This window comes from Arthrobacter sp. (assembly GCF_048266065.1).
Lineage (GTDB): Bacteria > Actinomycetota > Actinomycetes > Actinomycetales > Micrococcaceae > Arthrobacter_H.
The window spans coordinates 1-47,227 of sequence record NZ_JBLXAH010000015.1; the positions used below are offsets into that span (position 1 = coordinate 1).

The window sequence follows — 47,227 nt, forward strand, 5'->3', positions numbered from 1 at the left end:
AGCCGCACCCTATGGACCCTTGCTATTGCGTCGGCGTTTTAAAGTTCGGGCTCAGCATTATTGACCCACGCACCTAGCAGCATCGCGACCAAGGACCGGCTTACGCGCGAACCAAAGTACGGGGTGCCGGCGCCCCGCGGAAAGATGGACCGCCTTGACGTCCTCGATCATGTGGCCGTGTCCCTGCAATGAGCCCGGATTTTCATCGATTCGGTTGCCCTGCCGTGGCAAGAAAAAGAGGGCCCCCATCCAGAGATGGATGAGGCCCTCTTTTCGGGTCCCGCCTAGCCTACGTAGGTGTAGTAGCCCATCAACGGCCCGTACGGGCTGTCCGCCGGACGGACGACGGTGCCGACGGAGGGGTTCTGGGCACCGATGATCTTGCCCCCGCCGATGTAGATGCCGGCGTGGCTGCCGCCGTTCTGGTACACCAGGTCACCCGGCTTGGGGTTGGAGGTTTTCACGAACTTGCCGCTGGTGCGGATGGCAGTCGTGTTGTGGGGCAGGCTGATTCCGGCCTTGCCGTAGATGTACTGGATGAACCCGGAGCAATCCCAACCCGAGGGACTGCTGCCACCCCAGACATAGGGTGTGCCCTCGTAGCCCATGGCCATGCCCGCGATGCCTGATAGGCCGACGCTTGAGGCCGAGCTGCTGGCTTCGGTCTTCTTCGGGGTGGAGGCCGTGGTGACCGTGCCGGTCGACTCGGCGTTGTTGCTCGTGCTCGGCTGCGCCGGTGTCGAGGACTGGCGGCTTTCGCGGGTCATGGCGGCACCTGCCGCTGCGTCTTCGCGCTCGGCCGCCGCGGCGGCATCCGCCTGGGCGGCTTCGCGTTCGGCGGCCGCTTCCTGGGCCGCCTCGCGCTCGGCTGCGGCCTTGCGCAGTGCCGCGCGGTGGGCGGAACCGTCGGTGGACTTCACGTCGGCGACGGAGACCTTGATCTGCTTCAGCTCTCGTGGCTTGGCGTCCGCAACGGTGACGGCGGCAGGGGTGTCCACGGAAGTGCGCAGGATGTCCGCGGCCGGGGCCTTGGCTGCCTCGCGGGCGGCCGGGGCGCCCTCAGCCGGAACACCAAGGGTCAGCACGAGACCGGAGGCGGCGGCGATGACGGCGGCCTGGCGGCCAACGGAACCGGCATTGGAGGAAACTGCCTTCGAAATCGACCCCAAGGGGTTGCTGCGGGCGGGCATGGCGCGGTGGCGGCCCAGGTGTCGCTTGGTCATGTGTTGGTTACCTCTCCCAATGCCTGCGGGGTGAGCTGTCGGATTCGAGTGGGAGTCACTCGGCGCCCGCGCTGCATGGCAGTGCGGAGCGCTTAACCCCAAGGGCCCTGGTGGACCCGGATATTGGTTCCCCCGCCACTGCCAGAATTTTGCGTGAACGGAACCCGTAGTGGTGGCAGTGCTCGGCAATCCACTTGGGTGCGCCGGGCTCATAGGAAGCCCGGCACGGGAACGAATTTACATGAAAGCAGTGTAAAAGTCACGAATTGATTACGAATCGATATCTGCCGTGTCACGTAGTCGGATGGCGGGCCGGGCGGGCCGCTCGTGAGGTCCGCCATAAGACCTTGTCATATACCCCCGGGGGGTATATGTTCTGTGCATGGAAACTGAAGGACGGCACCATGAACACCACGCCCACACCGGCGACAGCGCTTCCGTGTCGGCGTCGGCTGGGCACACGGGGCACGACCACGCCCGCATGGAGCACGCGGGGCACGGAGAGGTGGGGGGCCACGGTGGCCATCACGGGCATGGGGACCATGTTGGGCAGTTCCGCCGACTGTTCTGGATCATGCTGGTCATCGCGGTGCCGGTGGTCGGGTTCAGTGGCATGTTCGCCTCGATCATCGGCTACCAGCTGCCCGAAGCACGTTGGATCACGTGGATCTCTCCGATACTGGGCACCCTCATGTACGTCTGGGGCGGAAAGCCGTTCCTGACCGGCGCGGCCAGCGAGCTCAAGGACCGCAAGCCCGGGATGATGCTGTTGATCGCCCTGGCCATTACCGTGGCATTCCTGGCTTCCTGGGGTGCCCACCTTGGCCTGCTGGACCATGGCCTGGACTTCTGGTGGGAACTGGCCCTGCTGATCGTCATCATGTTGCTGGGCCACTGGATCGAGATGCGTTCCCTGGCCCAGACCTCCTCTGCCCTGGATTCCCTGGCCGCCCTGCTGCCCGACGAGGCGGAAAAGATTGTCGACGGCCAGGCCGTGCCTGTCGCCCCCGCCGATCTCGTGGTCGGCGATGTGGCGATCGTCCGCCCCGGAGGCAGGGTCCCTGCCGACGGGCGCGTGGTCGAAGGCACCGCCGACGTCGACGAGTCCATGATCACCGGTGAATCCCGACCCGTCAGGCGCGGGCCGGGCGATGCGGTGGTGGCCGGCACCGTGGCCACGGACACCGCGCTGCGGGTGGAGATCACCGCCATCGGCGAGGACACCGCCCTGGCAGGGATCCAACGTCTGGTCACCGAGGCCCAGGGGTCCTCCTCGCGGGCCCAGCGCATCGCCGACACCGCCGCCGGGTGGCTCTTCTGGTTCGCGCTCGGAGCTGCCGTCATCACCGCGGTGGTCTGGGGCCTGCTCGGTTTCCCGGACGATGCCGTCATCCTGACCATCACCGTCCTGGTCATCGCCTGCCCCCACGCACTGGGCCTGGCGATCCCCCTGGTCGTCTCCATCGCCACCGAACGCGCCGCCCGCGGAGGGGTCCTGGTCAAGGACCGCCTCGCGTTGGAAAGCATGCGCACCGTGACCTCGGTCCTCTTCGACAAGACCGGCACCCTCACCCGCGGAGAACCCGTCCTGACCCGGACCCTGCCAGCCGATGGCGAAGACGAGCGGGAGCTCCTGGCAGTTGCCGCGGCCGCCGAGGCAGACAGCGAGCACCCCTTGGCGCAGGCGATTGTGGCTGCCGCCAGGGACCGCGGGCTCGAAACCCTGCAGGCCACGGATTTCAAGGCCTCCACCGCGCTGGGCGTGGACGCGGTCGTCGATGGATCGAGCATCAGCGTCGGCGGGCCCGGCATGCTCGAACAACACGGGGCCGGGCCCCTTCCCGAAACCGAGGAGTGGAAGGCCGAGGGGACGATCATCCTGCACGTGCTCCGGGACGGGACCGTGGTCGGGGCCCTGGGATTGGCCGACGAGATCCGCCCGGAATCACGCGAAGCGGTCCGGGCCCTGCATGCCCTGGATATCGAGGTCGTCATGATCACCGGCGACGCCGAGGCCGTGGCCCGCTCCGTGGCCGGCAAGCTGGGCATCGATCGCGTGTTCGCCGGGGTCCGGCCCGAGAACAAGGAGGAAAAGGTCGCCGAGCTGCAGCGCGAGGGCCGCAAGGTCGCCATGGTCGGTGATGGCGTCAACGACGCCCCGGCACTGGCCCGGGCCGATGTCGGCATCGCCATCGGGGCAGGCACGGATGTGGCCATCGCCTCGGCCGGGGTGATCCTGGCCAGCGACGACCCGCGCTCGGTGCTCTCGGTCATCGAGCTCTCCCGTGCCAGCTACCGCAAGATGAAGCAGAACCTGTGGTGGGCGGCCGGCTACAACCTGGTCTCCGTGCCCCTGGCCGCCGGCGTGCTGGCACCGGTCGGGTTCGTGATGCCCATGGCAATCGGTGCCCTGCTGATGTCGGCCTCCACCGTCGTGGTCGCCCTGAACGCCCAGCTGCTGCGCCGCCTTGACCTGTCTCCAGAATCCAGCACGGCACAGGCCCTGCGCCGTTCACCTGCCCCGGAGCGGGAACCGGCCGCCGTTTAGGGCGTTGCGCGCCAGGGGGGCGCCTATACGGGGGTGGTGAAGGTTCCGGAGAGGTTCTGGAGTTCGTAGATCCAGTACGTCCAGGTGCCGGTGGCCATCAGTAGGCCGACGAGGATGAGCAGGGAGCCTCCAGCGATGTTGAAGGCGCGCATGTGGCGTCGGACGAAGCCCAGTGCCTGGGTCACCCGTTCGAGGCCCAGTGCCACGAGCAGGAACGGGATCCCCAGACCCAGGCAGTAGAGGAAGCCCAGCAGGGCGCCCCTGCCTGCTTGTCCGGTGCTGGTGCTCAGTGCCAGGACGGCGCTGAGGGTGGGGCCCATGCAAGGGGTCCAGCCGAGGCCGAAGACGATTCCCAGCACCGGCGCCCCGGCCACACCGGCCCTGGGCTTGAACGATGGCTTCACCGTCCGCTGCAGTGCCGGGAAGATGCCCACGAGCACCAGCCCCATGACGATGACGAAGACACCCAGGCCCCGGATGAGCAGGTCCTGCCAGCGCAGCATCCATCCGCCGATGAGGCCGAAGGCCGCACCGTAGAGGGTGAACACGAGTGCGAAGCCGAGAATGAACAGGCCGACACCGGTGAGCATCCGCCGGCGCGGCTGCCCGGCTGTCCGGCCTCGGAGAGGCCGGAGACGTAGCCCAGGTAGCCCGGGACCAGGGGCAGGATGCACGGGGACAGGAACGAGACGATACCGGCGGTCGTGGCCAGGGGTGCGGCCACGACCAGGGCCCCGGACTGCACGGTTTCGGCGAAGAACGCGCCGATGCTCATCCTTTCCCTCCCCGGACATGGCAGGGTCGGACGGGTGCCGTGGGTGTGTGGATCGTCCTGTTCGAGCCCGGCGTGGCATGGGCCCTGGGGCTGGTCACTCCTGGTCCTTCCGGGGCTCGAGGCCGGTGAAGGTGCGGCCCATGTCCCGGGAGACCTTGACGCCGGTGGGGGAGGCGGTCCAGATCTGTGGCTTGCCGTCCTTGAAGACCAGGTCCATGGCGGCGACGTCCTTCGTGGCGGCGGGGCGTTTTTGCCATTGCAGCCCGCCGTCGCTGCTGGAATACAGGGTTCCGTCGGGAGTGATGCCCGCTGCCTGGTTGCCCGATACGGCGGTGAGCATCAACAGAGGCGCCCCGGGGACCCGGTCCCAGGAATTGCCGTGGTCGGACGAGCGCATCAACCCCGATTCCGTGGTTGCCAAGGCGACGTGGCCGTCCGTGGTGGCGGCGAGGTGGTAGGCGGACACCTGGTCCTCGGCCAGCTCCCAGGAGCTTCCGCCTTGGTTGGTGACCAGTTGGCCGTCGAAGCCGATGATGCCCTCGTGGGTGGCGGCCAGGGCGTGGAAGTCCGATTGCCCGGTCCGCGATAGCGGCGTCCAGGTCCTGCCCCCGTCAATGGATTCGACCAGTCCCACGGGGTTGGGCATGTCGACTCCGGGCCCGGGGTGACCGGAGGCATAGAGGGTCCCGTCGGTGGCCACGGTGAAGCCCATGAGGTCGATGTCCGGGCCGATCCGGGTGGCCGGTTTCGTGGAGACGTCATATAGGCCATCGTGGGTGGCGAGCAGGACCTTGCCCGTTTCGGCATCCACGTGCATGCCGTGGATGTGGCTGGTCGGGTAGTCGGCGGTGGCTGCCACGGGAATGGAGCTGTCCAGTGTCGAGGGAGGCGAGCAGGCCGAGAGCACCAGGGCGCTGGCGGCCAGGAGGTCAACGATTCCGGTACGGCGCCGGGGCAGTATGGACTTGGGCGTGATGGAGGGCATGGGGTTCCTTGGATTCTTGGAAGCGCAGACAGGATCGGTGTGGGACCGCATGGTCCCGGTCCCACACCGCTGGTGCACGGGGAAGTGGTGGCCTAGAGGCCGGCGAGCAGGTCCTGCATCTTCTTGATCTCCGCCTGCTGCGTCTTGACGATCTGTTCGGCCAAGGCAATGGCCTGGGGGTTCTGACCATCGGAGATCTCGTCCTCGGCCATGCCGACGGCACCCTTGTGGTGCTCGATCATCGATTCCAGGAACATCCTCGACGCGTCGGTACCCTGCGCCGACTCCAACTCCTTGAGCTGGTCGTCGGTCATCATGCCCTCCATGCCGTGGCCTTCCATGCCCATTTCGGTGGGCTCGCCCCACGTTTTCAGCCATCCGGTCATGGTCTGGATCTCCGGTCCCTGGGCATCCTTGATCATGGTGGCCAAGTCGGTGATCCCGCTGTCGATGCCGTCCTTGGCGAGCATGATCTCGCTCATCTGCACGGCCTGCTTGTGGTGGGGGGTCATCATCTGCGCGAACATCGTGTCCGCGTCGTTGTGCTCGGCCGACACCTGGCTCCCGGCGGCCGACGAGGCCGGCTGCTGGGACGAGCTCGACGCGGCGTCAGAGGCGGCGGGGTTCTCGTTGCCGGCACATCCTGCCAGGGTGATGGCTGCGGCGATGCCGATGGCGGGCAGTAAAAGCTTGCGTTTCATGGTGGTTCGTCCTTCGTTGTCCAAGATGTCTGCAGGTCATCCAGCCGCCAAAAGGCGGCCGGTGAAGGCGAAACCAGGTGTCCGGTGGGCACGACTGGTCCGCGCACCGGATCCTAGGTGCGGCTAATGCAGAGTTGGGCCAACGAAGGCGTGGGAACAATCCGGAATACTTCCGGGGCAGGGGGCGGGCCACGACGCAGGAGCGAATTTGGCAGCTTGTTTCGCGTTGGAACCAGGAAGACGAACATCGCCAGGACGATCAACGAGAGCACGCAGATGCCAGCGGCCATGTCCCCGGCGTCGCAGGTGCCGACGCAACCAGCCATTGGCGAGCCGTCGCCCGTTGGCCCGGTGTCCGCATGCGCGCTGGGAATATCCGAGGCAGTGGCCGTCATCGCATTGGCTGGCGAGGCGGCGTTGGCAGAAGCCAGGCCCGTCTGGGAATCCGCATGTTCCCCGTGGCCGCCCATCCACAGGTGCATGCCGATGATGCCCGTCAGGACGGCTCCGAGGCACAGCAGGAGCAGGAAAGAATGCCGGCGGGGCACGGTCCTTCCTGAATCCATCACTGGCCCATTCTACCGGCCGGGAACAGGGCCCGCTTCATTCGCGGCCATGGGCCGGAGTACAGAGTCGTGGACCAGCCCGTGATCAAAGGCAGGGCGCGGGCCTACCCCGCGGGGGTATGCGCGTTCGAGGTGCGGGGAGTCGGTTGGATTGGCTGCATATCCCGTCGACACGCCCCATGGGCAGGTCTACCGTGGGAAAACCAGGCGTGCCCGGCACGCCCCGACTGGACGAACCGACGCACAAGGGAGCAATCCAATGAGCCACATCACCTCGATGCTCGACGCCTACCCCAAGGACCTGGGGGACATCGACCGCGGAAAACTCGCCGAATGCATCGCCGCGTGTTTCGAGTGTGCCCAGACCTGCACCTCCTGCGCGGATGCGTGCCTGGGTGAGGAAATGGTCGCCGAACTGACCAAGTGCATCAGGACGAACCAGGATTGCGCCGATGTCTGCGCCACCACCGGCAACGTCCTCTCCCGGCATACCGGCTACGACGCCAACGTCACCCGCTCCGTCCTGGAGGCATGTGCCGCGACCTGCAAGGCCTGCGCCGATGAATGCGGACAACACGCCGAAATGCACGAGCACTGCAAGGTCTGCGCCGAAGCCTGCCGCCGCTGCGAACAGGCATGCAATGACCTCCTTGCCGGCCTGGGGCGCGGAGCCTCCGAATAGCCGGGGCTGCCCCGAGAGGACCCGCCGAAGGGCAGGATGTCGGAAACTTCATGCTGCCGGTCCTGCCTAGAGATCGGTCAGGCCCACTGCCTGCTTGTCCAGGCAGGGCGAGTGTTTTCCCGTGCGGGCCCCGAACGACCGGCGGCAACCACAGCGGGCATCCCCCGCTGAAGGCAGCTGCAGCCAGATGAAACGTTGCATCCAGTTGTAGTTGCCGAAGTCCAAGACGGCACCTTGCAGCTGCGCGGACAGATCAGGGCTGACACTCAACTGGACATCCTCGAATGCCGGTTGCGATCCAGGGGCACCCGAATCCATGCTCGTGGTGGATCCAGAAGTTTCCGCTGGATACAGCGTGCAGTGGACGGGTTTTCGGGGCAGGGTCCGGGAAAAGTACAACCCGGTGGCCCGGCACCCGCCCGGGCCACTGAAACAGTGCAGTGTCCCGCCGAACGCCCTGATCATTTCCAGCGCATCGGAAGTAACCCCGAAGTCTTCGCCCGTGGGCAGCCTGGCGATGACGGTATGGCGGGGAGTGGTTGGCATGCCGTCCTTCCCGGAGAGGGTGGCCGGAGGAGTGGATCACGGATCGGTTCGGGCTTAGGCAGGAGTTGGCTTCTCTGGCGTAGTCCAGACCGGCACGGCGACCATCGTGCCGACGTTTGGCAGCGCCGCTCGGATTGCTTGTTCGACCGACCGGTTCCGCTCCCTCATCTGCGTCATGGTGGGCTCATCGTCTGCGGGGATGGAAACCTCCACGTGGAGCTTGTGGCCCATCCACCGCATGCGCACACCCGGGTCGCCCGGCGCGATTCCCCCGAGGGCCCTTTCGGCGCGTTGGACCAGGTCCGGATCCACTCCGTCCATGAGCCGCCGGCCGATGTCCCGGGCGGTTCCCCAGAGCAGGACGGCGATTGCGGCGGAGATCAGCAGGCCGATGATTGGGTCGGCCAGCGGGAAGCCGAGCCAGACGCCGGCAACACCGAGCACGACGGCCAGCGAGGTGAACCCGTCGGTGCGGGCATGGACCCCGTCGGCGACCAGGGCAGCCGAACCAATCTGCCGGCCCACCTTGATGCGGTACATGGCCACCGCCTCGTTCCCGGCGAAGCCGATCAGACCTGCGGCCAGGACCCACCCCAGGTTCTCCAGTGGTTGGGGCTCGAAGAACCTGCGGATCGACTCGGCGGCGGCGATCACGGCTGAGAGGGCGATCATCGCGACGATGAACAACCCGGCCATGTCCTCGGCCCGCCCGTACCCGAAGGTGAAGCGTTTCGTGGCGGCCCGGCGGCCGAGTAGGAAGGCAATCCACAGGGGTATCGCCGTCAGGGCATCGGAGAAGTTGTGGACGGTATCGGCCAGCAGGGCGACCGATCCGCTGATCACCACCACCACGAGCTGGAACACCGCGGTAACCCCGAGGCCGATCAGGGAGAGCTTGACCGCCCTGATGCCCTTGGCGCTGCTCTGCATGGCGTCATCGATGGAATCGGAGACGTCGTGGCTGTGTGGGACGAACAAACCGTGGATGACCCCGCGGAACCCGGAAGGGTGCTCGTGGTCGTGACCGCCCTGGTCATGGTCGTGGTGACGTTCGTGTCCGTCATGGGGGTGGTCGTCGTTGTGGCCGTGGGTGTGCCCGTGCTGGGTGGAGGGTGTCACGGGGTTTCCCCGGCGTCCTCGTGGTGGTGCAGTGGCGTCCCGCCGAGGGCGTGTTCGGCCTGGAAGATCGCGTCGCTGACCAGCTGGCGGGCGTGCTCGTTGGCCAGACGGTAGAACACGCGGGTTCCGTCCTGGCGGCTGAGGACCATCCGGGACAGGCGCATCTTCGCCAGGTGCTGGGATACGGCTGCCGGGGACTTGTCCACGATTTCGGCCAGCTGGTTCACCGGCAGCTCACCGTCACGTAGGGCCAGGACGAGCCGTACGCGTGTGGCGTCGGCGAGCATGGAGAAGATCTCCACCGCGAGTTCGACATACTGGCTATCCGGTTCTCGACCACACATATTGGTATCTGCATGCATGCGAACATTATTACATGGCCAGGCCGCTTGTCATGGTCGGCGCCGGGCGGCACCCCTGGTGAAGGATCGGCATGTGGTGCCAAATCATGTTGCAGGCGACTTCTGATATCCAATGCAGGGGTTCTGAAAATGACATTGCGACTCGGCCGTCAACTCTCGCAACAGTCGAAATTGTGTCCTCCAATAAGAATGTGCAGAAGGGGCCCATCCTGGACGGTTTGTTCTGACCCACCGGGTGCCAATTTCAGAGATCTACCGCATTGGGAATGCCGTCATTACGCGGTAATGCAGGGGACTTCGGATGACGGTGATCCGAAGTCCCCTGCATTGCCAAATCGCATTCCGGCCCACAGTCGTCTGGACTAGCGATCTGAGAATCGCGCTTCAACGGGTTTCGCGTTCTCCCTCGCCGGTCACCGTCCCCGGGGGAGGCGGGGCGGCAGGTATCGGTAGAGGCTTGAGCGGGTGATGTCTGTCTTCTCTACGCCTTCCCGGATGGGGTTTCCCTGGTCGCTCAGATGTTTGGCGTAGGCGAGTTTCGATGGATGGACAACGCCGAGCCGGCCGATGCCTTTGCCCTTGCTGGAGGCCACTGCGCGGGCGTCGGCCGCCCGCTCCATCGCGTAGGTTTCAGCAGCCAGTGAGCCTTCGCCGGGTGGATCAGTATTCTTTGCTGGGCCGCGCACTCCCGCGTCCAGCTTGCTTCAGTGCCTGTAGGCCAACGAACGCGAGTACCGAAAGTGCCGTGGCCACTAGTGGTAGCGGAAAGTTGACGATGAGGCTGTCCAGGAAACCCTGACCGCTCAGCTCCGGGTTGTCTGTCAGGGCGACCGCCAGCGCCATCGCCAGGGTGACCAAATACCAATCCCTGAAGGTTGACGCATGTTTGGTCACCAACGTGGGCACCAGGCTTCCCGCCGCCGTAGAGACCGCGCCAAGGAGGAACATATAGGCCAGAGTCTTCACCGCGTCAGCCCATGAGAATCCGACTCCTGTTGCCGAGAGAGCCACCAGCATGACCGTTCCGATAACGGTGGTGAATATAGTGAACCATGAAAACCGGACCAGGGCCGCCGGGACATTTGATGCCACGGTCTCATTGCGCGCCTTGGAAATGGGACTCACCAGACACTCTTGGTTGCACTGTAGGACTCCGTGCCACAGTTCAGGTTGAGGCAGAAGAAGCTTTGGAGGTTCTGTCTTCCCATGATGGTCCAGTACGGCGATGCTCCTCGTGCGTAGAACTCGTGTGAGGGGGCCTTTACTCGCCTCGTAGTGATCTGCATTTTGCCGCTGCGCCAACTATCAACGGTGGCGGTATAGAAGATGTCGCCGGCAGCCCAGCAGAGCGGGTTACCCACTGAGTGGTTCATCCGCGCGCGGCCGTAGGTCTTGTTGATGTAGTTCCCGAAGAACTTCATTCCAGCGGAGCTTGCGACGCCGGTCTTGATTAGAGCGCCCTGGGAGTTGTATTCCTTGCTGACGCCAACGCCCTTTTTGAATGTCTGGTTTAGTTTGAGCCAGTTGAAATCGACGCCCATGGCTGTTTTGTAGGAAAGGAACTCCTCCTTCGTGTATCCGGGCTTCCAGGTGCGGTTGTTGCCGTTGTATGTTCCGTTGGTATTCGTGGGATGGCAAACGGTGGGAACGTCAACCCGGTTGTTGGGGATGAAGGTGGCGTAGCGGAACTGTGTGCGGGACGCAGTTCCGTACGGTGATGCCGCAGCGGTCGTTGCGTTGGTCGCTTGAAAATCGAGGGAAAGAGAACGCTGGTAGTCACCTTCGTCGAATTTGACCGCCAGGTTGTGGGTGCCGTCCTGGGTGACTACGCCTGAGTAGACCACTGGTTTGGTCGTGTCTCCTCCGCCCATGCCGACGTTGTTCACCTGGACGCCGTCAATGTCTACAGAGTCGATCCGACTTCCCGCAGGAGCGACCAGGGAGTATGAGGTTTCGCTGGTCGCCAGTGCCAGTACCGGGCTGAGGTCGCTCTTGTTGACTGCGGGGACCTCGACGGTGGTTTCCTCCTCGACGGCGTCGCCAGTTTCCGGAACCGGGACGCTCTCGTGGGGTGCAGCAATGGGCTCGACAGATTCCAGGTTGATAGCTGGAAGAGCTGAGAGCAAGGTGACTTTCACTGGTTTATTGTCCGGGGTCATGCCCTGGTAGGCATCTTCCCCGTCGCCAATTTCGTCCAACGCCGTCAGAGAGATGGATGCGCCGGAGGCAACGTGCCTGACGGAAGGGGCATCGCCGTTCAAGGTGAGGGCAATTGTGCTCTGTCCCGGGAGGACGATGCCCTGTGGAACATGCGGGGAGGCCATGGGAGCGGCCAGAGAAGCCAATAGAAAGGAACTCGCTACTGCGGTGGTGACCCCGATTGAGGGCATGTTCAGCCAACTCTCATCTTTGAGTGAAACTGCAAGTGATGAGAGATATTTGCACCGCAAGGATGTGCCTGTCAACGACCAATTTTTGAGGGCAGCGACTGCCGGTCGATTTACTCTGAGTTTTGTATAAGCCACGCGAAAAATGCTCGGAAGGAGTTGCCCGGCAAAAGTTCCCCTCGCGGGAAACCACAAGCAATGTAGGCCACCTTTGGATATCCATAGTGCATTAGCCTTCGGAAAATGACACCCCGCTGGCATGATCCTTGGGCTGTGCTAAAACGACCCTTTGAGGATCAGCCGGTTGTGACACCTCTGCGGCGGTCTGTGTGCGTCTCAAATGCCATGTGCGCAACTGGATGCTCACGATTACAGCCCCGCACGGCTTTCGGTCCTTCTCACTAAACGAACGTTTACCGGGAGGCCCCGGACACCTAGCCGGATGCAGTGCGGATCAGTCGGCTCTCGTCGTCTGTCGGGGCAGATCGCGGTTGCGCAGCAGTGAGGCGACGAGGGGCAGGGGGTGCCAACGGGCATGGGATGCTGCCAACCCGGTGATGATGAAGGCTCCGAGGAGGCCGCAGATGATGTCGGTCATGGTGTCGTCAAGGCTCGCGTTTTGGGCATGTGTGCCCAGCAGGCGGTCGCTGGTGTATTCGGCGATCTCCCAGGTGGCCGCGACGAAACCACCGGTGGCCATGACCGCTGCGCCCACGAGGTAGGGCGGAAGGTGAAGGTTGTTCCTGCGGCGGATCACACCGAGGCCGAGGAACACGGTCGAGCCCACCAGGAACCCCGAAAGGGTGTGGATGGCCTTGTCCCAGTGTGGCCAGATCGCATACAACCCGAGGCGGCCGCCGGCGAAAGGGCCCGCCAGCAGGAAGGCGAGGTAGGTGGCATGCAGCCACGTCGGCAACCTCGCCTCGACGGCCTGTTCGAGCCACCACGGCACCAGGGCCGCAAAGGCCAACAGTCCGGGGATGACGGCCAGGGCCCATGTGCGCATCACGGCCGAAACGGCAAAGTACCCGAGGAAGAGCACCTCGACGGCGACCAGCATCGCCGCGCTTTGCACGCTCGGGAAGGATCTGGCCGCTGCCCGGAGGGCGGGACGTCGACCGGGCGGAGCGTGCACTGCATGCCGACCCCGGGGGGCCGGGTCATCCGGCGGGTTCATGGGGTATCTTCGTCCGCCGGCCCCCGGTTGGCAGCGGGCCCCATCGACGCCTGGACGGTGGCATAGACCTGCTCGGCGTACCCGTCCAGGTACAAGGTGCAGGCCCCCAGCCTCTCCTCGGCCTCCCTGGCTTCCGGCAGGGCCAGGACGTCGCGCTTCTTCAGGTCCCGGAACCAGCGGCGCAACCGGGTGAGGCTCTGCTCCTCCTCCTCCAGCTCCGCGAAGGTGAACTTCTGCTTGTGGATCTCTCGGGCGATCTCCTGCTCGAACTTGCCGCAATCAGCCATGAATTCGGCCCATTCATCCAGGCGCACGGAACGGTAGGCTTCGCTGAGCATCGCCGTCGACGACCCGTCGCGGGGAGAAGCGTCGATGAGCGCGAAGGTCCCTCCGCCCTCGCGGCACAGTTCGGCAGCCTGTTCAAGGCCGGGGTCGATGGCGGACCCGGCCGGCAGGGTCCAAACACCCGGGGAGACCGGCACCGCCCCGGTGCGGCGCAGCTGGCGCCATACCGCCACCCGGTAACGGGAGGGTTCGGCGGGAACCTGGAAGAAAACGAGGACCCACTTCAGTTCATGTGCCACAATCAAGATTGTAACCGCCGTTACAGGCCGGAGGAATGATGCAGCGCACCCTGTTTGCCGGGAACTGGCTGGACAAGACGTTTAAGGTCAGCCTGGTCCTGAAAGGCCTGGACGGCCTCCTGGAGCTGGTCGGGGGAATCTTGTTCCTGCTGGTCCCACCCGACCGGATCGGTTCCCTGGTCCGGGTCATCACCCAGCACGAGCTCATCGAGGACCCCGGGGATCTCGTGGCCAACGCGCTGCGGGACGCCGCCGGGGCGATGACGGTCTCGGCGAGCATCTTCGCTGCGGTCTACCTGCTGCTGCACGGGCTGGTGAAGATCGTGCTGGTCTGGGCGGTGCTGCGGGACAAGCTCTGGGCCTATCCATGGATGATCGCCTTCCTGCTGGCGTTCATCGTCTACCAGGGGTACCAGATGGCGGTGGCCTTCTCCTGGGCAATGGCCTTGTTGACGGTTTTCGATATCTTCATCGTCTGGCTCACCTGGCACGAATACGGTGCCCACAAGACCCGCTCGGCCGATCCTGCCGAGGACCCGCGGCCCCGGCAGGCCTAGCCGGTGGTGCAGGTCATGGACTCCGAAGCGGTGGCCTTCACGGTACCGGCGCGGCGGCTCAGACGGATGCGGGGCCGGGCACGAAAACGCGAAGATGCAGGCCTTGTCGATCCGGCCGAAGGGCCCGGGGTGGGTCTCGGGCCGCTGAACGGCTCCGTGCGTGGCGGGAGCGTGGCCTGACGGGTGAAACCAGACGTAAGTCGTGGTCGCTGCGGCTGTCGCGAAATCGAGTCGATTGGAGGACACGGATGTGGTGGCAACTGATGGCGGGCACCGTCGGCGGTTTCCTGCTGCTTTACCTGGCCCTTTTGGCAGCCCTGTGGGTGTATGCGCGCAAGCATCCCGACACCGTCACCTTCGGCGATGCGCTGAGGCTGTTGCCGGACCTGCTGCGTTTGATCCGACGGATGATGGCCGATCGGGCAGTGCCGGCCCGCGTGCGGTTCATGCTGGTACTGCTACTCATCTACCTGGTGCTCCCCATCGACCTGGTCCCGGACTTCCTGCCCGTCATCGGCTACGCGGACGACGTCGTCATCGTCGCCCTCGTCCTGCGTTCCGTGATCAGGCACTCTGGTTTCCCGGCGTTGGAAAGGAACTGGCCGGGCAGTCCGCAGGGGCTGGACATCCTTGCAAGGCTTTCGGGAGCCGACCGGCGGTAGCGGCCCTCGTGAAAGTGGCGGCCGGAATCAGACTTCTTAGGAAACGAACGCTTTTCGGGATTCTCTGACCGGTGTTTAGGGGCCCGGCACCCCCCCGAAGGGATGCAGGCCGTTGGTCCTCGGACTATGCTCCTAGGCACTGGCATCGGGAAGCCTGTGGAAGGCATCAGCACTAGGAGCACCCCCATGAACATCATCACCATCGATACACCCCAGCTGGGCGATCGCAGCTACCTGGTACACGACGGCTCGAGCGCACTGGTGATCGACCCGCAACGCGATACGGACCGGCTCGAAGCCGCCGTGCGCGAGGCCGGGGTGCGCATCACCCACATCGCCGAGACACATATCCACAACGACTACCTCACGGGCGGCCTCAAGCTGGCCCGGGCCCACGGGGCGCAATACCTGGTCAACGCCGCGGACCCCTTGGACTACGAGCGAACACCCATCGCGGACGGCGAGGTCATCCACATCGGCAAGCTGACCATGCGGGCCCTGGCGACCCCGGGCCATACCCATACGCACCTGTCGTACATCGTCGGCCATGATGGCGAGGAGGCAGTCTTCTCCGGAGGAAGCCTGCTATACGGGTCCGTCGGGCGGACGGATCTGGTCAGCGACGAAGACACCGAGATGCTGACCCGGGAGCAATACGCATCGGCGCGTCGTCTCGTCGGAGAAGCCGCGCCCGACGCGCAGTTGTACCCGACCCACGGCTTCGGTTCCTTCTGCTCCAGCGGACCGGCCACAGGGGTGGACTCCTCCACGATCGCCGAACAGGAACGGCAGAACCACGCCCTGACAGACCCGGACGAGGACCACTTCGTCACCGCGCTGATTGCCAACCTCACCGCATACCCGGCCTACTACGCGCACATGAGCCCGTTGAACCTCCAAGGCCCCGGTTCGCCTGACCTGACCGTGCCCGAATCCGTCGACGCCAACGAAATCACCCGCCGTCTCGGCGAAGGTGGATGGGTCATCGACCTGCGCAACAGGGTCGCGTTCTCCGGCAACCACCTCAGTGGATCCGTCAGCTTCGAATACGGCGACGGCTCCAGCTTCACCGGCTACCTCGGATGGGTGCTGCCCTGGAACGAAAAGCTGACGCTGGTGGGAACACACGAGGAGGTGGATAACGCCATCCGCGACCTGTCACGCATCGGCATCGATTCACCCGACGCGTCCATCGGCGACGGCCCCGGCGAATGGGCCCCCGACGCGGATACCTCCCAGTATCCACGCGTCGGTTGGGAAAAGGTGCCCCACGGCACTACCGGCGACGACATCATCTTCGACGTGCGGCGCTCGGACGAATTCGACAAGTCCCATATCAGGGGAGCCGTCAACATACCCGTCCACGAACTTTTGCCCCGCATGGCCGACGTCCCCCCGGGCAGGCTATGGGTGCACTGCGCCTCCGGGTACCGCTCCGGCATCGCCGCGAGCCTGCTGCAACGCGCCGGCAAAGACGTCGTGCACATCGATGCCATGTTCACCGACGCCGCAAGCGCCGGACTGCCGATCAGCGGGAATTAACCGCCCACAGCCCGCCCTGGCGTTCGCCAGCTACAGTCCGATCCGGGCCGTTCTACCTCGGTCCCACCGGGCCCGTGGCCGATGTGGGCCTCGCGCATCCCGGGTCCCCAGCCATCGGGACCTGCAGATCCGCGTTCGGCCCCGCGTAGCCGACCGGCGCGTGCCGTGCCTGGAATCCACTCCCCTGTTCCCAAAACGCGGCCGGTGTTTCCCAAAGCGGAAATGGTGGCCAGACGCGGTGCGCACGCTGGCCCGGCCAAGAAGTGTCCGCATGCCACAGAACCAGGCAATTGGTCCACAATGACGATCCCACCTTTGGCCGGGGCCCGAAAAAATCACTCGCGGTGGACACCACCCCGCGGGATCACAACCTAGTCCCGACTGAAAAGTCTGCCGAGCCATCCGGTGCCGGCGAACCGCTTTGCCTCCGGTGGGGTCGCGGAGGCACCGCACGTGCAACGGTTGGATTTCGGCACGTTGCGCATGACCTGCTCGACATGGTTGCCGCACCCGGCCCATGTCGTCTTGCCACATTTCCTGCATGTGACTGCTCGGCACATCTTTCGTCCCCATTCCTTTTGGCTCTTGCGGTACTGCCGCCTTCAAAATCCAGCATACCCCCACGGGTATACAGATTTTATCGAAGGTCCTTGCGGGATACCCCCCCTAGGTATTCTTGTTGATCAGGAACGGATACCCCCTGGGGTGTCGAAACGATCATCAAGGAGATCACATGCTGCTCGAACGGATCTATGACGAGGACCTGGCCCAGGCGAGCTACTTCATCGGCTGCCAGCGCAAGGGCGAGGCAATCGTGGTCGATGCCCGCCGTGACATCGCCCCCTACCTGGACCTGGCCGCGGCCAACGGGATGAAGATCGTCGCGGTGACCGAGACCCACATCCACGCGGACTACCTTTCCGGGACCCGCGAGCTGGCTGAGGCCACCGGAGCGGAGATGCATGTTTCCGGGGAAGGCGGGGAGGACTGGCAGTACGGCTTCGAGGCCAACCGGCTGCACGACGGTGGAACCCTGGCCATCGGCAACATCACGCTCAAGGCCATCCACACCCCCGGGCACACCCCGGAGCATCTTTCGTTCCTGGTGACCGATGGGGCCTTTGCCGACCAGCCCGGCTACCTGCTCTCCGGGGACTTCGTCTTCGCCGGGGACCTCGGCCGACCGGACCTGCTCGACGAGGCGGCCGGCGGCGTGGACACTCGCTTTGAGGGGGCCAAGCAGCTCTTTGCCAGCCTGCGCGACCGCTTCCTGGCGCTGCCGGACCTGGTCCAGGTCTTCCCGGCCCACGGATCGGGCAGCGCCTGCGGCAAGGCGCTCGGCGCACTGCCCTCCACCACCGTCGGCTACGAACGCCTCTACTCCTGGTGGGGTAAGTACCTGGAAGCAGGCGACGAGCAGGGATTCATCGACGAGCTGCTCGAGGGCCAGCCCGATGCCCACGCGTACTTTTCGCGGATGAAGCGCCAGAACCGCCAGGGCCCCGCCGTCATCGGCGAACGCGACGCCCTGCAGGAGCTGCCCAGCGCCCAGGTCGCTGGCGACATCGACGACGACACGGTCACCTTCGTCGACACGCGCCCGAACAACGAGGTCCACCCGGGCACCGTCGCACGGTCGGTGAACATCCCGGCCGGCACCAAGGTCGCCAGCTTCGGCGCGTGGGCCATCGACCCCGAAACGGATGACCGCCCGCTGGTGCTGCTCGCCAGGGACCAGGAGCAGGCCCAGCAGTTGTGGGACCACCTCATCCGGGTCGGGATCGACAAGGTCGCCGGCTATGTCACCGACCTGCAGGGCCTGCCCACCGCGGTCCCGCGGATCATCCAGCCCGAGGACCTCGAGGACTTCGACGCGGCACTGGTGCTGGACGTGCGCAACAAGACCGAGCACGCCGACGGACACATCCCCGGCTCCCGCCAGCTCAGCGCCGGCCGCGTGCTCTGGCACCAGGACGAGCTGCCCGACGAGGGCACGATCGTGACCTACTGCCAAAGCGGTGTGCGCAACTCCGTGGCCGCCAGCGCGTTGCGCCGGGCAGGGCACGACGTCGTCGAACTCGACGGCAGCTACGCCGCCTGGGCCAACTGGAAGGCCTCGCAGCCAGCCAACGCATAACCCGCCCCGGCCGGCTATGACGGCCGGGCAGGAAGGAAAGGGACGCCCCGGCGATCTGCGGGGCGTCCCTTTGGTGCCTGCGGCACTTCGCAACCGAAGCACGCGCCCCCCATGCGACCCCCGCGGCCCGTCCCCCACGCTGCAGCGCCGAACACGCGGAAGCCGCGCGGTCCCCCGGCACGCGCCGGAACCCACGCACACGGATGCATCCCACCGGAGACGAAAAAAGGGCGCCCGCATGATGCAGGACGCCCTGTTGCGTGTCCGGGAACCGCCGAACCGGGAATGTGGCTTTTAGGCCAGGGACAGGAAGAGCTTTTCCAGGTCCTTCTTGTCCATCGAGTTGTCCTCGCTGGCCAGGCACTGCTCCAGCCCGGAGGCGATGATCGCGAAGCCGGCCTTGTCCAGCGCCTTGGAGACCGCGGAAAGCTGCGTCACGACATCCTTGCAGTCGCTCCCCCCCTCCAGCATGCGGGTGACCGCTGCCAGCTGGCCCTGGGCTCGTTTGAGACGGTTGACGACGGGCTTGAGTTCGGTGGCTGTCGAGCTGCATGGCGGTTCTCCTCGGATGGTCTTGTTCCTGTCCGATTCTATACCCCCTAGGGTTTGTTGCATACCCCCAGGGGTATGTGGCAGGCTCTTAAGGACATATTCGTTCGACAGGAAGAGGTCCTCTTGGCATCCGCAACCCCCACCGTAACCGACCTAGACGCCGCGACCCTGCGCGGATGGATCGACCAGCACGAGGACCTGGTCGTCCTCGACGTCCGCTCCGCCGCGGAATTCGAGACCATGCACATCCGTGGCTCCTACAACGTGCCGCTGGCGCTGTTGTCCGAGCACGCCGACGAGCTCGCCGAGCGCCTGGGTAGCCGCGTGGTGCTGGTGTGCCAGTCCGGCGTCCGGGCCGAGCAGGCCCGCACGCGCCTCGACGGCGCTGGAATCGGCACCGCCCTGGTCCTGGCCGGCGGCGTTCCGGGCTTCGCCTCCGCCGGCGGCGACGTCGTCCGCGGCACCCAGCGCTGGGACCTCGAACGACAGGTGCGCCTGGCCGCCGGCTCCCTCGTGGTCGCCGGCCTCGTCGCCGGGAGGTTCGTCTCCCCGAAGCTGCGCCTGCTCGCCGGCGCCATCGGCACCGGGCTGACCTTCTCGGCCGCAACCAACACCTGCGCCATGGGCCAGGCACTATCCAAGATGCCCTGGAACAAGACCGCCGCCGAACCCACCGCCCGGACCGCAATCGACCAGCTGCCGGCCCGGAACTAGAACCCAGCCCGGGATCGTCCCCCTCCGGACGCCCACCGGGGCTGGCCCATGAACCGGGGCCGTGCGGCATCCCCCTGCCACACGGCCCCACGACCCCAAAAAAATACAAATGATCCGGAAGGAAAGACACATGAGCGAGATCGACATCCAGCAGGCCGCGGCCCGCCGGGACAGCGACCAGGTCCTCGACGTCCGCGAGGACTTCGAGGTCGCCGACGGCATGATCCCCGGCGCCCTCCACATCCCCATGGGGGACCTCAACGCCCGCCTGGGCGAGATCGACAAGGACCGCCCGGTCATCGTCGTGTGCCGCAGCGGGAACCGCAGCGCGCGCGTCGCCGACGCCCTGAACGCCGCCGGCTTCGCCGCGGACACCATGGCCGGGGGCATGAGCGCCTGGCAGCAAGCCGGCCTGTCCACCACCTAGGCATCCTGTCCCCAAGCCCCCCCTGCTTCCCGCCTGCTCCCTTTCCTGACAAGGACCACCATGACCGTCACGCTCGCAGTGATCCTCCTGCTCTCGGTACTGATCGGGCTCTCGCTCGGCCTCCTGGGCGGCGGGGGGTCCATCCTCACCGTCCCGATCCTCACCTACGTCGCCGGGCTCGAACCACAACAGGCAATCACCATGTCCCTGTTCGTCGTCGGCGTGACCTCATTGGCCAGCGCGGGGAACCACGCCAGAAACGGCCGCGTGAAATGGAAGACCGGGCTCCTCTTCGGCTCCGCGGGCATGGCCGGGGCCTTCGCCGGAGGCACCGTGGGCAACCACATCCCCGGAACGGTCCTCATGGTCGCCTTCGCGGCCATGATGCTGGCCACCTCCGCGGCCATGATCCGGGGACGACGCGCAACCAGCGCGGCAGATCCAACCGTGGACATGCCAATGGCAAAAACCCTTCTGACCGGCGGGGCCGTCGGACTGCTGACCGGGCTCGTCGGCGCCGGCGGGGGGTTCCTGATCGTGCCCGCGCTCGTCCTGCTCGGCGGTCTGCCGATGGCCACGGCCGTTGCCACGTCGCTGCTGGTCATCGCGATGAACTCCATGGCAGGATTCGCCGGACACCTGACCGCCCTAAACCTGGATTGGCCCCTCACCCTCGGCGTGACCGCCGCCGCCATCATCGGCTCCCTCGCAGGAGCCCGCCTGGCCGGACGCATCCCCGAGTCGGCCCTGCGCCGGGGCTTCGGCTTCTTCGTCCTCGCCATGGGCGTCTTCGTGCTGATGCAGGAACTGCCCTCCCCAGCCAACCTCCTCGTCGGCATCACCGCCGCGGCACTCGCCGCAGCAGCAGCTCTGTGCTGGTTCGCCATCCCCGCCTGCCCACTACGCAAGACACCCCCGTCCCCCGCACCGGGAACGGCCGAAACGCCCTAACCCACCAACCACCGGACCATAGGAGCACACCATGGCCACCGTCAACCTCACCGAACAGAACTTCGAGCAGACCCTGGAGAACAACGAGATCGTCCTCGTCGACTTCTGGGCCAACTGGTGCGGGCCCTGCCGCATGTTCGCCCCCACCTACGAAACCGCCTCAAAGCAGCACCCGGACATCCTCTTCGGCAAGGTCGACACCGAAGCAGAGCAGGGCCTCGCCGCCGCCGCCGCCATCACCTCCATCCCGACGCTGATGGCCTTCCGCGACGGCGTGCTGGTCTTCAGCCAGCCCGGCGCCCTGCGTACCGCCGACCTCGAGGCAGTCATCACCAGCGTCAAGGCACTGGACATGACCGAGGTACGGGCCAAACTCAAAGCACAACGAACCCAGCAGGCCTGACTCCCCGAACCGGTTAGCCGCGCCAGCGCCGTCTGGAGCCCCCTCATGAACACCACCACGGCACGCCTGCCGACACTGGGACTGCGCGCCAACGCCGCGCAGTTCGCCCCGCTGGTGGCCGTCAACGCCCTCGTCGGCGGCATGATCGGACAGCAGACGGTGCTGCCACTGCTCGCGAAGTCCGAGTTCGCACTCGCGGGCTACACGTTCGTCTTCGCGTACGTGGCCGCCTTCGGCCTCACCAAGGCTGCCTCGAACTGATTCGCCGGGACGCTCTCGGACCGCTACGGACGCAAGCCGGTCCTGCTGGCCGGCTGGCTGTTCGCCGTCCCGGTGCCGATCATGCTCATCCTCGCACCGGGCTGGGGCCAGGTGGTCGCCGCGAACGCCCTGCTCGGCATCAACCAGGGACTGGCCTGGTCCACGACGGTCGTGATGAAGATCGACCTCGTCGGCCCGGACCGCCGCGGACTGGCCATGGGCCTGAACGAAGCCACGGGCTACGGGGTTATCGCCGCAACGTCCCTGTTCGCCGGCTACCTCGCCGAACAGTACGACCTACGCCCGACGCCCACGGCGCCGCCGGCGCGCTTCTCGGAGGCCTGCTCGCCGACGCCTCCAGTCTGCGCGCGGCCGTCTGGGTCGCCGCCGCCCTCAGCGCGGCATCGGCTGTTGTTGTGGCACTGCGCATGTACGAAACACACACCGGACGCGACCCCGCGACCGCCGAATGGGTTCCACCACGCCACACAGAGCAGTAGCGTGGCGGACAACATCAACCCTGTACCCGAGGAGATCCGACATGGCCTATACCCACACCATTACCGTCCCCCTCGCCTGGGACGAAGCCGTCGAACGCACCCGCAGTGCCCTCGCCGAGCAGGGCTTCGGCGTCCTGACAGAGATCGATGTCAGGGCCACATTCACCCAAAAACTCGGTCAGGAGAACGGGGATGCGCTCGGTGACTACATCATCCTCGGTGCCTGCAACCCGCAACTCGCCCAACGCGGCATCACCGCCGAACCAGAACTGGGGGCCCTCCTTCCCTGCAACGTCGTCGTCCGCCGCGCCCCCGGGGCAACCGAAACCACCATCGAGTCCATCGACCCCCAGACCATGGTTCAGCTCAGCTCCACCGACGCCACACGCGACGTCGCCAACGACGCCGATGCCCGCCTCGAAGCCGCACTCGAAGACATCACCAGCAGGTGACCCCCCACGTGGGCGCACCAGCACCAAAAGAGCGTTCGATCCAGCGAACCATGCGCTGAAAATCTCATCAAACGAACGTTTGCCGGGAGGCACCGCAGGGAAACCGCGGGGCCTCTTTTCGTGCCCGGAATGTCGCGCCGGTCCTGTTGTCATTTTCAGAAGTCGGCAGCAACGACATTCACGCTCTGGCGGGCGAGTGAGGCTGCCTTCTGACATCTGGTCTGTCACAACTCGTGGGCACTATCATGCAATATGACCCATAGTGCCCTTCATTGTCGGTACCTCTCATGAGCGGCGAGGCACCGCGCATCCCGGTCACGTCCCGTGGAGTGGTGGAGTTTACCTCGACACCGTGCGGGTCAGTGATCTGATTATGCGGTAGTGAGTTCGGGGAGCAAAATCCCTTCCTCCACGGTCGCGGCCGGTACCGTGTCCACCGCCTCGAGAGCGGCCATGGACGTCTCCGAGAGATAGCGGCGGTCCCCGGCTTCCCACTCGTCGTGCTGCTCCACCAGGACCGCGCCGGCAAGCCGCAGCAGGGCCGCGGGGTTGGGGAAGACCCCGACGACATCGGTTCGTCTCTTGATCTCCTTATTGACCCGCTCCATGGTTATCTTCAGTCGGCTCACGTTGTCTGCTTCTGACGTGGGCTTTTGCGTCGTGGACGGTGTCGTCGACGCTGCTGCCTGAGGTGTTCTCGACCGTTTTTCGTGCGTGGTTTGTTCTCCAAGCGTGATCCTCATTTTCCGGGTGACGCGTTCCGTGTCGGCTGAACGACTCGTCGTTCACCAAGTGCACCGGCTAGTTGACGGCGGAGCTTCGTGTTTTCGTCCGTGAGTGCGCGGACCCGTTCGTTGGCGGACCGCAATCGGACCAGCAGCGACGCACCCGTTGCACGTTGGCCTACGGGGACCGGCTGTGTGGGTGTGCGCCGGGTGGCTTCGCGTAGACGTTCTATTTCCGCACGGAGGTCGGGCTGGGTGTAGAGAAACGCCCGGGAGACCTCGGCATGGCGGGCCACGGCCTCGAAAGTGACAAGAGAGCCGGAGATCTCCATTTCCCTGAGCGTCCTGATCGTCTTGGACCGCGCGAGTTCGTGGCGGTTGCGTGCGGCCTCCGCGAGGCGCTCTGTGTTGTCAACCGCCATCGGTGGTCGCCTCCGGTTCGGTGGATTCGTCTTCGAGGGTGACGATGATGGTCTCGAGGTTCTCGGCGACCTGCCGGGTCATCTCGACGAGCCGGGTTTGTCCCCGTGCCTCGGCGGCACTGATGATCTCGAGGGCCTGGACGCGGTGTTCCCGGTGCTGGGGCAGGAATTCGGCGGTCGTGATGAACATGGGACAAGTCAGGCAGGCGTTGGCATGGGGGCAGGTCTTCTGAACCGGGAGACCGCAGAATCCGTTGGGTAGCGCCTGAGTGGCCCGGCCCAGCCGCTGCTTGGCCCAAGCAGCTTCGGCCAGGACACTCTCGGGATCCAGTACGACGGTCGCGCCGCTGACGTCGATCTTCCTGGCTTTCTCCCAGTGGCGCCGGATCGTGGTGTCATGGAGGCGGGCGTAGTGGGCGGTCATCTGCGGGGAGTCGTGGTCGAGGATGCGGCGGACGACTTCCTGGGGGACGTCCTTGTTGATCAGTCGTGTTCCCAGCGTGTGCCTCCACTGGTGCGGGGTCAGGTGGGCCGGGTCGCCGTGTTCGTCGTGAACCTGGCAGCGTTCCAGCCAGCGGTAGAGAGCGCCGCGGTAGGTGCTGCTGCTCATGGGCTGGACTTCCTCGATCGCCAACACGCGGGGCAGCCGGGAGGGGACCTTGAGCGTGATGGCCCGGCGCCGTTGCGGGCGCCCCTTGCTGATGTGGTGCAGGAAGGGCCTCCACCCCGTTCTGCGGCCCGGGGCGGCCCACGTCACCAGCAAGTCCCCCAACTCAACCCCGTGCCGCGCCTGATGCTGGTAGAAGGAGCCAACCGCGGCGAGCTTCCTGTTGATGGTCGCGGGCCCGACTAGCGCGGAGCCCAGGGGCAACACGACGACCTCTCCCGTCCGCCCGGCCGGCGGCAGGCGGAGCCATTCCACGAACCGGCCGATGTCCTCCAAACAGACCCGTTGCCAGTCAAGGCCGCGGCAGGAGAGGAACGTGAAGTAGTCCTTCAGATCATGCGCATAGGCCTTGACGGTATTCGGTGACCGATCGACGGCGCTCAGGAATGCCAGATATGCCTCGATAGCGTCCACCGGGACGTCGTCGTCCCCGAGCACCGTCCACGATTCGACCCTTGATCCGGGAATGATCACTCGTTGCACCAGCATTGGTCCTCCAGTTGGTTCCGTCATGGATACACCGGAGATAACCACGTCTGGCACGGTCCGCATAGCATGCAGCCCCGTCGTGACAGACGTCGAAGACGCGTTCGGATGGGCTGGAGATAACGTTGGGATTCGTGCTCCAGATCTGGCGCCAATGCCGGTTCGGGAACCCGGTGAACGCGAGCACGTCGTGGCGTGCGTCGCCGAGCATCTCGGCGACCTTCGGATGGGACTTGCCCAGCATCCGGACCACCTCGTCGAACTGGGAGTTCACGTGCTCGGCGTCGGGCTGGGCGAAGGCGGTGCGGATGATCGAGGCGACCATCTCCTGGGATCCCTTCGGCACTATCGAGAGCACGTTCCGCATGAAATGCACCCTACAACGCTGCCACGCCGCGCCCTGGAACACGGTCGCAACGGCCTTCTTCAGACCCGTGTGCGCATCGGAGATCACGAGCAGGACGCCGCCCAGGCCGCGCGTCTTCAGGGACCGCAGGAACGACGTCCAGAACACCTCGTTCTCGCTGTCCCCGACGTCGAAGCCCAGGACCTCCGGCGTCCGTCTGCGGCAACGCCGAAGGCGACCACGATCGCCTGCGACACCACCCGGTGCCCCACACGGGCTTCGCAGTAGGTCGCGTCGAGAAAGACGTATGGGTAGCCCAGGGCGGAGAGGACCAGGTCATCGACCTTGCGGGTGGAGACTCCGTGCAGGTAGGCCTCCATCACCACGGCGTAGAGGGCCTGGTCCACCCGTCGGCGGCGTTCGAGCACGGCCGGAAAGAATGAGCTGTTGCGCAGCTTGGGGATTTTCAGGTTCAGGTCCCCGGCGGTGGTGCTCAGCGTCCTGGGCCGGGAGCCGTTGCGCTGCGTGTTCCGATCCTCGGTGCGTTCGAAGGGGGCGGCGCCGATGAACGCGGTCGCCTCGGCCTCGATGAGCTGCTGGTACAGGGTTTCGGTCGCGGTGCGGATCCGGTCGGGGACATCGGTGAGCTTGAGTTGTCCGAGGAGTTCGAGAAGGGCAGACTGGTCTAGAGCCATCGTGTGTTTGTGTCTTTCCGTGAGTTCTTTGATCGGTACTCACTGACCATCGCACGATGGCTCGCTACTTTAAGCGGGCAACTCGCTGACTAGGGAAAATACACCACTCCAGGGGACGCAACCCTGCTGAGCATGTGGTGCCACTGGAGGATCTGGTGCAGCAGGATCCCGTCGACGAATCCGCCCAGGCCAATTCCCAAGAGCAGGCCGGGAAGGGTAATGGTGCGGGAAGTGCCCTTTCCCCTAGTGGGGAGGTTCTGCGCCCTGCTCATGTCAGGAGCCGACTTCCGGGTTGCGGGTGCATGGGATGGCCATGTCGTGAACGTACTCGTGCCGGTCTGGCAATTGCAAGGAAACCTGCCAATACGGGTTTGCCGCAGCCGGGCACGGGATCTATGCACGGGCGCCCGGATCCAACGACGCATTCTCATCCCCCGGGAGGCGGGCTGGCCCGCATGGGGTGTGTGGGCTTTAGATCAAATCCCTCAGCAGGGAGATGTCCTCGGGGCGGAGCAGCCCGAGGAAGTTGGAGAGGCACCTTTGCCGGTCGTTAGTGTCCTCCAGGCACGCCGCCATTTGTGCGGCTGAGTATTCGCATCCCGAAAGGGCTGCCTCGTAGGTCCATGCATTCGATACCCGGGCCCTGGTTACCAGGCCTTTTTCAACAAGGTGCCCCAGGACCGTGGCGATGGTCGTATACGCCGGAGGGGGTCCGCCTGCGGCTCCGAGCTCTTCGAGCACACCCCGGGCCGAATTGGCCCGCTTCGTGCGCCAGAGGACATCCAGGACCCTTTTTTCCAAGGGGCCCATGCCCGGTGGTGTGCCGGGCCCGAAGGGCGGGCTGGGCAGTCCGGGCCGGTCTTCGGCTTCCGGGGCTGCCACCGGAGAACGGTCCTGCGGTTCGCTCACCTGTCCACCCTTTCAAGATGCCCTGCCTGGCGTTGGGGCATCGCGCATTCGATTTGACCCGACAGGCGGTAGGCCAGCGCGATGATGGTCGAAACCAGTGCCACCGCTGCGAGCCAGGGCTGCAACGGCGCAAAGTATGCCACCGCCCCCGAGTACCCCAGGGCCAACAGGGCGATCTTATTGCACACGGGGCAGCCGATGGCAAACCAGGCGAGGAAGCCGCCGGTGATCCCCCAGCGGGATCCGCGCCCGGCAAGGCGCCCGGCGGGGGTTTCCCGGCCAGGTGGTCTTGCGTAGGTTGCCATGAGCATTCCGCTCAGCACCGAGGTGGTGATCCACGTGGGATAGCTCCAGGGTGTCGGGGGGATCTCGCGGCTGAAGACCTCGTTCGGGATGAGGACGGTGGCAAATCCCAGGAGCAGGGCCACCGCGGCCGCCCAGGCGGCCGCGATGGCCCACTGCCGCCATGTCCACTGGGAGAGTGCGGCCATGGAGAGGACGAGCCGACGACGCGCGGCGGGCAGTGGGCCATCGGGCTTGCGCATCGGTTCCTCCAGGAGTTTCGGTTCCGGGTCGGGAACTTGATTCCCCCACCCGCTTCTACTATCAAGGATAGTAGCTACTATGCATCATAGTAGCCCACCATGACCGAAAGGCAGCCAATGAAGGACATGCCAGACATGCACCACGACGGGGGACAACGCACGGCCCGGGGGCAGGGGGTGCCCTGGATCTGGATCGCGCCCATACCCGTTGCCCTGGTCATCGGGCTGCTCATCGGCCTGCAGCTCCCGTCCCCGGGGGACGCGGCGCAGGCCCCGGCCGGCACGAGCCAAGGACCCACGGAACCGGCGGGGGAGAAGGACCCCACGGATGTCGCCCGGTTGGAGCCGGGGGATGAAACGGCGGTCGGCAGTGTCGATGCGCCCGTTGTGATGGTGGCATATACGGATTTCCAGTGCCCCTATTGCGCGAAGTGGACGGATGGGACGCTCCCCCAGCTCATGGACAAGTACGTCGACAGCGGGCAGTTGCGCATCGAGTGGCGTGACCTGGATGTCTTCGGCCAAACCTCCCTGGTGGCCGCGCGTGCGGGGCAGGCTGCTGCGATGCAGGGTGGCTACCAGGCCTTCCACGCGCGCATGGCCAAGGGCGGCAGCATCGCATCTGCCTCGGCTTATGGCGATGCGAACCTCAAGTCAACGGCCGAGGACCTGGGCCTGGACGGGGATCGGTTCCTCTCCGACATGGACTCGCGGCAAGCCAAGGACGCAGTGGAGCGGAACATCAACGAAGCCAGGTCACTTGGGGTTGCCAGCACCCCGGTGTTCCTGATCAACCAAAGCCCCTTCGTCGGTGCCCAGCCCACGGAGAACTTCGTCCAGGCCATTGACGCCGAACTCCAAAAAACCACCGAAGGCGCGGGCTAGCCGGTGGAGGCCGGATTGGTCTTCGCCTTCGCCGGGGGGGTGCTGGGGCTTTTCAGTCCCTGCAATGCCCTCCTGCTGCCGGCATTCTTTGCCCATGCCGCCAGTTCCACCCGCAGGCTTTGGGTGCTGGGACTGGCGTTCCTCGCCGGCATGCTGGCCACACTCGTGCCCCTGGGCCTGGGGATCGGCTGGCTTGGGGGTTTCCTGGCCGTGGACCGGCGCCTCCTGATGCTCATCTCCGCCTGGGTCATCGTCGCGCTCGGCGTGGTCCAGGTCCTGGGCGGGGGCTTCGACTTGTCCCGGTTGCTGCCCTGGCGCCGGCGGCAAGCGCGGGGTGGTGCGTCCGCCTCCGTGGCGGGCGCCGTGCTGCTGGGGACCGTCGCCGGCGTTGCCGGTTTCTGCACCGGCCCCGTGCTCGGGGCGATCCTGACCCTCGTCCTTGCCGGTGGAAGCGCCCTGGGCGGGGGAATGCTGCTGGCCAGCTACGCGCTGGGAATGATCATTCCGGTCCTTTTGGCCGCCGCCCTCATCCGGCGCACGGGGGGTTTCAAGATGGGATGGCTGAAAGGACGCAGCCTGCGCGTGGGGCCCCTGCGGCTTCACACCAACCACCTGCTGGCCGGGTCCCTGACCATCGTCGTCGGAATCGTAATGCTCTCCACCGGCGGCCTGGTCACCGCACCGGAAATGATCTCCACCTCGATGATGGAGCAGATATCGGCAGCCACCGCCCGGATCGACGCGGCCATCCCCGGCTGGGCCTGGCCGGCCCTGCTGGGCCTTGGCCTGTTGTCCTGGTGGGTCCGCGTGATACGCCGCCGCCCCCGGTGTGGTGGCGGGAGCCACGAGGCGCAATCCCGAAACCCAATGAAAGCGAGCCAACGATGAAAAGACTCCTGCTGCACCTGGCCGGATCGGCCGTCCCCGGGGAACCGGGCATGCGGGGGGCCTTGCGGGTGGCCCTGAATGCCCGCGAGCAGATGCCCGATGTGGAGATCGAGATCATCGTCCAGGGCCCGGCTGTTGCCCAGCTGCGCGCCGGAGGCGGTCTCGCCCGGGAGATACGTGGCCTGTTGGGCGGCCCCGGGATGGTGGTATCCGCATGCGCAAACAGTATGCGTTCCATCGACCTGTCGCCACGCGATCTGGAACCCGGGGTGGGGGTGGTGCCCGCGGCGGTATCGCATCTGACGCAGGCCCAGTTCGAGGGCGCGGCCTACGTCAGAATCTGAACCCGGCCCGGCCCTGGCCGCGGAAACCATCGGCGACGGCCCGTCCTGGTCGGCGATACCATCAAACCGAAGACCGCAGTGCCAGCGGTTCCAGGATGGCTCCACGGTGAAGGCGGCATTAATGACCCAGGCCAAGGCCCCGGCGGGGGCGAAGCGAACCCCCCTGTGGACGCGCGTCCAGGATGACCTGAGGGCACGCATCGGACGGGGGGATTTCGCCCAGGGTTTTCCCGGCGAGTTGCTGCTGGCCAGGGAGTATGGCGTCAGTCGCGCCACGATCCGTGCCGCGCTGGGGCCCCTGCGGCGGGGAGGCCTGGTCACGGCCCGCCCTGGCAGGCCTTCACTGGTGGTGGATGTCGCCGACGAAAACCGCTACGGGCCGGTCTACAGCCTGTTTGCCGCGGTCGAGAGGACGGGGATGGCGCAGCGCAGCGAAGTGGAGGCGATCGGCCTTGGCGCCAATCCCGCAGCAGCGGGGCATCTCGGGCTGACGGCGGGGACCGAATTGGTGTTCATCTCCCGCAGGAGGTTCGCCGACAGCACTGTCATCGCCGCCGACGACGCCTGGCTGCCGGCGTCGCTGGCGGCGCCAGTGCTGGAGGCCGACCTCAGCCACACCGCACTTTACGAGGTGCTGCAGACCGAATGCGGGATCACCTTGAGTTCCGGAACCGAACACCTGCATGCCATCACCACCGATGCACCGCAATCCAGGAGATTGGACTGCGCGCCCGGATCGGCCGCGTTCTTCATCGAGCGCCTGGGCCGCGCGGCCGGCGAACCCGTTGAATGGCGCGAAACCCTCATCCGCGGCGACAGCTTCACGGTAACGACATCGTACCCAGCCGCCGGCGCCTGACGCCCCTCGGCGCCGGGCACCTCCAGGGGTTCCACTTCGACCCAAATGTACGTACATTGGGTTGTGAATGCATCCCCTTGCAGCCCGGCGGCTGGCTGGTGCCGGTCACCGGAAACAGGGCGAACGCCGAAGAGATTGGAGCAAAACATGGGCATCCACCACCGCATCGTGGTCATCGGAGGCGGAAACGCCGGACTCAGTGTTGCAGCGCGGCTGCGAAACGCCGGCCAAGCCGATGTCGCCGTCATCGAACCCGGCGACAAGCATTATTACCAGCCGCTGTGGACACTGGTTGGGGGCGGGCGGGCGCCCGCGCACGAGTCCGTGCGCCCCCAGGCATCTGTCATGCCACAAGGGGTCGCGTGGATCAGGGATTCGGCGGCGGCGGTCGACCCCGTGGCCCACACCATCACGCTCTCCTCCGGCGCCCCCGTGGGGTATGACTACCTCGTGGTGTGCCCCGGCATCCAGCTGGACTGGGATTCGCTCCCGGGGCTGGCAGAGGCCATGGAATCGCCTTCCGCCTCCAGCAACTACCGTTTCGACCTGGCCCCCAAGACCTGGGAACTGATCCGGGGGATGCGCTCGGGCACGGCGGTGTTCACCATGCCCTCCGGGCCGATCAAATGCGGCGGGGCCCCGCAGAAGATCGCGTACCTGGCAGCCGACTACTGGCGGGAACAAGGTGTCCTGGGGGACATCCGCGTCGTCCTGGTCCTGCCCACCCCGGGCATGTTCGGGGTCAAGGCCTTTTCCGACGAGCTCGAGAAGGTGGTGGCGCGCTACGGGATCGAGGTCCACAAGAACAGCGAGGCCACGGCGATCGACCCGTCCGCGAAGTCGGTGAGGATCCGCGACAACGGCACCGGCGTGGAAGAGGACCTGGGATACGACATGCTCCATGCCGTCCCGCCACAGTCGGCCCCCGACTGGCTCAAGGACAGCATCCTGTCGGACCCGGCCGACCCCCGGGGATACGTCGAAATCGACAAGCACACGATGCAGCACACCCGCTATCCCGACGTCTTCGCCCTGGGCGACGCGGGATCGAGCCCGAATTCCAAGACCGGGGCGGCGATCCGCAAGCAGGCCCCTGTCCTGGTGGAGAACCTGCTCTCGGTCATGGATTCCTCCCGGCCCGGCGCCCGGTACGGGGGCTACGCGTCCTGCCCGTTGACCACCTCCCGGCACACCATGCTTCTGGCCGAATTCGACTACAGCATGCAACCGGCCCCCAGCATCCCCCTCATCGACACGACCCGCGAACGCCGGGACATGTGGTTCCTGAAGCGCTATGGACTGCCCTTCCTCTACTGGAACCTCATCCTCAAGGGCCGCGCCTGACCACGTTCAAGAAACCGTAGGGAGAACACCGTGCTTTTGGAACGCATCTACGACAACGACCTCGCCCAGGCAAGCTATGTGATCGGCTGCCAGGCCACCGGGGAAGGGGTGGTCGTGGACGCCCGCCGCGACATCGGCGTCTACCATGACATCGCGCAGGCCAACGGACTGCGGATCGTGGCGGTGGCCGAAACCCATGTCCACGCCGACTACCTCTCCGGAACCCGTGAACTCGCCGCCGCGACCGGGGCGGGCATGTATGTCTCCGGGGAAGGCGGCCCCGACTGGTTATATGCCTTCGAGGCCGAACAGCTCCAGGATGGCCAACACATCCAGGTGGGCAACATCGTCCTCACCGCCGTCCACACCCCCGGGCACACGCCAGAGCATCTCTCCTTCCTCGTGGCCGACGGGGCCTTCGCCGACGAGGCGGGCTACCTGCTCTCCGGCGACTTCGTCTTCTGCGGCGATCTGGGCCGTCCGGACCTGCTCGACGAGGCCGCCGGCGGCTCGGACACGCGTTTCGAGGGGGCCAGGCAGATGTACGCCAGCCTCCGCGACAGGTTCCTGACACTGCCTGATCACGTGCAGGTCTTCCCTGCCCATGGGGCCGGCAGCGCCTGCGGCAAGGCGCTTGGAGCCCTGCCCTCGACCACGGTCGGCTACGAGCGGCGCCACGCCTGGTGGGGGCCATACCTTGCCGCCGCCGATGAACAGGGGTTCATCGACGAGCTCCTTGAAGGACAACCCGACGCACCCGCCTATTTCGGCCGCATGAAGCGCCAGAACCTCGCCGGTCCGGCCATCATCGGTGCCCGCGGTCCCCTGCCGCGGGTCGGCCAGGGGGACCTGGCGGCCGCGTTGGCCGCCGGTGAGGCCACCTTCGTCGACACCAGGGACCAGGGGCAGGTGCACGCCGGAACCGTGGACGGGGCGTTGAACCTCCCGGCGGACAAGGGACTGGCGACCTACGGGGCCTGGGCCATCGACCCCGAGAGGAGCACGAGTGCGGTGGTCCTGCTGGCGGATGGGCCCGAAGCGGCCCAGCAGATGTGGGACCATCTGATCCGGGTGGGCATCGACGACGTCGCCGGATACACCACCACCATCGAGGGGCTCCCGCAGCACAAGCCGCAACTCGTCGCCCCCGGGGACGTCGCCGCATTCGAGAAGGCCCTGCTGCTCGACGTGCGGGCCACCGGCGAGCATGAAGCGGGAAACGTCCCCGGATCCGAACAGCTGCACGGCGGACGGGTCCTGTGGAACCTCGACCGCCTCCCCGGGGAGGGGACCATCGTCACGTACTGCCAAAGCGGTGTGCGCAGTTCCGTGGTGGCCAGCACGCTGCGCCATGAGGGCTACGAAGTGGTGGAGCTGGAAGGAAGCTACTCCGCCTGGGCCGCCGAACATGCCGGCTAGGACCCCGGCGCTTCCGCGGCCGGCCGCCGCGGCGGGCCCAGCGACATGATCGCCGCCATCGTGTTCGGCCTCGTCGTAGGCGCCCTGCTGGGGCTGGTCGGGGGCGGAGGATCCATCCTGGCGGTGCCGGCCCTCGTCTATGGCGTGGGGATGCCGCTTTCCGCGGCCGTGCCCAGCTCGTTGCTCGTCGTGGGCTCATCCTCGGCCATCGCGGTCCTGCCACGCCTGCGGAAGGCGGTGGACTGGCCGCTGGCGCTCATCATGGGGGCCAGCGGCGCGGCAACGGCATTTGCCGGCACGGCCGTGAACAAGATGCTCGACCAAAAGATCCTGCTGCTCGTCTTCGCGCTGCTCATGGTCCTGGCAGGCATCCGCATGCTGCTGCCGACCACCCCAAGGGAAGGCCGGGACCGGACCCCGGACGGGAGGATCCGCTGGGGCCGCTACCTCCCCAAGGCCCTGGCCACGGGAACCATCGTGGGCTTCCTGACCGGCCTGCTCGGCGTGGGGGGCGGGTTCCTGATCGTGCCCGCACTTGTGCTGGTCCTCGGCCTGACCATGGCGCGTTCGGTGGGCACGTCGCTGGTCATCATCGTCATCAACTCCATCGGCGGCCTGGCATCCCATTGGGGCAGACTCGACCTGGACTGGGGCGTGACCGGGGCATTCGCCATCTGCGCCATGGCGGCCTCCTTCCTGGCCGGCCGGCTCGGGCGCAACCTGCCCGATGTGGTCCTCAAACGCGGATTCGCGGTCCTCGTCCTCATCGTCGCCGCATATGTGGCCTACATGGCCCTGGCGGCCTGATGCGCCACCACCTCCTGCATCGTCGGCCGACCGCGTTGCACCCTCGCCCCGCTCCAGGACCACCGGGCGTTGGCCGCACCACCTTGAAGGCTGGCCGATGGGCCCTGGGAAACCTACAATCGAGGTCCAACGGGCGGTGCGGAACCATGCACCGGCCTGCCTCCGCCACAACAGGAGTATGCAATGGCCGTTGACAACCCCGTCCGTCCTGCAGAGGTCATGCCCCCGGTACGGGTCCCGTCCAAGGGCGCACTGGTCGTGGATTGGCTGACGACGACCGACCACAAGAAGATCGGGTACCTGTACCTGATCACCTCCTTCGTCATGTTCTGCATCGGCGGCATCATGGCGCTGCTGATCCGTGCCGAGCTCTTCGAACCCGGCATGCAGATCCTGCAGACCAAGGAACAGTACAACCAGCTGTTCACCGTGCACGGCACGATCATGCTCCTGGTCTTCGCCACCCCCCTGTTCGCCGGATTCGCCAATGTCATAGTGCCCCTGCAGATCGGCGCTCCCGATGTCGCGTTCCCCCGCCTGAACGCACTGGCCTACTGGTTCTACCTGTTCGGCACCCTCATCATGCTCGGCGGGTTCATCACCCCCCAAGGTGCGGCATCCTTCGGGTGGACCGGGTATGCACCCCTGTCGAACACCACGTTCAGCCCCGGCGTCGGCGGGGACCTGTGGGTCTTCGGCCTGGCCCTGTCGGGTTTCGGCACCATCCTCGGTGCCGTCAACTTCATCACCACCATCATCTGCCTGCGCGCCCCCGGCATGACGATGTGGCGCATGCCCATCTTCACCTGGAACGCCCTGGTCACCTCGCTGCTGATCATCATGGCCTTCCCGCCCCTGGCCGCGGCCTTGTTCGCCCTGGGCGCGGACCGCCGGTTCGGGGCACACATCTACGACCCCGAAGCCGGCGGACCGATCCTGTGGGAGCACCTCTTCTGGTTCTTCGGCCACCCCGAGGTCTATATCATCGCGCTGCCCTTCTTCGGCATCGTCTCGGAGATCTTCCCGGTCTTCAGCCGCAAGCCCATCTTCGGCTACAAGGGCCTGATCCTGGCCACCATCGCCATCGCGGCCCTGTCGATGACCGTCTGGGCCCACCACATGTATGCCACCGGCGCCGTCGCCCTGCCCTTCTTCGCCTTCATGTCCATGCTCATCGCAGTGCCGACCGGGGTGAAGTTCTTCAACTGGATCGGCACGATGTGGCGTGGCTCCCTGACCTTCGAGACACCGATGCTCTGGAGCATCGGGTTCCTCGTGACGTTCCTCTTCGGCGGCCTGACCGGGATCATCCTTTCGGCTCCCGCCCTGGACTTCCATGTGACCGACACGTACTTCGTGGTCGCCCACTTCCACTACACCGTCTTCGGCACCGTCGTCTTCGCGATGTTCGCCGGCTTCTACTTCTGGTGGCCGAAGTGGACCGGCCGGATGCTCAACGAGCGCCTCGGCAAGATCCACTTCTGGATGCTCTTCATCGGCTTCCACGGCACCTTCCTGATCCAGCACTGGCTCGGCGTCATGGGCATGCCACGCCGTTACGCGGACTACATGCCCGAGGACGGCTTCACCACCATGAACCAGTTCTCCACCGTGTTCGCGTTCATCCTGGGCCTGTCGATGATCCCGTTCTTCTGGAACGTCTGGGTCACCGCCCGTTCGGCCAAGCGCGTCGAGGTCGATGACCCGTGGGGCTTTGGCGCCTCGCTGGAGTGGGCCACCTCCTGCCCGCCCCCGCGCCACAACTTCCACTCGATCCCGCGTATCCGTTCGGAGCGCCCGGCCCTGGACCTCCACCACCCGGAACTATCGGCCCGCGCCACACCGGCCGCAAGCCTGGCGAAGGCCTTTGGGCCCGCAGACCAGAAGGACACCGCAGAAGGAACGGTTTCAGGCTGAAAAGCAAGCACGGGCGGCACTGTGCCTCCCGGCCCCGGCCCCTATCCCGTTGTGCGGATCAATACAGCTGAACGGGGACCTCGCACGGCTCGAGCCCGGGGCGAACCCCCGGATGGCCGCCGGCGGTGGGCCGGTGCCGGCGACCATCCGGGCGCCCGCCACCGCCTGGGGAAAGCGACGGGGAAGCACGTGGGGATGAGCCCGGATCGCCGGGGAGGCCGGCATCGGCCTACCGGGGGCCGTTCCCCTTCGGTTTCCTTCCCCGCCCCGGCCGATGGCTCCCCGGCCTCGAATGTTGCCAGGCTTGCGGCCGAAGGCTATTCCCCTGCGCCACCGGTGATGGCCCGCAGGGCTGCCTGGAGGCGGGCATCGGCATCGTCGGCCACTTCACGGGTGGCGTCTCCGGCGCTGAGCTGGACCATGGTCTGGGGATCGATGGCCTCGATCGTGGTCTCGACGGCGTCCGGCGCGCGGCGGACGACGACGTTGCAGGGCAACAGCGCACCGAGCCCGGGTTCGGCCGCGATGCCGCGCTGGGCCAATTGCGGGTTGCAGGCCCCGAGGATGATGTAGTCCCCGAGCTCCTCGCCGGCAGCCTGGCCCAACTTCTGGGCGAACGTTGCCTTGACGTCGATTTCCGTGAGTACGCCAAAGCCCTGGCCGGACAGGGCCTCGCGGGTTCGTTCGAGTGCATCCTCCCATTCCAGGGCGACGACTGTCGTGTGGGTGTAGGCCATGGCGGAACTCCTTATCGTGGTTTTCTCCGGGGCCGAGGACCCGGCTGTCCGTGGCAAACGCTACCGGCGACGGCAGTACCGTGGAACCCCGACGTGCCCTGTGCCTGCCGTTGGCGGAAAACGGCGGGACAGTGTCGGATGTGTCTCACGCAGGCACCATGATGCGGCCAGTGCTGTTGCGACGTTGAGGACTGCAGCGACCCAGAGGGCGGTCCGCATGCCCAGCGCGTCCGCGACGAGGCCCCGAGCACGGCCCTGGCCGTGTAGCCGAGGCCCCGCCAGAGGCGATGGGCGGCAACTGCACGGGCCCGCCAGACGGGCTGGGCGGCATCTCCCACCACCGCCAGCGGCGAAGGGCAGCCCGATGCCCGCGGGCTGACCAGGGCCGTGATCTGCAGGTTCGTGGGGCCGGGCCCGTGGCAGTGGCCAGTGGTCCGGCATCCAGGAGTGCGGGGCCGCGGGTTCCTCGCACCAGCAGGCACGAGGGCTTCCGGCCAGCATCGAGGCCGCCGCCATGGCGCCGTAGCCGACTGCTTCGTTCAGCCCCGTGGCCAGTGCATGGCGGGCCGGGCCATCCAGGTCGATCTTCATCACGGCCGTCGTCGACCAGGCCGGGCCCCGGTTGATGCCCCACAGCACGTTGGCTGCGATCACCCAGCTCCGGTCCCGGGCCCAAATGGGCATGTGGGGAACCGGAATCGCGAACAGCCACCCGAGCAGCAAGGACCGGCCTGCGGCCCTATCGGTCCGACTGGGTGCCTGCGAACCGGGTGGGGGTGGCATTGGCGATGTCGAAGACCGCCACATAGGCGAAGGCAGTGGTATGCCCCCGCAGATGCCGAAGACCGCTCGGGCCATCAGCGGCAGGACAGCCTGCTGTTGTCCAACCATCCCGCCGACCAGTGCATCCACGGCCACGAGCAGGACGAACCGGGCGGCGTTGGCCCGAAGACCCAGGGCGGGCCGGTCCAGCCGGTGGTTGGCTTCGGGCAGCTCCGGCCTGCTTTGCCTGCTAGGACGTTCGGTGGCTGCCCAGTGTGGCCCTGACCCCGTCCATGTCCAATCCCTTCACGGCGGTGATGACTTCTTCCAGGTCAGCTGCCCGCAGGGCGCCGGGCTGGCTGAAGACCAGCAGCCCGTCGCGGAAGGCCATCAACGTCGGGATGGACGTGATGGCCGCGGCGGCGGCCAGGTCCTGCTCGGCTTCGGTATCAACCTTGCCGAAGACGATATCGGGGTGTTTCTGGGAGGCCGCCTCGTAGGTGGGAGCGAAGGCGCGGCAGGGCCCGCACCAGCCGGCCCAGAAATCGACCAGGACGATCGGGTGTTCGTTGATGCTCTTCTCGAACCCGGTTCCGGTGAGATGGGTGGTTGCCATGGGGCTCCTGTCGTGGGCGGTGTGATGGTCAGTGGCGGTGCAGGGGCGGGGTGGCCGCTGGCCGGCGCAGGGGGCAGACGGGGATCACGAACCGGCATGTGGCCAGGAGGCCGGCCAGGACGAGGGCGGTGTAGCCGGCGACGAGGTTGGCGGGGGAGGGCGGTTCCTGCACCAGGACAAGGACGCCCATGACGAGCACGAAGATGCCAAACCCCTTGCGCAGGGCGGTCTCGGGGATGCGTCCGGCCAGGCGTGCGCCGGCGAGGGAGCCGATGATGGCGGCGGCCGTCACGCCCAGGGCCAGGGGCCAGTCGAGTTGCACGCTGGTCAGGTGCCCGGCGAAACCGGCCAGGGAGTTCATCGCGATGACCAGCAGCGATGTGGCGACGGCCGTGGCCATCGGCAAACCGCCCAGCAAGGCCAGCGCGGGAACGATCAGGAACCCCCCGCCGGCACCCACCAGCCCGGTCAGCATCCCGACGGCCATGCCGACGGCAAGGGTCCTCGGAATCGGCATGTCCCCGACCGGGCCGGCCGCGCCGCCTCCACGTCGACCCCGGATCATGGCGGCCGAGGTGGCGAGCATCATGGCGGCAAAGGCCACCATGAGGACGGTTCCGGGGATGAGGTTCCCCACCGTGCCGCCGGCGAAGGCCCCGGCCATGCCGGCGGCACCGAAGAGCAGCCCGGTCTTCCATTTGACCCGGCCCTTCCGTGCGTGGTTTACGGCGCTGAACAGCGAGGTCACACCCACGACGAACAAGGACGTGGAGATCGCCTGCTGCGGTTCCATGCCGGCGACATAGGCCAGGATCGGGACGGTGAGGATCGATCCCCCGCCGCCCATGAGGCCAAGGGAGACCCCGATCAACACCGAGAGCAGCAGTGTCACGGCCAGCGTGATGGTCATGGAGTTGGTTCCTTGTCTGGGCAGGCGGGGGTGGCGCCTCTAGCGGGTGGTGGGAAGCCCGGCTTGCTGCCAGGCGGCCATGCCCCCGGCCATGGTGTCCGCCGCGAAGCCCGCGGAGTTCAGGGCGTCGGCGACGCGCGCGCTGCGGTTTCCGCTGCGGCATACCACGATGACCGGGCGGTTCTTCTCGATTTCACCCACGCGTGCGTCGAGGTCCCCCATGGGGATGTGCAGGGCCCCGGGGATCATCCCCTCGGCGATCTCCAGGTCCTCGCGGACGTCCAGGACCTGGTCGGTGGCGCGGCGTCGATTGGTGTCCTCGATGGTGGTCTCGGGCATGGTCTTCTGCTCCTTGGGTTGGGGTTTCGGTTCGTTGATGCCCTGCTGGTCAGGACGTGGGCGTCGGGAGCCCGTCGATGGCCGCGCGTGCGGATGGTTCGGAGGCGCTCCTGTTCCAGGGCATCTTGGACAGCGCCTGGCCCATGGCGCAGGTATTGGTGGCCGCGGAGAAGGTCAGGCCGGTACCGATGATGCCGGCGACGAGGCGCATCTTCGGAGAGACGAACTTCCCGGCGACAAGTCCCGCGACGACGAGGGAGCCGGCTGCCATGCGCACTTGGCGTTCCAGGTCCCAGCGCTGGGCGCCGCGGACGACGTCGCCGCCGGCGGAGGCGAAGCCCGGGACCCCGCCGGTGAGGACCAGGGCGGTGGCGATGCCCGCTGCTTCCAGGCGGGTCCGGGCTTGTTCGGCCCGGACACCGGATTGACAGACCAGCACCACGCGGTTGCCCAGGCGTGCGGCGAGCTCTTCCGTGTGCTCGGACAGCAGGGCCAACGGCACGTTGTAGGAGCCGCGGATGTGCATGGTCTCGAACTCGGCGGCGGAGCGGACGTCGATGACGACGAGATCCTGGTGGAGGTCGATCCACTCGCGCAGGGTCGCGGCGTCGAGGTCCGTGATGGTCGGGGATGCAGAAGCCAAGGGTGGTCCTTCGGTCGGGGTCGGTCCACTCCACCCTCCCACATACCCTACCGGGTATGCAAACACCCCCAGGGGTATATACTGGAGGCAACGGCACGTCACCCCAGGAGAATCCCCATGCAGCTCGACACCACTGAACTCAAGCCCGTCGTCAACCGGCTCAAGCGGGCCCAGGGCCAGCTGGCCGCCGTCACCCGCATGCTGGAGGAGGGGCGGGATTGCAAGGACGTCGTGACGCAGCTTTCGGCAGTCTCGAAGGCGCTGGACAAGGCCGGCTTCGCGATCATCGCCTCCGGGCTGGAGCAGTGCCTGGCCAGCGAGGACAACTCCATGGACAAGAAGGACCTGGAGAAACTCTTCCTGTCCCTGGCCTGATCGCCGCTCATCCGGCGGATCCCGGCCAACCCCACAGAAAGGGCGCCCCGCACACGATGCGGGGCGCCCTTTCTGTGGGGTTTTCTCGATGTGGCGGCTGCGGCTCGACGCGGCGTGGGACGCCACGCGTTGGGCGGGCTCATCCTGGTCGGCCACCGGCGCCGCCCCAGGGGCTGGTGCATCAGGCGGTGGCTGGCTGCGAGGCCTTCCAGTTGGCCCAGCCGGCATAGCTGCCCTCGAGCTCGACGACGTCGTGGCCTGCGCGCCGTAGCGTGCTGGCGGCCACGGAGTTGCGGACGCCGCTTTGGCAGTAGGTCACGATGGTTCCGGTGACCGGCAGTTCGTCCTGGTGCCAGAGAACGCGTCCGGCGCTGAGCTGGCGGGATCCGGGGATGTGCCCTTCCGCGTGCTCGGTCTTGTTGCGCACGTCCAGCACCAGTGCCGCGTCGAAGTCCTCGAGGTCCCCGGGCTGGATGATCCGCGGGACCGCTGTCGGCAGGCCCTCCAGGCTGGTGACGTACCCGGCGACCCTGTCGATCCCGACCCGGATGAGGTGGTCCCACAACTTCCGGGCCTGGTCCTGGTCCTGGGCGAGCAGCACCAGCGGGCGGTCATCGGTATCGGGGTCGATGGCCCACGCGCCGAAGCTGGCGACCTTGGTCCCGGCCGGGATGTTCACCGAGCGGGCGACGGTGCCCTGATGGACCTCGTTGTTCGGGCGCGTGTCGACGAACGTGACGGTGTCGTTGTCGAGATCGCGGGCGACCTGGTCGCCGGGCAGCTCCTGCAGGGTGTCGCGTTCGCCGATCACGGCGGGGCCCTGGCGGTTCTGGCGCTTCATGCGGGAGAAGTACGCGTGGGCATCGGGCTGGCCCTCGAGCAGCTCGTCGATGAAACCCTGCTCGTCATCGGCTTCCAGGTACTTGCCCCACCAGGAGTAGAGGCGCTCGTAGCCGACGGTGGTGGAGGGCAATGCACCGAGTGCCTTGCCGCAGGCACTGCCCGAACCGTGTGCCGGGAAGACCTGGACCAGGTCCGGCAGGGCCAGGAATCGGTCGCGCAGGCTAGTGAAGAGCTGCTTGGCGCCATCGAAGCGGGTGTCCACCCCGCCGGCCGCCTCATCGAGCAGGTCCGGTCGGCCGAGGTCCCCGGCGAAGACGAAGTCCCCGGAGAGCAGGTAGCCGGGCTGGTCGGCAAATGCGCCGTCGGTGACCAGGAAGGCCAGGTGTTCGGGGGTGTGCCCGGGCGTGTGGATGGCCTTGAGGGTGATGTTGCCGATGGTCAGGGTGTCGCCGTCGTGGAGCCGGTTGGCCTCGAAGCCGTACTGCCAGTCCGCGCCGCCTTCACCGGAAACATGCATCTCGGCGCCGGTGGCCGCAGCCAGCTCGCGGGTCCCGGAGAGGTAGTCCGCGTGGATGTGGGTCTCGGTGACCGCGACGATCTTCATCCCGTTGGCCGCGGCCAGGTCCAGGTACGGGGCGATGTCGCGGCGGGCGTCGACGACGATTGCCTCGCCCTGGCGCTGGCAGCCGATGAAGTAGCTTGCCTGGGCCAGGTCCTCGTCATAGATGCGCTCTAGCAGCATGTGTTTCTCCTTCATGGTCGCTTCGACACCCCTCGGGGTATCCGTTCCATGACCACGATAATACCCAGGGGGTATCCTGCAAGGTGTGTGCGATGGCGCTGAACTACCCGAGGGGGTATATTTGGGCCCGGAAGCGGGAGTACGCAAGAATCGACGGGAAGAGGTCTAGGAGATGTGTCGAGCAGTCACATGCAGGAGATGCGGCAAGACGACGTGGGCCGGGTGTGGCAACCATGTCGAGCAGGTCATGCGCAACGTGCCGAAGTCCAACCGCTGCAGCTGCGGTTCGCTTGCCGCCGCACACCGGCCTGGAAGTCCCCGGGACGGGGTGGCTCGGCAGGTTCTTCAAGCGGGGCTAGGGGATGGCACCCAGCGAAATACCGTCTTATTAAACGAACCTTTGATCGGAGGCCTCGCGGGATCTGCGGGCCTCTTCTGATGACCGGAATCCCGGGCCAGAAAATTCCTGGAAAACGTCTGTCAGGTAGGCTGTTCTCATAAAAGGATTGATCGACAAATTTTTAGGAATCAGGAAAATGGCGTCACTGGGTTACGCGCGAGTCAGTACCAAAGGACAGAGCCGGACCTCCAGGTGGATGCCCTGAAAGCGGCCGGCTGCATCGAAATCTTCACTGACCGCGCGACCAGCGGAACGCTCGCCCGCCGGCCACAGCTCGACGAGCTGTTGGCCAGGGCGGCGAGCGGAGACGAAATCGTGGTGTGGAAGCTGGACCGGCTGGGCAGGAACACGCGCAACCTGCTCCTGCTCCTCTCAGACATGGAGGCGCGCGGCGTCCACTTCCGTTCACTCACCGAGGGAATCACCACCACCGGGGCCATGGGCAGGCCATGGCCACGATCATGGCGGCATTCACCCAACTCGAACGCGACCAGCTCTCCGAACGCACCGCGCGGCCGGCGGCCGCCGCCAGGAAAGGCCGGCACCCCGGCCGCCAACCATCACCAGGAACACCGAACGCGTGGACCAGGCGATCAATACAGGCACGCGGGATTGAACCGCTGGAGATTTCCAGCTACTCGGCGTGAGCCTTTCCACGGCGTACCGCTACCTGCAAATGGGGAAGCGGATGCCGCGTCCGCTTGATAGTAACTACTATCAAGAAATGCTAGAATGGGGCCAGGAGGTAAAGATCACGAAGACCATTGATCCGACCGAAACGAAGCTGGACCTTGCTAAGGAGGCGCGCCGCGCGGCGTCTTCGCCAGCGCCTGAATCTGGACCAACTCGACTACCGCCGCGAGCTCGGCCGCCTAGCTGGCCTGGGGGCCACGCAACGCCAGCTCTCGGCAGTTCTGGCATAAGCCAGCCGACACTCTCGACAGCGCTGAAGAAGGCCGCAGAGGTAATCCCTCACGGCAAGGATTCTCCGCGCGACGAGCCATATGAAATTGCCAGCGGTATGCCGTAGGGGAGTTGACCCGGGATCAGCTGGTCGATGAGCTCACGCGATGGGACCATGCGCTGCCACCAATAGTCGATCATGACCACTTCGATGACCTTCGGTTCTCGACTCGGGTTCCTTCGATGACGTTCGCAACGCTCTGCAGGATGGCCTTATCGATGCCGATACCTACGATGTGATCCCGGATGCCGGCTCCAAGGCCGCACAGTAGTGGCCGAAGATGCGGCGATTGAGCTGCACCGCGATGCCGTCATCGAGTTGTGCAAACCAGGACACGCGCTAGCACCCGATTCGGGAAGCGCAACCGTGAACAACCCTGCCTGGTTCAGGAGCAGGAGCGGGCAGCTGCAACCGACTGGTCGCCGCGCACTGCCGCACGAGAGCATCCTTGCAGAGAGCAGAGCTGCGGCACCTGAAGCGTTGAATGAGCGTAAAGACATCATCATGGCCGGCCGCCGGGTGCTGGTAAGGGTATGTCCGAGATGAGGTCTTGGGGACTCTCGCAAGAACTACTTGGTGATTGACGCAGACGAGTTCAAGGCCGCCCTGCTGCGGCAAGAGCGGATGGTAGTTATGAATCGTGGATCAAACCGGAGTCGGTCAAGGAACGAGAGGCCGCGGGAGAGCTTCTTTCCGATGGAACTGGCATCCCTGGTGCATGAGGAATCCTCGCAACTGGCACAGGAACAGCGACGGGCGGCCATCAGCCAAGGAACCAACATCATCGTGGACACCGTGCTTTCGTCCGAGAGTCGGCGAGGAAGCTGGGAGAGCAGTTGGCAGCAGCCAACTATGTCATCGAGGTGATAGACGTAGAGGTTCCATTCGGGGTTTCGCAGCAACGCATCGTACAGCGCTGGCAAGAGACATATGAAGAGGCGTTGTCGGGCAAAGGACCTGGTGGTCGATGGGTTCGACGATACGGCGGGACGTTTCGATGCCCAGAGGGTGTAACCATCATTCGTCTCCGAGCGGTTGGCAAAGGTACGGTCATGCGCCACCGGGCGTTTGACTTCCAGCGAGCCGCGGCCGAAAGCACGGCTGGTCCTGGTCAGGATTTGAAACGAAACATCGCGGTGGTCGCTCTTCGGATTCAAGCCAGTTGTCCACCAGCGGTCGCGGCGTCGCGTCCTGGGGGACAGGGGCGCGGCAGTGACGGGCCAGAATCGGCTCTAGCGTGATCTCAGTGCGGGGCGAGGGTCGTCAGCCGTGCAATCGCGTGGTTAGTCGAATTCGATAGGTGCCGGCGGGCTGTGGCGCACCGTCGGATGGTCCGCTGTCCACTTGTGGGCCCGGCCTGGAGCGGGGCCGAGACTCAGGTGTAACGAGGCCCCCCGCCTGGTTTCTGGGTCGTGCAACCGGTGCCAGCTGCAACATTAACCACGCATGCGCTCGTTTACCCAGACGAGCCGTCAGGCGTGAGTTCGAGCAATGACCCGTTCAGTTCCTGGGGCCAAACGGAAGGTCAGTGCCTTTGAAATACTGGCGCAGTAAACCGTTGGTGTTCTCGTTCAGCCCTCTGGATTCCGGGTCAAGCGTCCATGTCGTGGCCATGTGTGTGGCCATCTCGGCGCCCTGGTCCCAGCGGGCCCCGCTCGCTGGCGTGGACGGCCTTGATCGGCATCACGGCTCGGCGGTGTGGTCGCCATCAGATGGACGCGACGGCGGTGCTGCGCTCGAGTTGCTATCGCAGGGTTCAGCGGTGATCAATCCCCCTCCCAATGCCCTGGCACGGCTATCCTCTATTTCGGGGACGTTCGAGATGCTGATCCAGTTCACGCGCGGGGTCCGCTGCCGCTTGGCGGCAGGGTTTGCGGCAGGCACGCCCGGTTCGTCCATTTCAGTCCGCCTTTGGCGGACGTGATGGCCTGAATCGTCTCGTGGCACACGCAGCTCAATCTTCAGGGCATTCTGCGCAGCCGGTTTGATCTGTTCCGGTGACCAGCCTAGGAGCAGCTTGCAGAGACGTATTTGCGCAACGTCTTCGTGGCGACACCGGCCTCGGGCGGCGTCCGGCCTCCGGTGGGCGCAGGCGTATCCGTTCGATCCGGTGTTGCGCGATCCGGCTGCGTGGATACGGGTCGGCCCCAATCCCGCATCGAGAACCCTCTGCACGGGTCCGGATCCGCTCGCGTTCTGACAGGCAGAGGTCGCTGTCATCGGCTGTTCCAGCACGGCAGCCGGAGAAGGGTGTGCCAGGCGGCGCCTGCTGAAATATCGACGTTTGTAGTCCCTATCTTCCGTCCGTAAATGCGTCGATACTGCCCGGACCCGTTGTCCAGTCGGCCGTTCTTGGTTGATTCACGGCGTGGCATCGCGGGCTGGAACCGCAGCTCGTAGTCGCGGAATTAGCCAGGCCATACGGCGCGCCGAACCGGCCGTGGGCCCTGCGCGCATGTGTTCTCGTTGAGGCCGAGCTCACGCGCTGGTCACGCTCTACCCGCAACCTGAAAACTCGGCCTTTGCGCCGCCAGTACTCCGCTTCGGCTTCAAGACGGTCGGCAGCCTTGGTACTTGCCAGACCGCACGTTCGCCGCGCAGGTGGAAACCGGTCAAGATTCCGAACCGTTGACGATCGTGGTATATTCCGGTTCCGATCGGGCTCGATGCTGGCGCTTTCTCGTTAAAGCGACATGGTCGTTGCACTCCCAAAATCTTGACGACCATCAGTGCAAGCCCTAGGCGGGCGCTCCCAGACAGCCAGAATACTGGTGCGTGGGTCGGTAGTCGTTTGATGCCGGCCAGCTTTCATCAGAATATCCATTGGGTATCGAAGCGACTGATCCCGTGGAGCCTGGCGGCCAGTGCCAGCGATCCCAAGATGCGTCTTCGGTGCCCGACCAGGCAGGTAGGGCCTCTCGCGAGGACCCGGCCCGCCGGTCAGGTGGCCGGATTCCCCTGGTACCCGTGTAGTTTCATCAGGTTGTGGCACGCCGCGAGCAGCTTCCACTCACTGGTGGCCTTCTCCAGCCCGCGCAGCAGCACGTGCTTGCCCTGGCGGGTGTGGATCTGCCCGAAGACCGGTTCCACGATGGCCTTGCGCCTGGCATAGGCCTTCCGGCCCGGGATGGTCTTCAGTTTCCGGGCCATCCGTTCACCCGGGGTGGCGTTGGCCGGGATCCTGCCCCGCGGTGTTTCCGGGATCGGTGTGGAGTGCTTCATGCGCCGGGTGGAGATCAGGAACTGTGTGCCATGTTCGTCTTGCAGGTTGCGAGCGTGTTGGAGGTTCGCCTTCGAGCAGTACCCGGCATCGGCCAACAACTGGTCCGGCATCGCACCCAGGTTCCGGTGAACGTGTTCAGCCATCGGCGCCAGCTGACCGTAGTCGTTGGCGGCTGCGCTCATTTCGGCGGCGATGATGACCTGGTGCCCGGCATCGACGACGGCCTGGCCGTTGAAGCAGTAGTGGTAGGACCCGTCGGCGGTCTTCATGATCCGCGCATCCGGGTCCGTGAAGTTCCGCTGCGCCTTCGGCTTCGGCACCGCCTTGCCGGCGGCGTTGTCCCCGGCCCCGGTGATCTGGTCATCGTCGTCCCCGCGGTCCCGGGCCTTCGCTTCGGCCTCGGTACGGGCCTTGGCCGCGGCTTCGGCCTCGATCGACTCCCGCGCCGCCTGCATCGCCGCGGCACGACGCTGCCGGTTAGCCAGCTCCGCTGGCAGTTCGTCCCCGCGCTTGCCGGGCCCGAACCGGGCATCCTCCTCGGCGTCCACGGTCTTGGCCTCGGCCATCAGGTCGCTGATCTCATCGGCGAGGACCTTCTGCTT

47 protein-coding genes, 6 pseudogenes and 1 riboswitch are annotated in these 47,227 nt (G+C 66.0%); of the genes and pseudogenes, 24 read left to right on the top strand and 29 right to left on the bottom strand.

Annotated elements, in window-relative coordinates; translation table 11 throughout:
* Nucleotides 1–284: 284 nt before the first annotated feature.
* The gene (locus ACN0TP_RS17335; protein ID WP_417221058.1) at nucleotides 285–1,223 is read right to left on the bottom strand and encodes a C40 family peptidase; all 939 of its coding nucleotides are present in this window, start codon (nucleotides 1,221–1,223) and stop codon (nucleotides 285–287) included.
* A gap of 6 nt (nucleotides 1,224–1,229) precedes the next feature.
* A riboswitch (cyclic di-AMP (ydaO/yuaA leader) is annotated at nucleotides 1,230–1,387 on the bottom strand.
* Between the two features lie 218 nt (nucleotides 1,388–1,605).
* On the opposite strand from ACN0TP_RS17335, the gene ACN0TP_RS17340 reads away from it, so the two are divergent.
* Nucleotides 1,606–3,771, top strand: coding sequence for a heavy metal translocating P-type ATPase (locus ACN0TP_RS17340; RefSeq protein WP_417221060.1), 2,166 nt, complete (start codon nucleotides 1,606–1,608; stop codon nucleotides 3,769–3,771).
* Nucleotides 3,772–3,794: 23 nt separating this feature from the next.
* Here the strand turns inward: ACN0TP_RS17340 and ACN0TP_RS17345 are convergent.
* The 4 genes and pseudogenes from ACN0TP_RS17345 to ACN0TP_RS17360 form a co-directional block, all read right to left on the bottom strand.
* Nucleotides 3,795–4,546: pseudogene (locus ACN0TP_RS17345) on the bottom strand (cytochrome c biogenesis CcdA family protein).
* A 94-nt stretch (nucleotides 4,547–4,640) separates the two neighbouring features.
* Nucleotides 4,641–5,531 (bottom strand): F510_1955 family glycosylhydrolase, encoded by an 891-nt coding sequence (locus ACN0TP_RS17350; protein ID WP_417221062.1) that lies wholly within the window; start codon nucleotides 5,529–5,531, stop codon nucleotides 4,641–4,643.
* Nucleotides 5,532–5,623: 92 nt separating this feature from the next.
* The gene (locus ACN0TP_RS17355; protein ID WP_417221065.1) at nucleotides 5,624–6,232 is read right to left on the bottom strand and encodes a DUF305 domain-containing protein; all 609 of its coding nucleotides are present in this window, start codon (nucleotides 6,230–6,232) and stop codon (nucleotides 5,624–5,626) included.
* A gap of 113 nt (nucleotides 6,233–6,345) precedes the next feature.
* The gene (locus ACN0TP_RS17360; protein WP_417221068.1) at nucleotides 6,346–6,801 is read right to left on the bottom strand and encodes a hypothetical protein; all 456 of its coding nucleotides are present in this window, start codon (nucleotides 6,799–6,801) and stop codon (nucleotides 6,346–6,348) included.
* Between the two features lie 256 nt (nucleotides 6,802–7,057).
* Between ACN0TP_RS17360 and ACN0TP_RS17365 the strand changes: the two genes are divergently transcribed.
* Nucleotides 7,058–7,480 (top strand): four-helix bundle copper-binding protein, encoded by a 423-nt coding sequence (locus tag ACN0TP_RS17365; protein WP_417221071.1) that lies wholly within the window; start codon nucleotides 7,058–7,060, stop codon nucleotides 7,478–7,480.
* A 66-nt stretch (nucleotides 7,481–7,546) separates the two neighbouring features.
* On the opposite strand, the gene ACN0TP_RS17370 is transcribed toward ACN0TP_RS17365, so the two are convergent.
* The 8 genes from ACN0TP_RS17370 to ACN0TP_RS17405 form a co-directional block, all read right to left on the bottom strand.
* Nucleotides 7,547–8,026, bottom strand: a complete 480-nt coding sequence (locus ACN0TP_RS17370) for a peptidase (RefSeq protein WP_417221072.1) — start codon at nucleotides 8,024–8,026, stop codon at nucleotides 7,547–7,549.
* A gap of 54 nt (nucleotides 8,027–8,080) precedes the next feature.
* Nucleotides 8,081–9,145, bottom strand: coding sequence for a cation diffusion facilitator family transporter (locus tag ACN0TP_RS17375; RefSeq protein ID WP_417221074.1), 1,065 nt, complete (start codon nucleotides 9,143–9,145; stop codon nucleotides 8,081–8,083).
* Nucleotides 9,142–9,507 carry an ArsR/SmtB family transcription factor gene (locus tag ACN0TP_RS17380; RefSeq protein ID WP_417221076.1) on the bottom strand — a complete coding sequence of 122 codons (366 nt, stop codon included), beginning with the start codon at nucleotides 9,505–9,507 and terminating at the stop codon, nucleotides 9,142–9,144. Before ACN0TP_RS17380 ends, ACN0TP_RS17375 begins: the two co-directional genes overlap by 4 nt.
* Nucleotides 9,508–9,920: 413 nt before the next feature.
* Entirely contained in the window at nucleotides 9,921–10,127 is a 207-nt protein-coding gene (locus tag ACN0TP_RS17385) for a helix-turn-helix domain-containing protein (RefSeq protein ID WP_417221077.1), read from the bottom strand.
* Between the two features lie 40 nt (nucleotides 10,128–10,167).
* Nucleotides 10,168–10,632: a hypothetical protein gene (locus tag ACN0TP_RS17390; protein WP_417221079.1), complete on the bottom strand. Its 465-nt coding sequence runs from the start codon at nucleotides 10,630–10,632 to the stop codon at nucleotides 10,168–10,170.
* Complete coding sequence (locus tag ACN0TP_RS17395) at nucleotides 10,629–11,972, bottom strand: hypothetical protein (protein WP_417221080.1); 1,344 nt, start codon at nucleotides 11,970–11,972, stop codon at nucleotides 10,629–10,631. Before ACN0TP_RS17395 ends, ACN0TP_RS17390 begins: the two co-directional genes overlap by 4 nt.
* A 376-nt stretch (nucleotides 11,973–12,348) precedes the next feature.
* Nucleotides 12,349–12,969: a hypothetical protein gene (locus ACN0TP_RS17400; RefSeq protein WP_417221082.1), complete on the bottom strand. Its 621-nt coding sequence runs from the start codon at nucleotides 12,967–12,969 to the stop codon at nucleotides 12,349–12,351.
* A gap of 98 nt (nucleotides 12,970–13,067) precedes the next feature.
* Nucleotides 13,068–13,655 (bottom strand): Chromate resistance protein ChrB, encoded by a 588-nt coding sequence (locus tag ACN0TP_RS17405; protein WP_417221083.1) that lies wholly within the window; start codon nucleotides 13,653–13,655, stop codon nucleotides 13,068–13,070.
* Between the two features lie 35 nt (nucleotides 13,656–13,690).
* Here ACN0TP_RS17405 and ACN0TP_RS17410 point away from each other — a divergent pair, with 35 nt between their 5' ends.
* The 4 genes from ACN0TP_RS17410 (at nucleotide 13,691) to ACN0TP_RS17425 (ending at nucleotide 18,553) form a co-directional block, all read left to right on the top strand.
* On the top strand, nucleotides 13,691–14,212 hold the full coding sequence (locus tag ACN0TP_RS17410) for a DUF2127 domain-containing protein (protein WP_417221086.1): 522 nt from the start codon (nucleotides 13,691–13,693) through the stop codon (nucleotides 14,210–14,212).
* Nucleotides 14,213–14,460: 248 nt separating this feature from the next.
* Nucleotides 14,461–14,874, top strand: coding sequence for a YkvA family protein (locus ACN0TP_RS17415; protein ID WP_417221088.1), 414 nt, complete (start codon nucleotides 14,461–14,463; stop codon nucleotides 14,872–14,874).
* A 186-nt stretch (nucleotides 14,875–15,060) separates the two neighbouring features.
* Nucleotides 15,061–16,416 carry an MBL fold metallo-hydrolase gene (locus ACN0TP_RS17420; RefSeq protein ID WP_417221091.1) on the top strand — a complete coding sequence of 452 codons (1,356 nt, stop codon included), beginning with the start codon at nucleotides 15,061–15,063 and terminating at the stop codon, nucleotides 16,414–16,416.
* A 733-nt stretch (nucleotides 16,417–17,149) separates the two neighbouring features.
* The gene (locus tag ACN0TP_RS17425; protein WP_417221092.1) at nucleotides 17,150–18,553 is read left to right on the top strand and encodes an MBL fold metallo-hydrolase; all 1,404 of its coding nucleotides are present in this window, start codon (nucleotides 17,150–17,152) and stop codon (nucleotides 18,551–18,553) included.
* Between the two features lie 294 nt (nucleotides 18,554–18,847).
* On the opposite strand, the gene ACN0TP_RS17430 is transcribed toward ACN0TP_RS17425, so the two are convergent.
* Nucleotides 18,848–19,123: a metal-sensitive transcriptional regulator gene (locus ACN0TP_RS17430; RefSeq protein WP_417221132.1), complete on the bottom strand. Its 276-nt coding sequence runs from the start codon at nucleotides 19,121–19,123 to the stop codon at nucleotides 18,848–18,850.
* Nucleotides 19,124–19,228: 105 nt separating this feature from the next.
* Between ACN0TP_RS17430 and ACN0TP_RS17435 the strand changes: the two genes are divergently transcribed.
* The 6 genes and pseudogenes from ACN0TP_RS17435 to ACN0TP_RS17460 all read left to right on the top strand — a co-directional run bounded on the left by ACN0TP_RS17435 (nucleotide 19,229) and on the right by ACN0TP_RS17460 (nucleotide 22,813).
* Nucleotides 19,229–19,819: a rhodanese-like domain-containing protein gene (locus ACN0TP_RS17435; protein ID WP_372697344.1), complete on the top strand. Its 591-nt coding sequence runs from the start codon at nucleotides 19,229–19,231 to the stop codon at nucleotides 19,817–19,819.
* A 130-nt stretch (nucleotides 19,820–19,949) separates the two neighbouring features.
* Nucleotides 19,950–20,246 (top strand): rhodanese-like domain-containing protein, encoded by a 297-nt coding sequence (locus ACN0TP_RS17440; protein ID WP_372697345.1) that lies wholly within the window; start codon nucleotides 19,950–19,952, stop codon nucleotides 20,244–20,246.
* Nucleotides 20,247–20,306: 60 nt separating this feature from the next.
* Nucleotides 20,307–21,197: a sulfite exporter TauE/SafE family protein gene (locus tag ACN0TP_RS17445; RefSeq protein WP_372697346.1), complete on the top strand. Its 891-nt coding sequence runs from the start codon at nucleotides 20,307–20,309 to the stop codon at nucleotides 21,195–21,197.
* A 31-nt stretch (nucleotides 21,198–21,228) separates the two neighbouring features.
* On the top strand, nucleotides 21,229–21,600 hold the full coding sequence (gene trxA, locus ACN0TP_RS17450; RefSeq protein ID WP_372697347.1) for a thioredoxin: 372 nt from the start codon (nucleotides 21,229–21,231) through the stop codon (nucleotides 21,598–21,600).
* Between the two features lie 45 nt (nucleotides 21,601–21,645).
* Nucleotides 21,646–22,173, top strand: a pseudogene (locus tag ACN0TP_RS17455) (MFS transporter); the annotation flags it as partial.
* Nucleotides 22,174–22,402: 229 nt separating this feature from the next.
* The gene (locus ACN0TP_RS17460) at nucleotides 22,403–22,813 is read left to right on the top strand and encodes a DUF302 domain-containing protein (protein WP_372697348.1); all 411 of its coding nucleotides are present in this window, start codon (nucleotides 22,403–22,405) and stop codon (nucleotides 22,811–22,813) included.
* A 371-nt stretch (nucleotides 22,814–23,184) separates the two neighbouring features.
* Here the strand turns inward: ACN0TP_RS17460 and ACN0TP_RS17465 are convergent.
* The 7 genes and pseudogenes from ACN0TP_RS17465 to ACN0TP_RS17495 form a co-directional block, all read right to left on the bottom strand.
* A pseudogene (locus ACN0TP_RS17465) lies at nucleotides 23,185–23,421 on the bottom strand (transposase); the annotation flags it as partial.
* Between the two features lie 131 nt (nucleotides 23,422–23,552).
* Nucleotides 23,553–23,960, bottom strand: coding sequence for a DUF6262 family protein (locus ACN0TP_RS17470; RefSeq protein WP_417221093.1), 408 nt, complete (start codon nucleotides 23,958–23,960; stop codon nucleotides 23,553–23,555).
* Nucleotides 23,950–25,041, bottom strand: a complete 1,092-nt coding sequence (locus ACN0TP_RS17475) for a tyrosine-type recombinase/integrase (RefSeq protein WP_417221096.1) — start codon at nucleotides 25,039–25,041, stop codon at nucleotides 23,950–23,952. Before ACN0TP_RS17475 ends, ACN0TP_RS17470 begins: the two co-directional genes overlap by 11 nt.
* Nucleotides 25,042–25,240: 199 nt before the next feature.
* Nucleotides 25,241–26,154 (bottom strand): annotated as a pseudogene (locus tag ACN0TP_RS17480) (IS256 family transposase); the annotation flags it as partial.
* Between the two features lie 89 nt (nucleotides 26,155–26,243).
* Nucleotides 26,244–26,426, bottom strand: coding sequence for a DUF2243 domain-containing protein (locus ACN0TP_RS17485; RefSeq protein WP_417221098.1), 183 nt, complete (start codon nucleotides 26,424–26,426; stop codon nucleotides 26,244–26,246).
* A gap of 199 nt (nucleotides 26,427–26,625) precedes the next feature.
* On the bottom strand, nucleotides 26,626–27,063 hold the full coding sequence (locus ACN0TP_RS17490; RefSeq protein WP_417221099.1) for a BlaI/MecI/CopY family transcriptional regulator: 438 nt from the start codon (nucleotides 27,061–27,063) through the stop codon (nucleotides 26,626–26,628).
* On the bottom strand, nucleotides 27,060–27,608 hold the full coding sequence (locus tag ACN0TP_RS17495) for a hypothetical protein (protein ID WP_417221101.1): 549 nt from the start codon (nucleotides 27,606–27,608) through the stop codon (nucleotides 27,060–27,062). The genes ACN0TP_RS17490 and ACN0TP_RS17495 overlap by 4 nt, the downstream gene beginning before the upstream one ends.
* Before the next feature lie 117 nt (nucleotides 27,609–27,725).
* On the opposite strand from ACN0TP_RS17495, the gene ACN0TP_RS17500 reads away from it, so the two are divergent.
* The 8 genes from ACN0TP_RS17500 to ctaD all read left to right on the top strand — a co-directional run bounded on the left by ACN0TP_RS17500 (nucleotide 27,726) and on the right by ctaD (nucleotide 36,071).
* Entirely contained in the window at nucleotides 27,726–28,493 is a 768-nt protein-coding gene (locus ACN0TP_RS17500) for a DsbA family protein (protein ID WP_417221103.1), read from the top strand.
* 3 nt (nucleotides 28,494–28,496) lie between these two features.
* Nucleotides 28,497–29,381, top strand: a complete 885-nt coding sequence (locus ACN0TP_RS17505) for a cytochrome c biogenesis CcdA family protein (protein WP_417221106.1) — start codon at nucleotides 28,497–28,499, stop codon at nucleotides 29,379–29,381.
* Nucleotides 29,378–29,725, top strand: a complete 348-nt coding sequence (locus ACN0TP_RS17510; protein WP_417221107.1) for a hypothetical protein — start codon at nucleotides 29,378–29,380, stop codon at nucleotides 29,723–29,725. The genes ACN0TP_RS17505 and ACN0TP_RS17510 overlap by 4 nt, the downstream gene beginning before the upstream one ends.
* A 121-nt stretch (nucleotides 29,726–29,846) precedes the next feature.
* Nucleotides 29,847–30,584: a GntR family transcriptional regulator gene (locus tag ACN0TP_RS17515; RefSeq protein WP_417221109.1), complete on the top strand. Its 738-nt coding sequence runs from the start codon at nucleotides 29,847–29,849 to the stop codon at nucleotides 30,582–30,584.
* A gap of 147 nt (nucleotides 30,585–30,731) precedes the next feature.
* Nucleotides 30,732–31,928, top strand: coding sequence for an FAD-dependent oxidoreductase (locus tag ACN0TP_RS17520; protein WP_417221112.1), 1,197 nt, complete (start codon nucleotides 30,732–30,734; stop codon nucleotides 31,926–31,928).
* A 30-nt stretch (nucleotides 31,929–31,958) separates the two neighbouring features.
* Nucleotides 31,959–33,347 carry an MBL fold metallo-hydrolase gene (locus ACN0TP_RS17525; RefSeq protein WP_417221114.1) on the top strand — a complete coding sequence of 463 codons (1,389 nt, stop codon included), beginning with the start codon at nucleotides 31,959–31,961 and terminating at the stop codon, nucleotides 33,345–33,347.
* 45 nt (nucleotides 33,348–33,392) lie between these two features.
* The gene (locus ACN0TP_RS17530) at nucleotides 33,393–34,154 is read left to right on the top strand and encodes a sulfite exporter TauE/SafE family protein (RefSeq protein ID WP_417221115.1); all 762 of its coding nucleotides are present in this window, start codon (nucleotides 33,393–33,395) and stop codon (nucleotides 34,152–34,154) included.
* A 183-nt stretch (nucleotides 34,155–34,337) separates the two neighbouring features.
* Complete coding sequence (gene ctaD / locus ACN0TP_RS17535) at nucleotides 34,338–36,071, top strand: cytochrome c oxidase subunit I (RefSeq protein ID WP_417221117.1); 1,734 nt, start codon at nucleotides 34,338–34,340, stop codon at nucleotides 36,069–36,071.
* 317 nt (nucleotides 36,072–36,388) lie between these two features.
* On the opposite strand, the gene ACN0TP_RS17540 is transcribed toward ctaD, so the two are convergent.
* The 5 genes from ACN0TP_RS17540 to ACN0TP_RS17560 all read right to left on the bottom strand — a co-directional run bounded on the left by ACN0TP_RS17540 (nucleotide 36,389) and on the right by ACN0TP_RS17560 (nucleotide 40,078).
* Nucleotides 36,389–36,808, bottom strand: a complete 420-nt coding sequence (locus ACN0TP_RS17540) for a DUF302 domain-containing protein (RefSeq protein ID WP_417221119.1) — start codon at nucleotides 36,806–36,808, stop codon at nucleotides 36,389–36,391.
* 1,012 nt (nucleotides 36,809–37,820) lie between these two features.
* On the bottom strand, nucleotides 37,821–38,186 hold the full coding sequence (locus ACN0TP_RS17545) for a thioredoxin family protein (RefSeq protein ID WP_417221121.1): 366 nt from the start codon (nucleotides 38,184–38,186) through the stop codon (nucleotides 37,821–37,823).
* A 28-nt stretch (nucleotides 38,187–38,214) separates the two neighbouring features.
* Complete coding sequence (locus ACN0TP_RS17550) at nucleotides 38,215–39,096, bottom strand: sulfite exporter TauE/SafE family protein (RefSeq protein ID WP_417221122.1); 882 nt, start codon at nucleotides 39,094–39,096, stop codon at nucleotides 38,215–38,217.
* Between the two features lie 39 nt (nucleotides 39,097–39,135).
* Nucleotides 39,136–39,435: a rhodanese-like domain-containing protein gene (locus tag ACN0TP_RS17555; RefSeq protein ID WP_417221124.1), complete on the bottom strand. Its 300-nt coding sequence runs from the start codon at nucleotides 39,433–39,435 to the stop codon at nucleotides 39,136–39,138.
* Between the two features lie 49 nt (nucleotides 39,436–39,484).
* The gene (locus ACN0TP_RS17560; RefSeq protein WP_417221125.1) at nucleotides 39,485–40,078 is read right to left on the bottom strand and encodes a rhodanese-like domain-containing protein; all 594 of its coding nucleotides are present in this window, start codon (nucleotides 40,076–40,078) and stop codon (nucleotides 39,485–39,487) included.
* A 117-nt stretch (nucleotides 40,079–40,195) separates the two neighbouring features.
* Here ACN0TP_RS17560 and ACN0TP_RS17565 point away from each other — a divergent pair, with 117 nt between their 5' ends.
* A complete protein-coding gene (locus ACN0TP_RS17565; protein ID WP_417221127.1) occupies nucleotides 40,196–40,453 on the top strand; it encodes a metal-sensitive transcriptional regulator in 258 nt (85 codons plus the stop codon).
* A gap of 181 nt (nucleotides 40,454–40,634) precedes the next feature.
* On the opposite strand, the gene ACN0TP_RS17570 is transcribed toward ACN0TP_RS17565, so the two are convergent.
* On the bottom strand, nucleotides 40,635–42,038 hold the full coding sequence (locus ACN0TP_RS17570; protein WP_417221128.1) for an MBL fold metallo-hydrolase: 1,404 nt from the start codon (nucleotides 42,036–42,038) through the stop codon (nucleotides 40,635–40,637).
* A gap of 592 nt (nucleotides 42,039–42,630) precedes the next feature.
* On the opposite strand from ACN0TP_RS17570, the pseudogene ACN0TP_RS17575 reads away from it, so the two are divergent.
* The 3 genes and pseudogenes from ACN0TP_RS17575 to ACN0TP_RS17585 form a co-directional block, all read left to right on the top strand.
* A pseudogene (locus ACN0TP_RS17575) lies at nucleotides 42,631–42,825 on the top strand (recombinase family protein); the annotation flags it as partial.
* A gap of 62 nt (nucleotides 42,826–42,887) precedes the next feature.
* Nucleotides 42,888–43,085, top strand: coding sequence for a hypothetical protein (locus ACN0TP_RS17580; protein ID WP_417221134.1), 198 nt, complete (start codon nucleotides 42,888–42,890; stop codon nucleotides 43,083–43,085).
* Nucleotides 43,086–43,978: 893 nt separating this feature from the next.
* Nucleotides 43,979–44,269, top strand: a complete 291-nt coding sequence (locus ACN0TP_RS17585; RefSeq protein WP_417221130.1) for a zeta toxin family protein — start codon at nucleotides 43,979–43,981, stop codon at nucleotides 44,267–44,269.
* 654 nt (nucleotides 44,270–44,923) lie between these two features.
* Here ACN0TP_RS17585 and ACN0TP_RS17590 read toward each other — a convergent pair.
* A pseudogene (locus tag ACN0TP_RS17590) lies at nucleotides 44,924–45,046 on the bottom strand (IS30 family transposase); the annotation flags it as partial.
* Between the two features lie 1,296 nt (nucleotides 45,047–46,342).
* Nucleotides 46,343–47,227 (bottom strand): transposase (locus tag ACN0TP_RS17595; RefSeq protein ID WP_417221131.1); only part of this gene is annotated, 885 nt, incomplete at its 5' end.

What these genes read in the sequence shown, in the direction of transcription:
- ACN0TP_RS17385 (WP_417221077.1), bottom strand. Translation starts at nt 10,127, where the DNA reads ATGGAGCGGGCGGCCGACGCCCGCGCAGTGGCCTCCAGCAAGGGCAAA.
- ACN0TP_RS17565 (WP_417221127.1), top strand. Translation starts at nt 40,196, where the DNA reads ATGCAGCTCGACACCACTGAACTCAAGCCCGTCGTCAACCGGCTCAAG.
- ACN0TP_RS17515 (WP_417221109.1), top strand. Translation starts at nt 29,847, where the DNA reads ATGACCCAGGCCAAGGCCCCGGCGGGGGCGAAGCGAACCCCCCTGTGG.
- ACN0TP_RS17555 (WP_417221124.1), bottom strand. Translation starts at nt 39,435, where the DNA reads ATGCCCGAGACCACCATCGAGGACACCAATCGACGCCGCGCCACCGAC.
- ACN0TP_RS17425 (WP_417221092.1), top strand. Translation starts at nt 17,150, where the DNA reads ATGCTGCTCGAACGGATCTATGACGAGGACCTGGCCCAGGCGAGCTAC.
- ACN0TP_RS17410 (WP_417221086.1), top strand. Translation starts at nt 13,691, where the DNA reads ATGATGCAGCGCACCCTGTTTGCCGGGAACTGGCTGGACAAGACGTTT.
- ACN0TP_RS17545 (WP_417221121.1), bottom strand. Translation starts at nt 38,186, where the DNA reads ATGGCAACCACCCATCTCACCGGAACCGGGTTCGAGAAGAGCATCAAC.
- ACN0TP_RS17370 (WP_417221072.1), bottom strand. Translation starts at nt 8,026, where the DNA reads ATGCCAACCACTCCCCGCCATACCGTCATCGCCAGGCTGCCCACGGGC.
- ACN0TP_RS17510 (WP_417221107.1), top strand. Translation starts at nt 29,378, where the DNA reads ATGAAAAGACTCCTGCTGCACCTGGCCGGATCGGCCGTCCCCGGGGAA.
- ACN0TP_RS17550 (WP_417221122.1), bottom strand. Translation starts at nt 39,096, where the DNA reads ATGACCATCACGCTGGCCGTGACACTGCTGCTCTCGGTGTTGATCGGG.
- ACN0TP_RS17540 (WP_417221119.1), bottom strand. Translation starts at nt 36,808, where the DNA reads ATGGCCTACACCCACACGACAGTCGTCGCCCTGGAATGGGAGGATGCA.
- ACN0TP_RS17335 (WP_417221058.1), bottom strand. Translation starts at nt 1,223, where the DNA reads ATGACCAAGCGACACCTGGGCCGCCACCGCGCCATGCCCGCCCGCAGC.
- ctaD (WP_417221117.1), top strand. Translation starts at nt 34,338, where the DNA reads ATGGCCGTTGACAACCCCGTCCGTCCTGCAGAGGTCATGCCCCCGGTA.
- ACN0TP_RS17440 (WP_372697345.1), top strand. Translation starts at nt 19,950, where the DNA reads ATGAGCGAGATCGACATCCAGCAGGCCGCGGCCCGCCGGGACAGCGAC.
- ACN0TP_RS17380 (WP_417221076.1), bottom strand. Translation starts at nt 9,507, where the DNA reads ATGCATGCAGATACCAATATGTGTGGTCGAGAACCGGATAGCCAGTAT.
- ACN0TP_RS17570 (WP_417221128.1), bottom strand. Translation starts at nt 42,038, where the DNA reads ATGCTGCTAGAGCGCATCTATGACGAGGACCTGGCCCAGGCAAGCTAC.
- ACN0TP_RS17520 (WP_417221112.1), top strand. Translation starts at nt 30,732, where the DNA reads ATGGGCATCCACCACCGCATCGTGGTCATCGGAGGCGGAAACGCCGGA.
- ACN0TP_RS17530 (WP_417221115.1), top strand. Translation starts at nt 33,393, where the DNA reads ATGATCGCCGCCATCGTGTTCGGCCTCGTCGTAGGCGCCCTGCTGGGG.
- ACN0TP_RS17420 (WP_417221091.1), top strand. Translation starts at nt 15,061, where the DNA reads ATGAACATCATCACCATCGATACACCCCAGCTGGGCGATCGCAGCTAC.
- ACN0TP_RS17580 (WP_417221134.1), top strand. Translation starts at nt 42,888, where the DNA reads ATGGCCACGATCATGGCGGCATTCACCCAACTCGAACGCGACCAGCTC.
- ACN0TP_RS17355 (WP_417221065.1), bottom strand. Translation starts at nt 6,232, where the DNA reads ATGAAACGCAAGCTTTTACTGCCCGCCATCGGCATCGCCGCAGCCATC.
- ACN0TP_RS17470 (WP_417221093.1), bottom strand. Translation starts at nt 23,960, where the DNA reads ATGGCGGTTGACAACACAGAGCGCCTCGCGGAGGCCGCACGCAACCGC.
- ACN0TP_RS17495 (WP_417221101.1), bottom strand. Translation starts at nt 27,608, where the DNA reads ATGCGCAAGCCCGATGGCCCACTGCCCGCCGCGCGTCGTCGGCTCGTC.
- ACN0TP_RS17460 (WP_372697348.1), top strand. Translation starts at nt 22,403, where the DNA reads ATGGCCTATACCCACACCATTACCGTCCCCCTCGCCTGGGACGAAGCC.
- ACN0TP_RS17415 (WP_417221088.1), top strand. Translation starts at nt 14,461, where the DNA reads ATGTGGTGGCAACTGATGGCGGGCACCGTCGGCGGTTTCCTGCTGCTT.
- ACN0TP_RS17350 (WP_417221062.1), bottom strand. Translation starts at nt 5,531, where the DNA reads ATGCCCTCCATCACGCCCAAGTCCATACTGCCCCGGCGCCGTACCGGA.
- ACN0TP_RS17445 (WP_372697346.1), top strand. Translation starts at nt 20,307, where the DNA reads ATGACCGTCACGCTCGCAGTGATCCTCCTGCTCTCGGTACTGATCGGG.
- ACN0TP_RS17485 (WP_417221098.1), bottom strand. Translation starts at nt 26,426, where the DNA reads ATGAGCAGGGCGCAGAACCTCCCCACTAGGGGAAAGGGCACTTCCCGC.
- ACN0TP_RS17340 (WP_417221060.1), top strand. Translation starts at nt 1,606, where the DNA reads ATGGAAACTGAAGGACGGCACCATGAACACCACGCCCACACCGGCGAC.
- trxA (WP_372697347.1), top strand. Translation starts at nt 21,229, where the DNA reads ATGGCCACCGTCAACCTCACCGAACAGAACTTCGAGCAGACCCTGGAG.
- ACN0TP_RS17500 (WP_417221103.1), top strand. Translation starts at nt 27,726, where the DNA reads ATGAAGGACATGCCAGACATGCACCACGACGGGGGACAACGCACGGCC.
- ACN0TP_RS17365 (WP_417221071.1), top strand. Translation starts at nt 7,058, where the DNA reads ATGAGCCACATCACCTCGATGCTCGACGCCTACCCCAAGGACCTGGGG.